Source organism: Allobosea sp. AK1 (assembly GCF_006714945.1).
Taxonomy (GTDB): Bacteria; Pseudomonadota; Alphaproteobacteria; order Rhizobiales; family Beijerinckiaceae; genus Allobosea; species Allobosea robiniae.
Genome location: NZ_VFMG01000001.1, coordinates 4,077,671 through 4,134,464, shown reverse-complemented (window position 1 = coordinate 4,134,464; position 56,794 = coordinate 4,077,671). Strand labels below are relative to the sequence as shown.

Sequence of the window (56,794 nt, the reverse complement as noted above, 5' to 3'; positions counted from 1 at the left end):
ATCTCGGCTACCAGGGCATCACCATCAACACCAACAACGGCGAGGCTGCCAACCAGCCGATGGGCAAGGACAAGCGCGTGCGTCAGGCACTCTCGCTGTCGATCGACCGCAAGGTACTGAGCCAGGTCGTGTTCGAGGGGCTCTATGCGCCATCGAACCAGCCCTTCAACCCCGGCAATTTCTACGTCAGCGCCGATCTGCCGATTCCGGCCCGCGACCTCGCCAAGGCGAAGGCGCTGCTCAAGGAGGCCGGGCAATCCAAGGTCTCCGTCGAGCTCTTCGTCACCAACAACCCGGTCGACGCCCAGCTCGGGCAGGTGATCCAGGCGATGGCGCAGGAAGCCGGCATCGACATCCAGATCCGCTCGACCGAATTCGCCAGCCAGCTGCGCGACCAGCAGCAGGGCAAGTTCCAGATGAGCCGCGTCGGCTGGTCCGGCCGCATCGACCCCGACGGCAACATCCACCCCTTCGCCCATTCCAAGGGCAACCAGAACGACGGCAAATACGCCAATCCGGAAGTCGACAAGCTGCTCGACGAGGCCCGCACGATCTATGAGCCGGCCGAGCGCAAGAAGCGCTACGACGCCGCGCAGAAGATCCTGCAGGACGAATTGCCGATCATCTATCTCTACAACCAGACGGTATTCTTCGCGATGCGCTCCAATATCCAGGGCTTCGCGATCAATCCGGACGGGATGATCCGGCTGGCCGGGCTGAAGCGCTCGTGAGGGCGCTCATGCCGTGACGGGTGGCCCATGGCCACGCTCATCCTCCGCCGCATCCTGATCGCGATACCGACGCTCTTCCTGGTATCGCTCTTCGTCTTCGCCCTGCAGCGCGCGCTGCCGGGCGACCCTTTCCTCGTCATCGCCGGGGAGGAGCGCGACCCCGAGGTGATCGCGCGGCTGCGCGAGATCTACCGCCTGGACGATCCCGTGATCGTCCAGTTCTTCGCCTGGCTGGGGCAGGTCGTGCAGGGCGATTTCGGCCGCTCGCTGCGCACCGGCGAGCCGGTGCTCGGGCTGATCCTGCAGAAGCTGCCGGTGACGATCCAGCTCGCCACGGCCTCGATCCTCGTCGCGATCGTCATCGGCATTCCGATCGGCATCCTCGCGGCGCGGCACAAGGGCACGGTCGTCGACTACTCCGCCAGCGCGGTTGCGCTGTCCGGGCTGTCGATCCCGAATTTCTGGTTCGGGATCATGCTGATCCTGCTTGTCTCGGTGCACCTGAAATGGCTGCCAGCCTCGGGCTATGAATCGATCTTCGTCCATCCCTGGGAGGCGATCCAGCGGCTGATCATGCCGGCCTTCGTGCTGGGCAACGGGCTCGCGGCCTTCCTGATGCGCCATACCCGCTCGGCGATGCTGGAGGTGCTGCGCTCGGACTATGTCCGCACCGCCCGCGCCAAGGGGCTCGACGAGGATACCGTCATCCACCGCCACGCCCTGCGCAACGCGCTGATGCCGATCATCACGCTGACCACCTTGCTCTTCGGCGAGTTGCTGGCGGGCGCGGTGCTGACCGAGCAGGTCTTCACCATTCCCGGCTTCGGCAAGCTGATCGTCGATGCCGTGTTCAACCGCGACTACGGCGTGGTGCAGGGCGTGGTGCTGTGCACGGCCATCGGCTTCATCCTGATGAACCTCATCGCCGATATCCTCTACGTCGTCGTCAACCCGCGCCTGAGGACCGGCTGATGGCATCGCTCGATTCCATCTCCTCGACCGGCGCCGCGAGCGGCGTCAGCGCCCGCCCCGGCGTGCTTTCCCGATTGATCCGCAACAAGTCGGCCCTGATCGGCGGCAGCATCGTGCTGGCCTTCCTGCTGATGGCGGTGCTCGCGCCGGTGCTCCCCCTGGCCGATCCGTTCAAGTCGAACTTCCTCGCCATCCGCAAGCCGCCCTCGGAACTCTACTGGTTCGGCACGGACGAACTCGGCCGCGACCAGGTCACGCGGCTGTTCTACGGCGCGCAGGCTTCGCTCCTCGCCGGCATCGTCTCGGTGCTGATCGCGGTCGCGATCGGCCTGCCCTTCGGGCTGCTGGCGGGCTGGTATGGCGGCTGGATCGACATCGTGATCTCGCGCGTCACCGAGGCCCTGCTCGCCTGCCCGTTCCTGATCCTCGCCATCGCCTTCGCGGCGGTGCTCGGCCCGTCCTTGACCAACGCGATGATCGCGATCGGGCTCTCGGCGGTGCCGATCTTCATCCGGCTGATCCGCGGCCAGGTGATGAGCGTCAAGGCGGAGGATTTCGTCGAGGGGGCACGGGCGGTCGGCGCCCGCGACCTCCGGCTGATGTTCCGCCATGTCCTGCCCAACACCCTGTCCCCCATCGTGGTGCAGTCGACATTGTTCATGGCGCAGGCGATCATCCTGGAAGCAGCCCTCTCCTTCCTCGGCCTCGGCCAGCAGCCGCCGTCACCCTCCTGGGGCCAGATGCTCAACGTCGCCAAGAACTTCATGGAGCAGGCGCCGTGGATGTCGGTGGCGCCGGGCATCTGCATCTTCCTTGCCGTGCTCGGCTTCAACCTGCTCGGCGACGGCCTGCGCGACGCGCTCGATCCAAAAGAAAACTAGGCTTCAGGGATACGCCCATGTTCACCACCCGCCCCGAAATCCTCGGCACGTTCGGCGTCGTCACCTCGACGCACTGGCTTGCCACCGCATCCGGCATGGCGATGCTGGAAAAGGGCGGCAACGCCTTCGATGCCTGCGCCGCCGCCGCCTTCGTGCTGCAAGTCGTAGAGCCGCATCTTGTCGGCCCGGCCGGCGACATGCCCGCCGTGTTCTATTCGGCCGAAACCGGGAAGGTCGAGACGCTCTGCGCGCAAGGACCGGCCCCGCAGGCCGCCACCATCGCGGCCTACAAGGCGCTCGGCCTCGACCTCATCCCCGGCTCCGGCCTGCTCGCCACCGTCATCCCGGGTGCCTTCGGCGGCTGGATGACGCTGCTGCGCGACCATGGCCGATTGAAGCTGCGCGACGTTCTCGAACCCGCGATCGGCTATTTCGAGAACGGCCACCCGATGCTGCCGCGCGTCTCGGATTCGATCCGGGAATTGACCGACCTCTTCACCAACGAATGGACGACCTCGGGAGAGGTATATCTGCCCGGCGGGCATGTGCCGGAAGCCCGGAAGCTCTTCGCCAACAAGGCGGCGGCCGAGACCTACAAGCGCATCCTCGCCGAGGCGGAGGCCAAGGGCAGCGACCGGCAGGAGCAGATCCAGGGCGCCTATGACGCCTGGTACAAGGGCTTCGTCGCCGAGGCGATGGACCGCTTCTGCCGCACGCAGGAGGTGATGGATTCCTCCGGCCGGCGCAACAAGGGCCTGCTGACCGCGCAGGACATGGCGAACTACAAGCCGACCTACGAGACGCCGACCTCGGTCAGCTATCACGACTGGGAGGTCTTCAAGATCGGCCCCTGGGGCCAGGGCCCGGCCTTCCTGCAGACGCTGAAGATTCTCGAAGGCGTCGACCTCGCCGGGATGGGACCGGCGAGCCCGGACTTCGTGCATCACGTCGTTGAGGCGATGAAGCTCGCCTTCGCCGATCGCGAGGCCTATTACGGCGACCCGGATTTCGTGAAGGTGCCGCTGGCGACGCTGCTCTCCGAGGACTACGCGGCCGGGCGACGCGGGCTGATCGGCGAGCGGGCCTCGCTGGAGCTGCGTCCGGGCATCGTCTCCGGCTACGAGGCGCAGGTCGCGCACGCGATGAAGGCGCTCAGTGCCATCGCCCAGCCGACCCAGGGCGGCGCCAGCGTCGGCGAGCCGACCATGGCCTCGATGGTCGCCGCCGGCCGCAAGGGCGATACCGTCCATATCGACGTCATCGACAAATGGGGCAACATGATCGCCGCGACGCCTTCGGGCGGCTGGCTGCAATCCTCGCCGGTGATCCCAGAGCTCGGCTTCCCGCTGAATTCGCGCGCCCAGATGTTCTGGCTGGAAGAGGGGCTGCCCGCCTCGCTCGCGCCGGGCAAGCGGCCGCGCACGACGCTGACGCCGACGATCGCCTTCGAGAACGGACGCCCGCGTCTCGCCTTCGGCACGCCGGGCGGCGACCAGCAGGAGCAGTGGCAGCTCGGCCTGTTCCTGCGCCGGGTCCATCACGGCCTCAACCTGCAGGAGGCGATCGACCTGCCGCTGTTCCATACGCAGCATTTCCCCTCCTCCTTCTATCCGCGCTCGTCGCGGCCCGGCCATCTGATGATCGAGGAGAGCATCGGCACTGCGGCACTCGCCGAGCTCGAGCGCCGTGGCCACGCGGTCGAGAAGGCGCCCGCCTGGACGGTCGGACGCCTGACGGCGGCAGAACGCGGCGATGACGGCCTCTTGCGCGCCGCCGCGACGCCGCGTCTGATGCAGGCCTACGCCGCCGGCCGCTGAGGGATAACCGCATGACCTGGTCCATCGTCGCCCGCGACGCCGCGACTGGCGCCTATGGCGTCGCCGTCTCGACCTGTGCCTTCGCCGTCGGCGCCCGCGTGCCCTATGGCGGCGGGCGCATCGGCGCGATCGCGACACAAGCCTTCGTCAATCCGCTCTACGGGGTGGACGGCCTCAGGCTGCTGCAGGAAGGCCGCTCGGCGGTCGAGATCATCGCGACGCTGACGGCGGCCGACGAGGGCCGCGCCCATCGCCAGCTCCATGTCATCGACCGCGACGGCAAGATCGCGTCGCATACGGGCGCTGCCTGCATTGACTGGTGCGGCGCCGTCGACGGGCCGCAGGTCTCGGTCGCCGGCAACATGCTCGCCGGGCCTGAGGTCGTGCAGGAGACCCTGAAGGTCTATATCGCCTCCTCGGCGCTCGATTTCGACGAGCGCCTTCTCGTGGCGCTGGAAGCCGGCGAGAAGGCCGGCGGCGACAAGCGCGGCAAGCAGTCCGCTGCGATCCGCATCTGGGCCGGTGAACCGGTGCCGAGCATCGATATCCGCGTCGACGACCACACGGACCCGCTGAAGGAGCTGCGGCGGCTCTGGCGCGTGGCGCATCAGCGCTCGGTGCCGTTCCAGCAGGCCTCGCCCTCGCGCGGGCGCCCCGCCGGTGTCACCGACCGGACCGAGCTCGATCGTCTCTGCACGGAATATGCGGCTGCCTGGAACGCCCGGCACCCGGAAAGCTGACCGGCCAAATGCATTCTCGCCGCGCTTGGCCCGTGATAGGGTGACGCTTCGTCATCCTGCCATGCCGACGAGCGGGGAATGCGATGGCCGATCCGAACACCGAAGTCCTCCAGAAGCGCATCGCCACTCTGGAGGCGCAGGTCTCAGCCCTGCTCCAGGCGATATCGGCGGATCGCGGCGGCAATGTCGTGATCAACGCGCCGGGCTCGCTGACCATCAATTGCGGGATGGGCATTGCGCTCACCGCGGGCAGCGTGATGACGCTGACCGCGGGCGCCAACCTCGCCGTGACCGCAGGCGCCAACGCCACCATGGTCGTCGGCAACCGCCTGCGCGTCAGCAGCGGTCATGAAGCCTCGTTCGAAACCCGGAGCTTCAACGTCGCTGCGGCAGTGGGCTGCGATATCGACAGCGGGCAGAACTGCACCATCACGGCCGGCAAGGAGATGGCCATGAGCGTCGGAGCGGGCATGGCCGTCCATGTCGGCAAGGCGCTCGCGATCGAAAGCGCCGATGCCGCCACGCTCAAGAGCGGCGATGCCAGGCTGGACATGAAGAAGGATGGCAGCATCGAATTGCAGGGGCGCGATATCGCCCTCAAGGCTTCCGGACGCATTGAGGCCAAGGCGTCCGGCAATGTCACGATCAAGGGATCGAAGATCCTGCAGAACTGACTCAGGTCAGCTTGCCCCGCGCCGCGACCGGCAGTTCCCCGATCAGCTTGTCGCCGCGCACGGTGATCAGGCGATCGACCATGTTGACGACGACGCAGACATGGTTCGGCACGACGCGGACAACCTCGCCGACGAGCGGGCGCTTGTTCGAGGCGGAGAGGTCGAGGAAACCGTGCTCCTCGGCGAACTGCGCGATCCGTGCCGCCGGGTATTCGAGGATATAGCCGTGGCCGTCGAGATTGCCCTTGTCGCTGGTCAGCGTCTTCGAGCCTGAATCGAGGATGCCGCGCTCCGGACCTGCCCGGCTCACCACCGTCGCGTAGACGGTGAGCGCGCAATCATCGAGCGTGGCGACGCCGGCCGCGATCTGCATGCGATCGTTGAAGATCGAGGTGCCCGAGCGATGCTCTGTCGAGCCCTTCAGCTTGCCCATGTTGGGGATGTTCGGCGAGCCGCCGGTCGAGACGATATCGGCCTTGAGGCCGGCATCGCGCAGGCCGGCATTGACCGTGTCGAGGAAGGCTTGCGTCCGCTCCCAGCCATCCTCCGGCGGGTACATCAGCAAGCCGGCGAAGCGCAGGCCGGGCGAGGCCGCGACCATCTTCGCCAGCTCGATCGCCTCGTTCGGCGTCTCGACGCCGGCGCGCTTGCGGCCGGTATCGCATTCGATGACCACTTCCAGATCGCGGCCCGCGATCTCGCCGGCCCGCGGCAGGCCGGAGATGGTGACGGGGTTGTCGGCGGCGACGATCATCCGGACGCGTCTTTGCAGGGCCCCCAGACGCCCCAGCTTTTCTTCGCCGATGATGTTGTAGCTGATCAGGATGTCGTCGATGCCGCCATCCGCCATCACCTCGGCCTCGCCGAGCTTCTGGCAGGTGATGCCCCGCGCGCCCGCCTCGATCTGGAGTCGCGCCAGCTCGGGCGATTTATGCGTCTTGATATGCGGGCGATTGGCGACGCCGGCAGCGTCGCAGGCCGCCTGGAGGCGGGCGATATTGGCATCGACCTTGTCGAGATCGATCACCACGGCGGGCGTGCCGTAGACGCGGGCGATCTCGGCCGCGAGCGGGGTGGCGGCCGGCTGGTCGACGGCCTTGGAGGTGGTCGCGGTCACGGTCATGGCAGCACCTTGATGATGACTTCGATCTCGACGGTCATGTTGTTGGGCAGCGAGCCCATGCCGACGGCCGAGCGGGCGTGGCGGCCGCGGTCGCCGAGCACGGCGACGAACAGGTCCGAGCAGCCATTGATGACCTTGGGTTGATCGGCGAAATCCGGGACCGCATTGACCATGCCGAGCAGCTTGACCACCTCGACCTTGTCGAGCGAGCCGACCGCCTTCTTCATCGCTGCGAGCAGGCCGAGGCCGGTCTGGCGCGCGTGCTGGTAGGCTTCCTCGATCGTGACGTCCTTGCCGACCTTGCCGGTCGGATAGGTGCCGTCAGCCCGCTTCGGACCCTGGCCCGAGAGATAGACCAGATCACCGACCTGCTTGAAGCTGACATAGGTCGCGACCGGCGTCGGCACGTCCGGCAGGGTCAGCCCCAGTTCCTTCAGCCTGTCTTCGGCGCTCATGGCGTTTCTCTCCTCACGTCGGTCTTTTCTCGCCGATGCCTGTCGCATCAGCCGTTGATATCGCGGCGCATATAGCGGGCCGCATCGTCATAGCTCGCAAGCTTGCGATCAAGCGCGGGCTCATGCACCTCGCGAAAACCCTGCCGGCGCCAGAAGCCGGTCGAATCGTTGACCGCGACCAGCGCCAGGCTCGTATAGCCGGCTCCGGCGGCATGACGGGCGATCGCGGCGACGATCGCTCCCGCCGCGCCGGCGCCGCGCCCTGCCGGCAGCAGCGCGAGGTCGTGAAGATACCAGTTGGCGACGCCAGGCGGGATGCCTCCCAGCAGGGAATTCAGGGCCGGGACGGCGCCGGCCGGCCAGGGATGGCTGACGAGATAGCCCTGTAACGCCCCGCCTTCACCGGACAGCACATGACACCCCTCGGGCGCCAGTTTCAGCCGCTCGGCGAAGACCGCCTCGTCCTCGGGATAGTCCGGATGCACGACGGCCGCGATCGCCATCACGGCCGGCAGGTCGGCCGGCGCCATGCGGCGCCAGCCCGTTTCGCGTGACATGGAAGCCTACGCCGCGACCTTCGGGAACTTGCCGGTCCGCTTCGGGTGCCACCACTTGCCCTTGAGCACGACACCCTCGGAGACGAACTTCCTGTCGCCGATCAGGTGCTCGCCGACGACGTCGACATAGTCGAACTTGCCTTCCTTCACGGTCAGGATCGTCGCGTCGCCGAGCGAGCCGACCTTGAGGGAGCCGTATTCCGGGCGCTTCAGCGCCATGGCGGCGTTCACCGTCGAGGCGGCGATGACGTTGCTCAGGCTCATGCCCATGCAGAGGAACTTCGACATCGTGGTGACCTGGTCGAAGGCCGGGCCGTCGATGCAGAGCTTGTGCACGTCGGACGAGATCACGTCCGGCTCGAAGCCGTTGGCCAGCATGGCGCGGGTGGTCTTGAAGGAGAACGACCCCTTGCCGTGGCCGATATCGAAGATGACGCCGCGCTTCCGGGCGGCGAGCACTTCGGGCTTCACCGTGCCCTGCGCGGTCGCAGGCGCGTTCGGGAACGGGCGGAAGGCGTGGGTCAGCACGTCGCCCGGCCGGAGCATGCCGATGACTTCCTCATAGGACGGCGGCGGATGGTCGATATGGCACATCAGGGGCATCCCGACCTCGTCGGCGACCTGCAGCGCGATGTTCAGCGGCTTGGTGCCCTGGTCGCCCGAGGCATGCAGGCCGACGCGGACCTTGATGCCGACGATGTAGTCGCGGTTCTCGTCGGCGACCTTGGCGCAGTCGATCGGGTTCATCATGCGCATATCGCCGCTCTCGCCGACCATGACGCGATGGTCGAAGCCGTAGATGCCGGCATGCGAGACATGGAGATAGGCGAGGATGCGGGCCTGGCTCGGCTCGATGACGTGCTTGCGGAAGCCGGCCCAGTTGCCGGGGCCGGCCGAGCCGGTATCGACCGAGGTGGTGACGCCGGAAACGCGGCAGAATTCGTCCGCATCGATGCCGAGCGAGGTGCCGCCCCAGTAGACATGGGTGTGCAGGTCGATCAGGCCGGGCGAGACGATATAGCCGGAGACGTCGCGGATTTCCTTGGCGCCCTTCAGGTCCTTGCCGAAGCCGGAGACCTTGCCGTCCGTGAAGGCGACATCGAGGATGCCGTCATGCTTCTGGGAGGGGTCGATGACGCGGCCGCCCTTCAGGATGAGATCGTGGGTCATGTCTAGTCCTCTGGATACGGATCAAACCGGGGAGACGGCGCCTTTGCGCTCGACGATCAGGCCGTAGGCCTGGGGCTCGCGATGCCTGGCGAAATTGAAGGTCGAGGTCTTGTAGCTCTTGCCGAGATCCATGTCGCAGCGGGCGACGATGAGCTCGTCATCCTCGGTCACGGCCTGGGCCACGACCTCTCCGGTCGGCGCGATGATGCAGGAGCCGCCGATCTGGTCGACGCCGGCCTCCAGCCCCGCCTTGGCGACGCCGACGACCCAGGTGGCATTCTGGTAGGCGCCGGCCTGCATCACGAGCTGATTGTGGAAATTGCCGAGCCGGTCATGGTCCGGGGCCGGCGGGTTGTGCTTGGGGGTGTTGTAGCCCAGCACGATCAACTCGACGTCCTGCAGGCCCATCGAGCGATAGCTCTCCGGCCAGCGGCGGTCGTTGCAGATCATCATGCCGATATTGGCGTCCATCGTCCGCCAGACCGGCCAGCCGAGCTCGCCTGTCTCGAAATAACGCTTCTCCAGGTTCTGGAAGGGTGCGGCGGGGCGGTGCTCGGGATGGCCGGGCAGATGGATCTTGCGGTACTTGCCGACGATCGCGCCCGATTTGTCGACGAGGATCGCGGTGTTGAAGCGGCGCTTGCGACCCTGCTCGAAGGCCAGTTCGCAATACCCGAGATGGAAACCGACGCCGAGGCGCTTGCTCTCCTCGAAGAGCGGCGCGGTCTCGTTCGAGGGCATCGCGCTTTCGAAATGGCTGTCGATCTCGGCTTCGCCGTCGATCCACCAATGCGGGAAGAAGGCGGTGAGCGCGGCCTCGGGATAAACCACCAGATCGGCACCGTGGCTCTTGGCCTGCCGCATGAGTTCGATCATGCGGGCAACCGCCGAAGCCCGGCTCTCATCGCGCTGGATGGGACCGAGCTGGGCGGCGGCGACGGTGAGGATGCGGGTCACGTCAGAGGCTCCGGATGAAGATCACCCTTTAGGGCAAGGCTTCGATGTGCTGAGCCGGCGCGTCAAGCGCCGGCAATGCGGGGCGTGGGTTGTCCCAGCTGCGGGGCAGGCTCTCAGAGCGTCTTGGCGAGCCTTGGATCGAGCGAGTCGCGCAGGCCGTCGCCAAGCATGTTCACCGCGAGCACGGTGATCGAGAGGAACACGGCCGGGAACAGGATGATATGCGGCCGGACCTGCCAGAGGGCGCGGCCCTCAGCCATGATGTTGCCCCAGGACGGCGTCGCCGGCGGCACGCCGGCGCCGATGAAGGACAGGATCGCCTCGACGATCATGGCGCTGGCGCAGATATAGGTCGCCTGCACGCTCATCGGCGCGAAGGTGTTGGGCAGGATGTGGCGGAAGATGATGCGCGGTACCCGCGCGCCATTGGCCACGGCCGCCTCGACATAGGGCTGCTCGCGCAGCGACAGCACGACGCCGCGCACGAGCCGCGCCACGCGCGGGATCTCGGCGACGGTGATGGCGATGATGACGTTCTGAACCGAGCCGCGGGTCAGCGCCATCAGGGCGATGGCGAGCAGGATCGGCGGGATCGACATCATGCCGTCGATGATGCGCATGATGATGCCGTCGGACCAGCGGACGAAGCCGGCGAAGAGGCCGATGGTGAGCCCGACGATCGAGGACAGGATCGCGACGCTGAAGCCGACGAGCAGCGAGACGCGGGCGCCATAGACGACGCGCGAATAGATGTCGCGGCCGAGCATGTCGGTGCCGAACCAGTAGAGCTCGGAGGGCACGCGGGTACGCCTCGACGGCGCGATCGCGGTCGGGTCGACGGTGCCGAGCAGCGGCGCGAAGATGCCGATCAGCGCCATCAGGATGAGGAGCCCGCCGCCGATGGCGACGGAAGGGTGCCGGCGCAGATAGCGACGGAAGCGGGCGGCGCGGCCGAGTTCGGCCTGCACCGCTTCAGCGGCAGGAGCCGCGGTGAGCGATGGAGCGGTCAATAGCGGATCCTCGGGTCGACGAGGGTGTAGGTCAGGTCGATCAGCAGGTTCACCAGCACGTAGACCAGGCTGAACATCAGCACGACGCCCTGGATGACGGGGTAGTCACGGCGCAGGATCGCGTCGACGGTGAGCCGGCCGAGGCCGGGGATGGCGAAGACGCTCTCGGTCACGACAGCGCCGCCGATCAGGAGCGCGATGCCGATGCCGATGATCGTGACGATCGGCACGGCCGCGTTCTTCAGCGAATGCAGGAAGAGAACGTCCTTCTGCGCCACGCCCTTGGCCTGGGCGGTGCGGACATAGTCCTGCTGGAGAACATCCAGCATCGTGGCGCGGGTGATGCGCGCGATCAGCGCGACATAGACCAGCCCCAGCGTCACCGTCGGCAGGATGAGATTCCGGAGCCAGGGCCAGAAGCCCTGCGAGATCGGCGTGTAGCCCTGCACCGGCAGCCAGTCGAGCTTGAGCGCGAAAAGATAGGCGAGGAGATAACCGACGACGAAGACCGGCACGGAGAAGCCCAGCACCGCAAAGCCCATCGCCGCCTTGTCGACCCAGCTGCCCGCCTTCCAGGCCGCGACCACGCCCATCGGGACGGCGATCACGACGGCGAAGATCAACGTCAGCACCATCAGGGAGAGCGTCGGCTCGATGCGCTGGGCGATGAGCTGCGTCACCGGCAGGTTGGTGAAGATCGAGGTGCCCAGATCGCCCTGGATCACGCGGAACGACCATTCGGCGAAGCGCACGAGATAGGGGCGGTCCAGGCCCAGGCTGGCGCGGATGCGCTCGACATCGGCAGGGGACGCCTGGTCACCCGCGATGATGGCGGCGGGATCGCCCGGCGCGATGTAGAGCAGCGAAAAGACGAACAGCGCCACGAAGGCCATCACCGGGATGGTCGTGACAATGCGTCTGACGACGAAAGCAAGCATAAGGCAGTCGGACCTCGTTCACAGCGGTACCAGGGATCGCGGCCCGGACTTCTTCCGGGTCGCGACGAAGCAAGGCAACAGAGCCGGACGGCTCCGGAAGCGCGGAGCGGCAAAGCCGATCCGCGCGGGGCTATCAGTCCTTCTTGACGTCCCAGAAGAACGGCAGCGGCCCGCTGACCACGCCGGTGACGTTCTTCCGCCAGGCCTGGTAGCCGAGATAGAAGCCCGTCGGCGCGAAGACGACGTTCTCGACGGCGGCCTTGTTGAGGCGGCCCATCGCCGCCTTTTCCTCGGCCAGGTCCTTGGCGTTGAACCAGTTGGTGACCTCGGTCTCGACGGCGGGCACGTCGGGCCAGCCGAACCAGGCCTTGTCGCCATTGGCGCGGATCGCGGTATAGGCGGCCGGATTGATGCAGTCGGCACCGGCATGCCAGGTGTGGAACATGCTCCAGCCGCCCTGCCCCGGAGGCGTCTTCTGGGCGCGGCGGGAGCCGACCGTGCCCCAGTCGGTGGCGACGAAATCGACATTCATGCCGATGCTCTTGAGCAATTCCGCCGTGACGTCGCCCATCGACTTGGTCGCGGCCATGTCCTGCGCGACGACGCAGACCACCGGCTCGCCCTTGTAGCCGGCCTCCGCGAGGAGCTTCTTGGCCTCGGCGACGTTGCGCTTCTTCAGGATCTCCCCTCCCTCCTCGGTGTAGAGCGGGGTGCCCGGGGTGAAGAAGCCGGGCAGCGGCTTCCAGAGCTTGTCGTCATCGCCGACGACGGCCCGCATGTAGTCTTCCTGGTTCATGGCCGTCAGCACGGCCTGACGCACCTTCACGTTGTTGAAGGGCGGGAACAGGTGGTTCATGCGGAAGGCGCCGACATTGCCGAGCGGATCGCCGATATCGACATTGATGTCCTTGTGGCCCTTCAGCACCGGCACGAGATCGGCGAGCGGGGTCTCCCACCAGTCGACCTCGCCATTCTGGAGGGCGGCCGCGGCCGTCGCCGGGTCGGGCATGATCACCCATTCCACGCGGTCGACGAGGATGTTCTTGCCACCGGCGAGCCAATCGGCCTTCTCCGAACGCGGCTTGTAGTCCGCGAATTTCTCGAACACCGCCTTGGCACCCGGCACCCATTCCTTCTGGAGGAACTTCATCGGACCGGAGCCGATATATTCGGTGATCTGGGTGAAGGGATCGGTCTTGGCGATGCGCTCGGGCATCACGAAGGAACAGGGCGCGTTGTTCTTGGCCAGCGCCAGCAGCATTTTCGGGAAGGGCTGCTTCAGCGACCATTTCCAGGTCAGTTCGTCGACCGGCGCGAGCTCCACCTGGATGGCACGGAGCATCAGGCCCATCGGATCGCGCGCCGACCAGCGAACGAGGCTCGCGACCACGTCCTTGGAGGTGACGGGCGTGCCGTCATGGAACTTGAGGCCCGAGCGCAGCTTGAAGGTCCAGTTCAGGCCGTCGGAGGAGACCTCCTCGGCCTCGACCATCTGGCGTTGCGGCTGGAACTTGGAATCGATGCCGTAAAGCGTATCCCAGACCAGCGCCGCTGCGTTGCGGACGACGTATTGCGTCCCCCAGATCGGGTCGAAATTGGCGAGATTGGCCTGCGGTACGAAGCGTAGGGTCTTGCTTGGACTTTGCGCGAGGGCCGGCATCGCCAGCCCGCCGGTCGCGGCAGCCATGCCGGCGCCCGTCGCGGATTTCAGAAACGTCCTGCGATCCATCTTGCTCTCCCCTGGAACGGCGCCTCTAGACGGGCTGCCTTGGCGCGAGTTTGGGCAGAAAAACTCCGCCTGACAACTCGCAGCAGCACCCGACCAGGGCCACCTCGCCGCCTGCACGGTTCGTGCCAGACGGAACTTTCGGGCGGGAGCCCGCTGTTTCGGTTCCGCACGGGCCATTTCGGGCCCGGTTCCGGAAAGAATGAAAAATCGCGATTAAATCGGTTTGACCGGTTCATCGACGCGCGCGAAGGGCCGTGCCAGCTCGAACGCCGCCGCAGCCCGCAGCACGAGCGCGTCCTTGCCGAAGGCGCCGACGATCTGGAGCGCGGCCGGCAGGCCGGCCTTCGTCAGACCGCAGGGCACCGAGATCGCCGGCTGCTCGGTGATGTTGAAGGGGTAGGTGAAGGGCGTCCAGCGCGTCCAGTCCTCGCCATAGGCGCCATGCTGGGGCGTATCGCGCCCCACAGTGAAGGCCGGCAGCGGCAGTGTCGGCGTCAGCAGCAGGTCGTATGTCTGATGGAATTGCGCCATCCGATAGGCCAGCGCACTGCGCCGGTTCAGCAGCGCGTCGACATAATCCGAGGCGGGGATACGCTCGCCCTGTTCCGCCACCGCGACGAGGCCGGGGTCCATCTGCTTGCGGCCGGCGGCGTCGATGCTCTTCAATGCCAGCGCCGCTCCCGAGGCCCAGAGGGTCATCAGGATCTCGATCGGATCGTCGAAGCCGGGATCGACCTCCTCCACCGTCGCGCCAAGCTCGGCGAAGACCTGCGCGGCGGCGGCCGTCAGCGCCGCGATCTCGGGATCGACGGTCACGTCCTGGCCAAGGCGCGGAGACCAGGCGACGCGCAGACCCCTCAGGCCGCCCTTGAGCCCGTCGACATAATCCGGCGGGCGATCGGTCAGCGCCGTCATGTCGCGCGCGTCGGGCTGGCCGATCACCTTCATCGCCAGCGCCGTATCGGTGACGGTGCGGGTCAGCGGGCCGAGATGAGCGAGGAAGCCCATAACCGAGATCGGCCAGGCCGGGACGCGCCCGTAGCTCGGCTTCAGGCCGACGACACCGGTGAAGGCTGCGGGAATGCGGATGGAGCCCGCCCCGTCGGTGCCCATGTGGAGGCAGCCGAGATTGAGCGCGGCACAGACGGCCGCACCCGACGAGGAGCCGCCCGGCCCGGTTCCGGTGTTCCAGGGATTGCGGGTGATGCCGGTGAGCGGCGAATCGCCGACGCCCTTCCAGCCGTATTCCGGCATGGTGGTCTTGCCGAGGAAGACCGTTCCGGCCTCGCGCAGCCGCGCAGTAATGGGGGAATCCTCGGCGAAGGGCGCACCGGAGGCGATGGCCGAGCCGCGCTGCATCGACCAGCCGGCGACGCCGAGATTGTCCTTGATGGTGACGGGCACGCCATCGAGCGGGCCGATCGCCTCGCCCTTCAGCCAGCGCCCCTGCGAGGCTTCGGCCATGGCCAGCGTGACCGCCTCGTCACGGACGGCGAAGGCATTGACCGCGGGCTCGAAGCGCTCGATGCGGGCGAGCGCATCCTTCGCGACCTCGACGGGAGAGAGCTGCTTGCTGGCATAGAGCGGGCCGAGCTCGGCGGCGGAAAGCGAGGCGATCGTCGTCATCTGGGGACCTCTCAGGCGTTGGCGACACGCCAGGCGGTGGTGAGCAGGATGTTCGCGCCGGCGATCATGTCGTCATCGGTGCTGAACTCGGCCGGGTTGTGCGAGAGCCCGCCGATCGAGGGGATGAACACCATCGCCGTCGGGCAGAGCCGCGCCATCATCTGCGCGTCGTGGCCGGCGCCGGAGATCATGCGCCGGACGGCCAAGCCGAATTCGCCGGCGCTGCGCTCGACCTCGGCGATGATCTCCTCGGCAAAGGGCGTCGCCGGGAAGCGGGCGAGATCGCGGAAGGAGACCTCGATGCCGTCGCGCTCGGCGAGCTCGGCACAGAAGCGGCGCACAGCTTCCTCAGCCTTTGCGAGCGGCGCATCGAGCGGGTTGCGCAGGTCGAGCGTCATCACCACGGTTTCGGGCACGACATTGACGTTGCCGGGCTGGACGCGGATGACGCCGCTATTGGCGAGCTGGTTGGGAATGGTCTTGGTGAGCTCGTTGGCGAAGATGTTGATGCGCGCGGCAGCGAGCCCCGGGTCCTTGCGATAGGCCATCGGCGTCGTGCCGGCGTGGCTGGGGCGGCCCTTCAGGGTGAGTTCCAGCCAGCAGATGCCCTGGATGCCGGTGACGGCACCGAGCCCGCCGCCCTCGTTCTCGAGGATCGGCCCCTGCTCGATATGCATCTCGATATAGGCATAGGCCGGCAGGAAGCCCGGCTTCTCCACGCCCTCGTAGCCGATGCGCTTCAATTCAGCGCCGAGGCCAATGCCGTCTGAATCGACTTCCCTGTGCGCCGCCTCGACGCTCATGCCGCCGGCCCAGACATAGGAGCCGAGCATGTCGGGGTGGAAGCGCGCGCCTTCCTCGTTGGTGAAGGCGATCACCGCCATGTCACGCTTCGGCGTCAGTCCGGCATCGCGCAAGGCGGCGAGAACCTCGACGCCGGCGACGACGCCAAGCGCGCCGTCGAAGCGCCCGCCGGTGCCGACGGTGTCGATATGCGAGCCCATGATGACGGCAGGACCGTCCTGCTGGCCCTTCAGGACGCCGACGATATTGCCGATGGCATCGACGCGGGTATCGAGGCCGAGTGCCCTCATCTGGGCGACGAGCCAGTCGCGCCCCTGCTTGTCCTCATCGGTCAGGGCGAGGCGCCGGCAGCCGCCTTCCGGCGTCGCGCCGATCTTCGAGAGTTCCGCGAGGCGCGAGGTCAACCTCGCGCCGTCGATCCTCAGATTGGTGCTCATCGGTTCAGGCCCTCCAGCAATTTCCGAGGCAAGATGCAGACCGCGGCGACGGTTGTCGACCCGCGTCCAGCGCATCGGCTCCGAACGGTGAAGCGCGTAGCGGCGGCTGTTTCGATGCTCCGATCGGGGGTAGAAGCAGCGCCCCATGTCTGAGATCGTCGAATCCCGCCCGCATCATTCCTGGCTCGGGGAAGCCCGCGCCATGCTGGCCCTGAGCTGGCCGATGGTGCTGACCAATGTCGCGCAGACGGCGATGACCGCCACCGACGTCATCATGATGGGCCAGTTCGGCCCGGATGCGCTGGCAGCCGGCGCGCTCGGCACCAATCTCTACAATGCAACCCTGATCTTCGGCATCGGTGCGATGGGCGCGGTCTCGCCGATGATCGCGATCGAGCTCGGCCGCAACCGGCATGCGGTGCGCGATCTGCGCCGCACGGTCCGCCAGGGCTTCTGGGCCGCGGCGACCATGGTCGGGCCGATGTGGCTCTTCCTCTGGCAGGCCGAATTCATCCTGAGAGCGATGGGTCAGGACCCCGCCCTGTCGAAGGCCGCCGCGTCCTATCTCCACACGCTGCAATGGGGGCTGCTGCCCTTCTTCCTCTATCTGTGCCTGCGCGGCTTCGTCGCCGCGCTGCAGCGGCCGCGCTGGGCTTTCATCGTCGTGCTCTTCGCGGTGGCGTTCAACGCCTTTGCCAACTGGTGCCTGATGTTCGGGCGGCTCGGCTTTCCGGCGCTCGGCCTGCCCGGCTCCGGAATGGCCACGGCCTTGTCCTCAACCCTGATGTTCCTCGGCCTCGCGCTGGTGGTCATGTGGGACAGGCGTTTCCGGCGCTATCGGCTGTTCGGCCGCTTCTGGGTGCCGGACTGGCCGCGCTACCGCGCCTTCTGGCGCATGGGCCTGCCGATCTCGCTGACGCTCTCCTTCGAATCGCTGATCTTCTACGGCGCCGCCTTCATGATGGGCCTGATCGGCTCGACCGCGCTCGCGGCCCACGCCATCGCGATCCAGATCGCCTCACTCGCCTTCATGGTGCCGCTCGGCATCGGCCAGGCCGGGACGGTGCGGGTCGGGCGCGCCTTCGGCTCCGGCGACAAGGAGGGCATCCGGCGCGCCGGCATGATGGCGCTCATCCTGGCGCTGAGCTTCATGTGCTTCACGGCGCTGCTGATGGCGACCGTGCCGCATTGGCTGATCGCCCCCTTCCTCGACCGCTCGAAGCCCGGTGCGGAAGCGGTGGCCCAGATCGCGGTGGCCTTCCTGTTCTACGCCGCCCTCTTCCAGATCGCGGACGGGGCGCAGGTCATCGGGTCGTCGATCCTGCGCGGCCTCGGCGACACGCGCCTGCCGATGATTCTCGCCGGCATAGGCTACTGGGGCATCGGACTGCCGCTCTCCGCGGCGCTGGGTTTCCTGACTCCGCTCGCCGGCAGCGGCATCTGGATCGGGCTGGTGATCGGGCTTTCGCTCGTCGCCGTGATGATGCTCTGGCGCTGGTGGGCTCGCGAGAAGCTCGGCCTGCTCAAATGGGGATTGCGGGAAGCCACCTGACCTGGCGAGGCGGCCATCCGCCCTGTTGCCGAACGGCAACAGCGTTGCACGGACACAATTTGGCCATCTCCTGTTCACCCCACGGCCATCTCGGCAACCTTGAACGAGGGTGAGCAACGGCGCATGGAACTCAAGGCGCCGCCCCGCCGTTCATTTCGCCCGTAACACCGAGTTGTCTGTCGATGTCCCCCGACCGCCCATCCGCCTCCCCCCTCGCCCGGCCGACCCGCCGCGTCTTCGCTGCGCTGAGCCCGCTCTTCCTTGCCGCCTGCGTCGCGAACCGACGCCCGGAGCCGTTCGAGGTCGCGCATCAGGGGCCGCATATCAGCGCCGAATATCTGGCGATGTATGGCGAGCGGCCGGATGAGCAGCACCCGCTGCCCGCGACGGACCTTTCCGAGGTCGAGCCGCAGTTCCTGCGCCGGATCGTCTCCTACCCGACCCGCGAGCAGCCCGGCACGATCGTCGTCGATACCGACAACCGCTATCTCTATCTCGTGATGGAAGGCGGCCGCGCCGTGCGTTACGGCATCGGCGTCGGCAAGCAGGGCATGTCCTGGCGCGGCCGCGCCACGGTCGCCCGCAAGGCGCAGTGGCCGCGCTGGACCCCGACCCCGGCGATGATCGCCCGCGAGCCGGAGCGGAACCGCCCCTGGGCCGGCGGCATGGCCGGCGGCCTCGAGAACCCGCTCGGCGCCCGCGCGCTCTATCTCTACCAGGGCGGCCGCGACACGCTCTATCGCATCCATGGCACCTCCGAGCCGTGGTCGATCGGCAAGTCCGTTTCCTCGGGCTGCATCCGCCTGTTCAACCAGGACATCATCGACCTCTATGGCCGCGTCCCGACCGGCACGACCGTCGTGGTGCTCAACCGCGGCACGCTGCAGGCACCGTCCGAGATCGACGAGGCGCCGCCGCCGGACGACGATTTCGGCAGCATCTGAGGCCGAACAGCCTGCCTGATGCCGCACCGGATTCTCCCGAAAAGTGAAATTCGCTTCTCGGTCCGATGCGGTCACGGCGCCGCCTTGATACCGTCACAGGCCGATCCCACCTCTTGAGCGCGGCGCAACCGCACCGCGCAACGAGAGGAGATGACGATGACGCCGCAGGAACGCGACGTGATCGCCGGGATTTTCGACCGCCTGAAGCAGGCGGCCAATCAGCCCCGCGACCCCGAGGCTGAGAATTTCATCGCAGAACGCCTGCGCGAGCAGCCCTATGCGCCCTATGCCATGGCCCAGGCGGTCTATGTGCAGGAGCAGGCGCTGGCCAACCTGAACCAGCAGGTCGAGAGCCTGCAGGCGCAATTGCGCGAGGCGCAGACGCGCGCCAGCGAGGCGGCCCAGCCGCAGGCCGGCGGCTTCCTGTCCGGCATATTCGGCGGTGGGTCGGTGCCGCGCACCGGCTCGGTCCCACCCGTGCCGCAGCGCGCCGACGCAGCCGCACCCTCCGCCGCCTGGAACACGCAGCCTCAGGCGCAAGGAGCTCCCGGCCAGGCCATGCCGATGCAGCAGGCAGCGCAGCCCGGCCCGTGGAGCAACCAGCCGCAGCAGCAAGCTGGCGGCGGCGGCTTCATGGCGAGCGCGCTGACCACCGCGGCCGGCGTCGCCGGCGGCATGATGCTCGGCAATGTGCTGACCAATGCCTTCGGTGGCGGCAGCAAGCCCGCGGCCCAGACCGCGAGCGACACCGCCAGCTCCGGCAGCAACGCGGCGGCGACGCCGCAACCGGCTGCCGACCAGGCAGCCGCAGCCCAGCCTGCCGCCGACCAGACCGCGCAGGATGGCGGCTACGGCCAGGGCTATGACGGCGAGGCCAGTTACCAGAACGCCGGCCATGACGACGCCGATCCCGGCTTCGACGATGGCGGCGGGGACGACGACAGCTGGGTTTGAGATCGCCTTCCCCGTCTTGTCACCAGGATAGAATGCAAACGGCGGCCCGCGATGCGAGGCCGCCGTTTTTGTCGATCGGTGTCAGATGAGGCTGTGCCTCAGATCACCAGCACCTTGGCGCCGACGCGGACACGCTCGTAGAGATCGGTGACGTCGTCATTGGTCATGCGGATGCAGCCTGACGAGACCGCCTGCCCGATCGTGTTCGGTTCGTTGGTGCCGTGGATGCGGTAGAGCGTCGAGCCGAGATACATGGCGCGCGCGCCCATCGGATTTTCGGGGCCGCCGGCCATGAAGCGCGGCAGGTCTGGCCGGCGCTTCAGCATCTCGGACGGAGGCGTCCAGCTCGGCCATTCCGCCTTGCGGGTGATCGTCTTCATACCGGCCCAGGAGAAGCCCGGCCGGCCAACGCCGATGCCGTAGCGCATGGCCCGGCCGCCCGGCTGCACCAGGAAGAGGAAGCGCTGCGGCGTATCGATGATGATCGTGCCCGGCTTGTGCGGCCCGTCATAGGCGACTTCCTGCTTGCGGAAGCGCGGGTCGACGATCTGCTGGATGCCCTGCTGCGGCTCGACCGGCTCGCCGAGAGCGGCCATGCGGCGTGTGGCACGCGGCTGGCGCGCCGCCTCGAACGGGTCCGGCTCGTAGCCGCCCTGCGGCTGCATGCGCTGGCCATAGGCATAGCCGCCGGGGCGGTTATAGACCGCGCCACCGCGGCCATAAGGCGTCGGATCGCGCCCGGTCATCAGCATCTCGATGAAGCCGCCGCCATAATTGCCGTGTCCGCGGCTCGCGGCCATCGGGTCGCCCGGTGCGGCATAGCCGTAGTTCTGGCGAGTGCCCTGCGCGGCAACCGGAGCGGCAACGGCCATGGCCCCGACAACGGCGAGGAGCGGGAGAAGAATCTTTCGACGCATGACGCAAGCACTCTCGACATCAACTGCCGGAAGCCTGCGGCTTGCCTTCAAAGGAATGGTGAATCGTTGACTCTTAGGCGCAGAAACCGGCTCGAAGCCGCTGAATTCGCGGAATTAACCTTAGCAGGCGGTCAAGCGACAGGGTGAAGGAAACCTTGCCAGCGCAGCCTCACCGGCGCGCGGAGCGCCGGGCGAGCCAGCGCAGCTTCAGGCCCGTGCGCCAGCGGCCGACATCGCAGGCCAGGAGCACCGCCGCATAGACCAGCCCGCCGAGCGCGACCTGGAGCGGGAGTTCAAGCGCCGCCGGCAGCGTGCCGCGCAGCGGCCAGATCGCGAGCCCCATCGCGGCGCCGGCGGCGAGGACGCATGCGATCTCGCGCCAAGGCGGCGATGCCGGAAGCGCGCGCAGCGCCACCACCGCGGTGACCAGCAGCGCCGTCAGATAGGCGGCGCTCTGCGCGATCGAGACCGTCGTCGGCGCGAGCGTGCCCGGCAGGGCGAAGATGATGGCGAGGTCGACGGCCAGCCCCGTCAGGGCAGCCAGCGCGGCAATAAGCGTACGCTTCGCCAGCAGGAAGACGGGCGCGAGCGCCGCCTGGAACAGTGCGATCGCAGCGAAGCCGGGCAGAAGCAGCGCCATATGATCGGCGAAATGGCCGCGGAAGCCCTGGGGAACGAAGAGCCGCTCGAAGGCCGGCAGGATCAGCCAGAAGCCAAGCGCGACCGGCAGCACGCAGGCGATCACCACGACCATGTTGCGGGCGATGCGCTTCTGCGCGGCGATGCGTCCACGCGTCTCGTCGAGGCTGATGATCTCGCGCAGCAGCACGATCTCGAGCATCGAGGCCAGCACGGGGAAAAGCCGCAGGCCGATATCGGAGGCCAGCGAGAAATAGCCGGCCTCGGCGAAGCCATGGCGATCGGCCAGGATGGCGCGGTTGATAAGCGGGATCGCGGCGTAGACCGCATTGCCTGCGACCAGCGGCAGGGCATAGCGCGCGAAATTGCGCATCAAATCCGTCCGCGGTGCGCCCGGTGCCGGCTTCGCATCGGCCAGACGGCCGCGATTGGCGAGAACGGCAGCGCCCGCGCTGAGCACGCCGCCGAGCAGGACGACGGTCGGATCGCGGGTCCACCAGGCGCCGCCGACCATCAGCAGCAGGGCCGCCACGCTCCTGACCAGGACGAGCCGGGCATAGGCTGCATCGAGGAAGCGGGCGCGGGCGATGGCGGCGTGATAATCGAACCAGCCGGCAGCGATACCGCCGGCGACCGCAGCCATCAGCAGTGCGGACGGCAATCCGGTATCGACCCCGGCGAGCATCGCCGCCGCCAGAAGGGCCGAGAGGGACAGAGCGACACCGGCGAAGAGCAGATCGAGCGTCGCGCGGATGCCGGGGTCGCTCTCGCGGCTCTGCAGGGAGTAGAAGCGGACGACCGAGAGCTTCAGCCAGTCGAGCAGCGCCGTGTTGACGAGCACGACGGTGGCGGCGCCGATGGCGTAGAGCCCGAAGGCCTCCGGGCCGAGGAACAGGGCGACGAGCAGCCCGAGGACGAAATTCAGCCCGGCATTGACGATGAAGGGCAGAAGAACGGTCATCGTGCCTTCGCCGCCTCGTCCCGATCTCTGCGTTGCCACGGTTGAAGCACGCGACTCAAACCAGCCGCACCGCCCTTCGGATCGGGGGTAGCCGGACGGGGCGATATTTCCAAGGGGAAGCTGCGAAGGCGCTCCCGCCCGCCCTGCTGCCACGGCATTGCGCAACGCCGTTCCCACACCTGTACGACGGGAGGATTTGACCCTAAGGCAGGCGTCATGACCCCGCCCATCCGGCTTGCCCATGACGACGATTCCGGTCCGCTCTCCGCCCTGATCGCGGCGAGCTTCGCGGAATATCCGGGCTGCGTTTTCGTCGAGGCGGAGCTTCCGGAGCTGCGCCGGCCCGCGACCGCTTTCGCAGCCAAAGGCGGCATGCTCTGGATCGTGGATGGACCGGACGGACGCATTGCCGGCTCCCTCGGCATCGTGCCGGTTCCCGAGCAGAACGCCGCCGAGCTTGCCAAGGTCTATGTCGACCCCACGTTCCGGGGCGCCGGGCTGGCACAGGCCCTCTTCGCCAGGGCGATGGACTTCGCCGAACAGGGCGGCTTCGCCGAGATGACGCTCTGGTCGGACACGCGCTTCACCCGCGGTCATCGCTTCTACGAGAAGCTCGGCTTCATGCGCTGGCCGGGCGAGCGCTATCTCGGCGATGCCTCGGAAAGCTGGGAGTATCATTTCCGCAAGCGGCTGCGCCCCGGCCCATGACCTTGTCCATCGCCTTCCGGGCCGCGCTCGGCATCGCCCTGCTGACTGCCATGGATGCGGTCATCAAGGGCCAGATGCAGCAGCATTCCTTCATCGTGGCGCTGTTCATGCGCTTCCTGATGGGCGGGCTCTGTGCCCTTGCGGTGCTGGCGATCGCGCGCCCGGCACGCCCGACCCGCGCCAGCCTCATCGGCAATATCGTGCGCGTACCGATCGTCGTGCTGACGGCAGGCAGCTTCTTCTACTCGGTCTCGGTGCTGCCCTTGGCGGAAGCGTTGACGCTGTCTTTCCTCGCGCCGGTCTTCGTCGCGCTGCTCGGGGGATTGATCCTCAAGGAGAAGATCGACAGGCGCATCCTGCAGGCGCTCGGCTTCGGGCTCGCCGGCATGCTGGTCATGGTCTGGCCGCGCCTACAGGGCCATGTCAGCGGGGCCAGCCTCGGCGTCGCTGCCGCGCTGTTCTCGGCCGTCAGCTACGCCTTCAATCTGATCCTGCTCAGGCGCATCGCCGTGCGCGAGCACCCGACCGTCATCGTCGCCTTTCAGAATTGCGGGCCGGCGCTGTGCCTCGCCATTCCGGCCTGGTACGCCTTCGTGCCGATGAGCTTCGGTGACCTCGCCGCCTATCTCTTCGCGGGAGCGCTCGGCGTCGCCGGCCATCTCACGCTGACCTCGGCCTATGCCCACGCGGCCGCCTCGCGCCTGGCGCCGATCGAATACACGGCGCTGGTCTGGGCGAGCCTGCTCGGCTTCTTCGTGTTCGGCGAGGTGCCGCTCTACACGACCTATGCCGGCGCGCTGCTGATCGTCGCCGGGGCCGTCGCCGTCAGCCGGCGCTAGGGCTTAGTCTGCAAGATCAGGCAGGTCTCGGTGCCGTGCGCGAGCAGCTTTCCCCGCGCGTCGACGAGCCTGCCCTCCGTCGTCACCACCGTATTGCCGCGGTGTATCAGCCTGCCTTCGCAGCGCACCTTGCCGCTGTCCGGCATGACCGGGCGGACATAGTTCAACTTCATCTCCAGCGTGGTGTAGCCCTCGCCCGGCTTCAGCGTCGCGTGGGCGGCGCAGGCCATGGCGGAATCGAGGATCGTCGCGGTCCAGCCTCCATGGATCGTGCCCAGCGGATTGAAAAAGCGCGCCGAAGGCTGGCCGGAGAAAACCACCCTGCCCTCATCGGCCTCGACCAGCTCGAAATCCATGGCGTCGGCGAAGGGCGGCGCCGGATTGGTGCCGGCGATGATCCCGCGCAGGAAACTCAAGCCATCGCCCGCGACCAGTTCCTCGCGAGACACCACCCCAACCACGCGCTTCATGCCAATCTCCATTCGTGTATCTGCACGATAGAGATATCAGCGAGCGATGGTCAACCGGTGAGCGCCGCCTCAGCGCTCGCCGCGCGCGGCCCGGCGCAAGGCCTTGAGGCCGTCGCGGGTTTCGCGCCAGCGCTCCTCGCCGAAGCCGCCCTCGATCTTGTCTTGCGCCTCCCGCCAGTACGGGATCGCGGCCTCGATCGCGGCCTTGCCCTTCTCCGTCACCGCATAGACCGAGGCCCGCCCCCGGCACTCGACCGGCTCGACCATGCCCTCAGTCGCCAGAAGCTGGAGGTTACGCGTCAGCGAGGTCCGCTCCAGCGCGAAGCGTTCCGCCAGCTCCGTAACCGATTTCCATTGCCCCGTGCTGAGCGCCGAGAGCAGCACAAACTGGGTGATCTTGAGCCCGCTCGGGCGCATCGCCTCGTCATAGGCCCGCGTCACGGCGCGTGCCGTCATGCGCACATGCAGCGCGACGCAGGAGCGGGCGATGGCGTCGAGGCGCGGGTCGGGCGAGGGCGTCGTCATTCCGCCATGTTAGCGTGTTCAAGCGCTGCTGCCAGCAGGCCTGCTGCGACCTGCGACATCGCATCCGCCGGCGTTCACTTTATCGCGGGGCGCTTCCTTGACTCTCCGGACGCCCGCGCCTATCTCCCCGCCATCTGTTAGCACTCCCATCGGGTGACTGCTAACAGCCTCCCCCGGGAGCCCTTCAGCGGCACCCGAAACGAATAAGACCGAGAGGAAGACAGAACCATGAAGTTCCGTCCTTTGCATGACCGCGTCGTGGTCCGTCGCCTGGATGGCGAAGAGAAGACCAAGGGTGGCATCATCATCCCCGAGACCGCCAAGGAAAAGCCCCAGGAGGGCGAGGTCATCGCCGTCGGTTCCGGCGCGCGTGACGAGGCCGGCAAGCTCGTTGCCCTCGACGTCAAGAAGGGCGACCGCGTCCTGTTCGGCAAGTGGTCGGGCACCGAGGTCAAGATCGATGGTCAGGACCTCCTGATCATGAAGGAATCCGACATCATGGGCGTCGTCGGCTGATAGCCGCCTGACCGCTCTCTTCCGTTTCCAGTTCAAGGAGTAGCTCTCATGGCTGCTAAAGACGTCAAGTTCGGCACCGATGCCCGCGACAAGATGCTGCGCGGCGTGGATATCCTCGCCAACGCCGTGAAGGTCACGCTGGGTCCGAAGGGCCGCAACGTCGTGATCGAGAAGTCGTTCGGCGCCCCGCGCATCACCAAGGACGGCGTCACCGTCGCCAAGGAAATCGAGCTTTCCGACAAGTTCGAGAACATGGGCGCCCAGATGGTCCGCGAAGTCGCTTCGCGCCAGAACGACCATGCCGGCGACGGCACCACCACCGCCACCGTTCTCGCCCAGGCGATCGTCCGTGAAGGCGCCAAGTCGGTTGCGGCCGGCATGAACCCGATGGACCTGAAGCGCGGCATCGACCTGGCCGTCGACGCCATCGTCGCCGACCTCAAGAAGAACTCGAAGAAGGTCACGTCGAACGCGGAAGTCGCGCAGGTCGGCACGATCTCGGCCAACGGCGACGAGTCGGTCGGCAAGATGATCTCGACCGCCATGCAGAAGGTCGGCAACGAGGGTGTCATCACCGTCGAGGAGGCCAAGACCGCCGAGACCGAACTCGACGTCGTCGAGGGCATGCAGTTCGACCGCGGCTACCTCTCGCCGTACTTCATCACCAACTCGGAGAAGATGGTCGCCGAGCTGGAAGACCCCTACATCCTGATCTTCGAGAAGAAGCTGTCCTCGCTCCAGGCGATGCTGCCGATCCTCGAGGCCGTCGTGCAGACCGGCAAGCCGCTGCTCATCATCGCCGAGGACGTCGAGGGCGAGGCCCTGGCCACGCTCGTCGTCAACAAGCTCCGTGGCGGCCTGAAGGTCGCGGCCGTCAAGGCTCCGGGCTTCGGTGATCGCCGCAAGGCCATGCTCGAGGACATCTCGATCCTGACCGCCGGTCAGATGATCTCGGAAGACCTCGGCATCAAGCTCGAGACTGTGACGCTCAACATGCTCGGCCGCGCCAAGAAGGTGCGCATCGAGAAGGAGAACACCACGATCATCGACGGCGCTGGCAAGAAGAAGGACATCGAGGCTCGCGTCGGCCAGATCAAGGCCCAGATCGAGGAGACCTCCTCGGACTACGACCGTGAGAAGCTCCAGGAGCGTCTGGCCAAGCTCGCCGGCGGCGTCGCGGTCATCCGCGTCGGCGGCGCGACCGAGGTCGAGGTCAAGGAGAAGAAGGACCGCGTCGACGACGCCCTGAACGCGACCCGCGCTGCGGTCGAAGAAGGCATCCTTCCCGGCGGCGGCGTTGCCCTGCTGCGTTCGCTCCAGGCCGTGAAGTCGATCAAGACCCAGAACGACGACCAGAAGACCGGCGTCGAGATCGTCCGCAAGGCGATCGCCGCTCCGGCTCGCCAGATCGTCGACAACGCCGGCGATGACGGCGCGGTCGTGATCGGCAAGCTGCTCGAGTCGAAGGACTACGCCTGGGGCTACAACGCCCAGACCGGCGAGTACGGCGATCTGGTCAAGGCCGGCATCATCGACCCGACCAAGGTCGTGCGTACGGCGATCCAGGACGCGGCTTCGATCGCTGGCCTGCTGATCACCACCGAGGCGATGGTTGCCGAGCAGCCGAAGAAGGACGCCCCGATGCCCCCGATGGGCGGCGGCGGCATGGGCGGCATGGACTTCTGATCCATCCACCTACCGAGACTACGGAAGGCCCGGCGCAAGCCGGGCCTTTTTCATTTCACGACACTGTCATCCGCCGGCCATCCGGCTGTCGTCGCGGGCGCGCATCGAGGCGCTTTCAACTTCACCGCGACAGAGATGATCATGCCCACACGCCGCCTCGTCCTCGCCGGCCTCGCCGCCAGCAGCGTCGCCCCCGCCTTCGCGCAGGCGCCGGACTGGCGGCAGAGCATCAAGGAGGTGCGCTTCGGCGTCTCCTCCGCCGAGAACGAGGCCGGCGCCATCGCCCGCACCCAGCCGATGGTGGATTACCTGTCGCAGCGCCTCGGCGTGCCCGTGCGCTTCTTCCGGGTCGCCGACTATGCCGGCCTGGTCGAGGCGATGCGCGCCGACCAGGTCGATTTCGCCCGCTTCGGCCCTGCGGTCTACGCGCTCGGCCGCCGCGTGCTCGGCGACAAGCTCCAGCCGCTGCTGCGCGATGTCGATAACCACGGGCAGGAAGGCTATTACTCCGTGCTGCTGGTGCGGTCGGAGAGCCCCTACCAGAACCTCGCCGATCTCAAGGGCAAGGTGATGGCCTTCGCCGATCCGAACTCGACCTCCGGCTACGCCTTCCCCTCCTATTTCCTGCGCAAGCAGGGCATCGATCCGAAGACCCATTTCAGCGGCACGGTCTTCTCCGGCGGCCATGACAATTCGGTTCTGGCGCTGGTGCGCGGCCAGTTCGATATCGTCGCGACCCACCAGACCAATGCAGAGCACGGCGTCGCGCAAAGGCTCGCCGATCGCGGGATGATCCCGGCCGGCTCGACCCGGGTGATCTGGACCTCGCCGCTGATCCCGGCGAGCCCGTTCTCGACCCGTGCCAACCTGCCGCAGGGGCTGAAGGACGATTTCGTCGCCGCCATGAACGGGATGAAGGAGGCGGCCCCCGAGGCCTGGAAGAGCTTCACCGACGGCCATGTCTCGCACTATGCGCCGGCCCGGCACGAGGATTATCTCGACGTGATCGCCGTTACAGAGGAGCTGGAAGCCCAGCGCAAGGCGCGCAGCGGCTGAGCGCGGCGGGGCCTTTTCCAGCCTCTCGACACCGCCTGCCGCACCGCCATGCATTTCCCGACAGGACTGATGAAAGCTTGGGCAGTGCCTTCCGCCGGCTTCCTGGCTTATACAGGCGGCAAGCGATCCCTGTCGGGCTCGCGCGCCAAAGTTGCATGTCGTAGGGAGATGCAGATGAAAAAGTCACAACTTCTGTCCGGCGCCGCGCTCGCTGCCGCGCTGTTCCTCTCCGCCCAGGCCGCGCAGGCTGACATCACCATCGGCCTCGTCGCGCCGCTGACCGGCCCGGTCGCCGCCTATGGCGACCAGGTCAAGAATGGCGCCCAGACCGCTGTCGACGTCATCAACAAGAATGGCGGCGTGCTCGGCGAGAAGCTCGTGCTGAAGCTCGCCGACGATGCCGGCGATCCGAAGCAGGGCGTCTCCTCCGCCAACCTGCTCGTCGGCGACAAGGTCAAGTTCGTGGTCGGCCCGGTGACCTCTGGCGTCGCCATGGCGGTCTCGGACGTGTTCTCGGAGAGCGGCGTGCTGATGGTGACGCCGACCGCGACCTCGCCGGCGCTGACGACGCGCGGCCTGACCAATGTCTTCCGCACCTGCGGCCGTGACGACCAGCAGGCCGACATCGCCGCGACCTATGTCCTGAAGAACCTCAAGGACGCGAAGATCGCGATCGTCCATGACAAGGGCACCTACGGCAAAGGCCTCGCCGACGCCTTCCAGAAGGGCATCAATGCCGGCGGGCTCAAGGAAGTGATCGCCCTGACGGTCAATCCCGGCGACAAGGACCTCTCGGCCGTCGTGACGCGCCTGAAGGCTGCGAATGTCGACGCCATCTATTTCGGCGGCTACCACCCCGAGGGCGGCCTGCTCGCGCGCCAGCTCGCCGACGCCGGCGTGAAGGCGACGATCATCGGTGGCGAAGGCCTCTCCAACACGGAGTTCGCGGCGATTGGCGGCGACCGTGCCACCGGCACGCTCTTCACCAACGCGACGGACGCGCTGAAGAACCCCGACTCGGCCCAGGCCGTCGCGGCGCTGAAGGAGAAGGGCATCCCGCCGGAGGCCTTCACGCTCAACGCCTACGCCGCGGTCGAGGTGCTAAAGGCCGCGATCGAGAAGGCCGGCAAGCCGGGCGATGCCAATGGCGCCGCCAAGGCGCTCCAGTCGGGCATGCCGGTCAAGACCGCGATCGGCACGCTGACCTATGGCAAGACCGGCGACCTGAGTTCGCCGAGCTTCTCGATGTACAAGTGGGACGCCGGCAAGATCGTCGCCGCGCAGTAATCGGCCGGCGGTCCAACCGCCAACCCTTTCAAGCTTTGCGCCCCGGACGAGCCCCGCTCGTCCGGGGCGTTTCGCTTCTGGGTCCGCTGATCGTGGGCGGCTCGCCGCGACCTCTCCGACAGATGACAATTTGCTCATCCGGGCGCGTCGCCATTGAAAGGCCACTCCCGCTGCGACATGGTCCGAATCGTGGCTTTCACCGTCTCCCGCCAGGATCCCCGTCTATGCGCTTGTTGAGCATCCTCGTCGCCGTGCTGGCGGCGGCTACGCTGATCGTCGGCCAGCAAGCCGGCTCGGCTGCCCTTATCGGAATGGGTGTCGTCGGCCTGCTGCTGGCGGTCGTGACCTTCCGCTCGCCGGCCCTGCCGTTCTTCCTGCGGATATTCTCGGGCGTCTTCGCCATCGAGTACCTGGTGTTCGGTGCGGCCGCGATCGCAGCCCATCTCGGCTGGTGGCCTGCGACGCTTGGCGTTCCACCGATACCGACCAGCCTGCCGACGACGGTCGGCGTCTTCGCGATCCTGATCTACGCGATCTCCTTCGTGCCGGTGATCGCGCGCATCGCACGCATCGCCTCGCCCTATTTCGAATCCGACCAGATCACCACCGCCAATCTCTGGCCGATCGGCCCGTTCAAGATCAGGCTCGGCACGCTGGCGGTCTCGCTCTTCGTCTTCCTGATCGTCCTCAACCAGATTCAGGTCGGCATCACGCTGCGCCTCTCCTTCTTCAACCGCGACATGTACGACGCGCTGCAGAACAAGGATGCGACGGCGTTCTGGTACCAGCTCTTCTACGTCTTCTGCGTCTGGGCGGTGCTCTGGGTCGCCTCGAACCTGATCGAGCTGTTCGCCAACTACACGATCCTGATCCGCTGGCGGCAGTTCATGGCGAACGAGTACACGCGGCGCTGGCTCGACCACGCGACGCATTACCGGATCGCGCTTGCCGGCAGCGTCGACAACCCCGACCAGCGTATCGCCGAGGACACGCGGTCCTTCGTCAACTCGACCTACGGCTTCGCGCTGCCCCTGCTCTCGCAGGTCTCCACGCTGGTCTCGTTCTCGATCATCCTCTGGAACATCCAGGTCAGCTTCACCCTGCCCGGCACCTCGCTTGCGATCCCCGGCTATATCTTCTGGGTGGCGTTCTTCTATGCGGTAGCGGCGACCTGGCTCACCCATGTGATCGGCCGCCCGCTGATCCGGCTCGAATTCGAGCAGGAGAAGCGCGAGGCTAATTTCCGCTTCTCGCTGGCGCGCCTGCGCGAATATTCCGAGCAGATCGCGCTGATGGTCGGCGAACCGACCGAGCGCAGCCATCTCGCCCAGCGCTTCCGCGATATCGTCGAGAACTTCTACCGACTGGTCTGGCGCCGGCTGAAGCTCACCAGCTTCACCCTGTCCTACAACCAGCTCAGCGTCGTCCTGCCCTACATCATCCTTGCTCCGTACTATTTCGCGGGCACGATCACGCTCGGCATCATGATGCAGGTCGCCGGCGCCTTCGACCGGGTGCAGACGGCCCTCTCCTTCATCATCAACAGCTACTCCTCGATCGCCTCCTATCTCGCCTCGATCAACCGCCTGACCTCCTTCGAGACCGCCGTCGAAGAAGCGCAGCACGGCGCGATCAGCGAGGAGGCGCTCGGCCGCGAGACCTCTGATGACGAGAGCCTGCATCTCCGCGACGCCACGCTCCTACTGCCCAACGGCAAGCCGATCGTGAAGCTCGGCGCGCTCGATCTCGGCAAGACACGCTCGACGCTGCTGATCGGCCCCTCCGGCTCGGGCAAGTCGACGCTGTTCCGCGCCATTGCCGGCATCTGGCCGTTCGGCGACGGCAAGGTCGGGATTCCCGCGGAGGCGCAGATCATGCTGCTGCCGCAGCGCCCTTATCTGCCGCAGGGCTCGCTGAGGGCAGCCCTCGCCTATCCGGCCGAGGAAGGCGCCTATGACGACGCCGCGACCCGAGCGGCCATGGAGAAGGTCAAGCTCGGCCACCTCGCTGACAAGCTCGACGAGGTCGACCTCTGGGGCCAGCGCCTCTCGGGCGGCGAGCAGCAGCGCCTGGCCGTGGCGCGCGCCCTTCTGAGCAAGCCGGACTGGCTCTTCCTCGACGAGGCCACCGCCTCGCTCGACGAGAAGCTGGAAGGCGAGATCTATGAAACGATCGACCGCGAGCTGCCGCAGACCCGGATCGTCTCGATCGGCCATCGCGCGACGCTGCGCAGCATGCACGACGCGATCGTCACCATGGAGCCCAATGCGGACGGCACCTTCACGCCGACGCCCACCGCAAAGACGCCGGCGGCCTGACGCCGGCGCGCCTTCCGCTTGCCGAAACGAAAAGGGTCGCTCGCGCGACCCTTTTCCGATTCATCTGCTAGGCAGGAGCCTTCTCCCCTCAAAGGGAAGAAAGCGCCTCGGTCAAAGCGACCGGCTCAGCGTCAACTCGCCCGCTCCGCCCTTCAGCACGAGGCGGCCGTTGACGAGATCCCATTTGTTCGTCGCGCGCAGCGCCGTCAGGAACGCCTTCTCGAAATCGAGCGTGCCCTTGTCGCAACTGCGCTTGGTGATGGCGATCGGGCCGACCGCGAAGCCCTGCTGGCGCAGCGGATAGGCGGAGGCCGAGAAGGTGTTGCAGCCGCCGAAGCCGGTGCCCCGCAGATTCTGGTCGACGATCAGGGTCGCGCGCCGGTCCTGGACCGGCTTGCCGTTCATCGCCACGACGCTCCAGCTCGCGCCGAGCGGAAAGGTCTTCTCCTGCTGCGGCAACGGAATCGCCGTCGTCCCGCCGCCGAGTTCCTCTCGAGACGGCATCTGCTGGCGGCGCTGCGCCATCGCTTCGCCCGGCATCAGCATCGGCACGGCCAGGGTCGCAAGAACGGCCGCAAGGCCAAGGCGTCGGATCATGATCGTCTTACCCGCATTCATCACTCGCACGGCAACGCGACGTGCCTCCAAACCGGTTAACACGCCTAGAGGCCAATTGGTTCGGGATCAAGGCTGAACCGCTGGCGATCGCGTCATTCCGATGCGACCGCGCAGCATCAGATGCGGGCGTTCAACCGCTCCAGCAAACGGTTCGCGCGGCGGAAGACATAGGCCGGAGCACTGACGGTGATGTCGTCGGCGCCGAGCCCGTCGAGATGTTCGACCAGCGCGAAGACCGCCTTCTCCGGACAATGCAGCGTCAGCGGCGCACCCGTTACCGGCGCCCCGAACGGCAGGCGGGCGCCGAAGCGCTCTTCCAGTACGGCCAGCGCATCGGCGGCAAGGTCGAGCCGGGCGCGGACCTCGCGGAGCGTGCGCCCTTCCTCCTCGGCCGCGATCCGCGACAGGATGGTCTTCGCCGCCGCCTTTGCCCGCGCGCCCCAGGGCGCCTGCATCGAGGCGACGAGATTGGCTTCGGAGGCCAGCATCACACCGTCGTCGAGCACTTTCAACGCATTGGCAGAGAGCGTCGCGCCGGTCGTGGTGATATCGACCACGATCTCGGCGGTGCCGGCAGCCGGCGCGCCTTCGGTCGCGCCGAGGCTTTCAACGATGCGGTAATCGGCGAGGCCGTGCTCGGCGAAGAAGCGGCGCGTCAGGTTCACATATTTGGTCGCGACGCGCAGCTTCTTGCCATGGCGCGCCCGCATCACTGACGCGACGTCGTCGAGATCGGCCATGTTGCGCACGTCGATCCAGGCTTGCGGCACGGCGACCACGACATTGGCATGGCCGAAGCCGAGCGGCGTCAACATCTCGACCGCCGCATCGGCATCCGGGAGCTGCTCGCGGACGAGGTCCTCGCCGGTGATGCCGATATGGGCGGCGCCGGAGGAGAGCTGCGCCACGATCTCGGAGGCCGAGAGGAATGCGACCTCAGCACCATCCACGCCGGCGATGGCGCCGCGATAGTCGCGCTCGCCGCGCGACTTGACGAATTTCAGCCCGGCGCGGCCGAAGAAGGCGGTGGCGTTCTCCTGCAGGCGGCCCTTCGAGGGCACGGCGAGGACGAGCGGGGCGTCGTTGTCCGGCAGCTGGCTCATGCGGCGTCTCCCGTCAGGCGGTCGAGCCAGAGCGAGGCGCCGACAGCCGGAAGCGGCCGGCTCGCGCCCAGACGCCCGAGGACGTTGTCATAGCGGCCACCGCCGGCGACAGGCTTGCCGTCGCCGCGGGCCGTGTCGTGAAGCTCGAAGATGAAGCCGGTATAATAATCGAGGTTGCGGGCGAAGCCGGCCGAGAAGCGGATCGCGCCGATATCGACGCCGCGCGCGGCGAGGAAGCCGGTGCGCTCGTCGAAGGCGTCGAGCTGGCGGCCGATATCGAGCGAGGCCTGATCCGCAAGCGCGCGCAGCGAGGCCGAGGCCGCATCGGGATCGCCGGAAACGGCGAGCACCTGCGCCAGCAGCGCCTTCACGTCGCCATTGACCGGGTTCTCGCGCTCGGCGGCACGCGCCAGGAAGCGCTCGGCGATATCGGCGGCGGAGCGCCCGCCGACAGTCGAAATGCCGGCGATCGAGAGCACGTCCTCGACGAAGGCGCGAGCGGCCTTGGGGTCCTGCCCCTCGAGCGCCTTGAGCAGGCCGGCATGAGCGGCCTCGCCGTCAGCGGCCGGGGGATCGAGCGCGTCGACCGCGTCCGCGCCCTTGCCCTGCACCACGGCACGGACCAGCCGGCGGCGGGCGCCCTGCGGCACGTTCAGTCCGTCGAGCAATCCGCCGAGCACGGCGACATCGCCCATGACGATGCGCGGCTCGGCGAGGCCGAGCATGGCTGTCGCGTCGATGGTCAGCGCCATGATCTCGGCATCGGCGGCCGTGAAATCATCCCGGCCGAAGGATTCGAGGCCGGCCTGCAGGAACTCGCCCGGCTCACTGGCCCGCATGCGGAAGACGGGGCCGGCATAGGCATAGGCCGCCGGCTCGGTCTTGCCCGAAGCGATGTGATCGAGCGCGACGGGGATGGTGTATTCGGGACGCAGGCACCAGTCGCGGCCATCGGCATCCTGCGTCATGAAGATGCGGCGGCGGATATCCTCGCCGGAGAGATCGAGGAAGACGTCGGCCGGCTGGAGGATCGCCGGCTCGGCATGCGCATAGCCCTCGCCGGCGAAGAGCGCGATCACGGTCTCGATGCTGGCGCGGCTTGCGGGCACGGCTCGTCCTGTCCTGTTGCGAGCGCCGTCCTAGCAGCGATGCGGCGCATTTTCGAGGGATTTGAGGGAAATGGGTGAACGGGAATCGAGAGGCTGCCCGGAAGCCTCTCTCAGAGAGAGAGGTTTCTCACTGCCTCACGAATGTCGCGCTAGCACCCGCTTCACGCCCTCGACCAGCTCTGCGACCGGCACGGCGAACTGAGCTTCGGCCTGCTTGGCCTTGTGCTCGGCGGAATCCTTGACGTCGCGACTGGCGGCGGCGAGCTCGGCGCCGAGGATCAGGTCCTTGATGACGACCGTTCCGGCCTCACGCTCGGACGAGCCTTGAATGATCGCGCAGGTCGCGCCGCGGCGGTCGGCATATTTCATCTGGGCGTTGAAGCCGGAGCTACCCAGATAGAGATCGGCGCGCAGCAGCGGCTTGCCGTTGGCGTCCTTGGCCTGACGCAGGGCCGAGACCATCGCCTGATAGCCGGGCATGAATTCCGGCGACTTGTTGTCCATGGCAGTGACGACGACGAGGGGCAGCTCATTCTTCGTATCGACGATCGGCGACTTCACCGCCTTCAGAGCCGAGAAGAGCCGTGAGACGCCGATAGAGAAGCCGGTCGCCGGCACCGGCTCGGGCCGGAAGCGGCCCACAAGGCCGTCATAGCGCCCGCCGCCCGCGACCGAGCCGAAGCGCACGACCTGCCCGTCATCATTGGTAACCGGGAAGGTCAGCTCCACCTCGTAGACCGGGCCAGTGTAGTATTCGAGGCCGCGGACGACCGAGGGGTCGATGATGATACGGCCGAGATAGCCGGCCGCCGTGATCAGTTCGCGGATCTGCTCAAGCTCCGCAATGCCAGCCTGACCATTCTCGGCGCCCTCGACGAGGCCACTGAGATCGGTGAGCGCAGCAGCCGAAAGTTTGGCCGAGCCTTCGCTGTCCTGAGCGTTCGTCTTGCCCAGCTCGGCGAGCTTCTGGCCGAGTTCGAGATAGCGCAGGATGCGGTCGGACTGCGCGTCGGAGAGGCCTGCGCCCTTGGTGAAGTCACCGCTCTCGTCCTTGCGGCCTTCGCCGAGGAGCTTGCGGACCTCTTCCAGCGGGAACTTGTCGGCCTTGTCGATCGCACGGAGCACGGTGAGGCGCGCGGCAGGGTCGATCCCGGCCGCATCCATCACGCCATCGAGCACCTTGCGGTTGTTGACCTTCACGACATAGTCGCCGCGCTTGATGCCGAGCTTCTCCATCGTATCGGCGGCGAGCATGCAGATCTCGGCATCGCCCGCGACGGTGCCCGAGCCCACGATATCGGCATCGAACTGCATGAATTGGCGGAAGCGGCCCGGCCCCGGCTTCTCGTTGCGGAAGACATAGCCGACGCGATAGCTGCGATAGGGCTTCGGCAGCGCATCGAAATTCTCGGCGACATAGCGGGCGAGCGGCGCCGTCAGGTCGTAGCGCAGCGAGAGCCACTGCTCGTCATCGTCCTGGAAGGAGAAGACGCCCTCGTTCGGCCGGTCCTGATCCGGCAGGAACTTGCCGAGCGCGTCGGTGTACTCGACGAAGGGGGTCTCGACCGGATCGAAGCCATAGACCGAGAAGCTCTCACGGATGACGGAGAGCATGCGCTCGGTGGCGGCGACATCGGCCGGGCCACGATCGACGAAGCCGCGCGGCTGGCGGGCCTTCAGCTTGGCAGGGGCGGTCTTGTCGGCGGACATGGAGCGAGCTCGAACATTCAACAAATAGTTGACTGCGGGTTAGACGGTACCGGCGCGAGGGGCAAGCGTGAGAGCTTCGATCACTCACTTCGTCATGGTCGGGGCTTGTCCCGAGCATCCACGCCTTCCACGGTCGCGTTCGGTGTTCAAGACGTGGATGCTCGCCACAGGGGCGAGCATGATGGCACCTATTCGGCCGCCGCCAACGCCTGCTCCCGCAACGGCCGATCCTCGATCCCCGCCCGCGCCAGCTTCTCGGGCAGAGGTCCACCGGTTGCCCAGTCCAGCAACTCGGCGGTATGCACCACCGGCGTCGTCGCGCCCTTGTCGGCAAAGCCCTTCGCGAGCTGGGTCATGCAGCCGATATTGCCGGTCGCGACCAGCATCGGCCTGGTGCGCTCGATATTACCGACCTTGCGCTCGCGCAGCTTCCCCGCGATCTCGGGCTGGAGGATGTTGTAGACGCCGGCCGAGCCGCAGCAGATGTGGCCCTCCGGCACCTCCTTGACCTTGAAGCCGGCGCCCGACAACAGGCGCTTCGGCCCGTCCCTGAGCTGCTGGCCGTGCTGCATCGAGCAGGCCGAGTGATAGGCGATCGGCATCGCAACGTCGCGGACGGTCGCAAGCTCCAGCGTCTCCAGAAACTCGGTGACGTCCTTCGCCAGCGCGGAGACCTTCGCCGCCTTGTCAGCGTAAGCCGGCTCGTTGCGGAACATGAAGCCGTAATCCTTGATCGTCGTGCCGCAGCCGGAGGCCGTGATCAGGATGGCGTCGAGCCCCTCGCCATCGACCTCCGCCATCCAGGCGTCGATGTTCTTGCGGGCGAAGGCGAGCGCATCGTGTTCCTGGCCCATGTGGTGGACGAGCGCGCCGCAGCAGCCCTCGCCCTTCGGCAGCACAACCTCGACGCCGTGGCGGTTGAGCAGACGGATCGTCGCCTCGTTGATGGCGGGGTCGAGGACCGGCTGGGCGCAGCCGGAGAGCAAGGCGACGCGGCGCTTGCGCTCGACCGGCGGCGGGAAGTTCTGCGGGCCTTCCATGGCGGAGCGCGTCGGCAATCGCGTAGGCGCCAACGCCAGCATCGCCTTCAGGCGCGAGCCGACGACCGGGAGAACGCCCAGCACCGGCGCGAAGGGCTTTCCGATGAGCGCCATCAACATCGCCGCGCGGAAGCGCCCGGGATAGGGCAGGATCGCCGCCAGCACCTTGCGCAGCAAACGATCATGCAGGGAGCGCGTATAGGTTTCCTCGATATGGGCGCGGGCGTGGTCGACGAGGTGCATGTAGTGCACGCCCGAGGGGCAGGTCGTCATGCAGGAGAGGCAGGAGAGGCAGCGGTCGACATGCTTGACCACCTCGGGGGTGGCGGGCTTGCCGTTCTCCAGCATGTCCTTGATCAGGTAGATGCGTCCGCGCGGCGAATCGAGTTCGTCGCCGAGCAGCAGATAGGTCGGGCAGGTCGCGGTGCAGAAGCCGCAATGCACGCAGGTGCGCAGGATCTTCTCCGAGGCCGGCATGCGCGGATCGGAGGCGAGGCGCTCGGGAGTGAAATTGGTCTGCATCGTTCAGGCCCCGCCCTGCCAGGCTTTGATCCAGTCCATCGGCCAGAGCAGCATGATGACGTTGAGGGTGAGGTTGTCGCGGATCAGCCAGCCGACGATCAGCTCCATCGCCAGCGCGCTCGCCACCGTCAGCCAGACCGGCGCGAAGCGGGCAAAGAAGAAGCCCAGCACCATCGAGAGGATGTCGCTGACCGAGTTCAGGACGCTGTCGCCGTAATAGTCGAGCGAGATCGTCGCCGAGCGATAGTGCTCGATGACGCCATTGGTGTTCTCGGCGATCTCCCAGGCGCCTTCGAGCAGGATCGAGAGCAGGAGCGCGAGGCCGAAGGAGATCGGCAGGCCGGTGATGCGGCGGATCAGCCAGAACAGGCCGTAGAACAGGAAGCCGTGGATGATGTGCGAGAAGCTGTACCAGTCGGCGACGTGCTGGGAGTTCTCGGAGGAGACCACCGTGCCCTGCCAGAACTTGATCGTGCCGCATTTGCAGATCGGCTCGCGACCCATCCAGAGCAGGATCGCAGCGACGCCCGCGATCAGCAGTGCGGCGACAAGCACGAGCGTCATGGGGCCGAGCCGGTTGGGTGCCCAGCTGGTGCGACGATCGCGGGTTTCGGCGGAAAGCGTGTCAGCGAGCGTCATCAGATCCCCGCATAGATCCGGCCGGGCTCGAAAATGCCGGCGGGATCGAAGCTTTTCTTGATGCCGGCGGTGACCCGCATCAGCGGTTCGGCCAGCGGTTGAAAGACATCGACGGCGGCGCGCACCGCGTCAGGGGCCCGCACCAGCGTGGCATGGCCGCCGAGCGGCTTCAGCGCGGCGCGGATGGCAGCAGCGCCGGCATCGCTGTCGGCCGGAACCGCGAGCCAGACCAGCCCGCCGCCCCAGTCGTAGAAGCAGCGGGCGCCTGGGACCATGCGGGCGATCGCGGCGGCGGCCTTCGGACCGCTGGTCGGCGCGAGCGAGAGGCGCCAGACCGCCTCATCGCTCCCGGCAAAGAAAGCGGCATCGCGGATATCGCGCCAGAGCTCGGTGGGTGTCGTTCCTTCGAGACGTTCCGGCACGCCATATTCGCCCAGCAGTAAGGCGAGTTCGCTGGCACGGTACTCAATCGAGTCCGAGAAATTCTCCAGGCGAAGCAGGGTCCGCGCCGTGTCACCCGCGAGCCCGGCGGGAAGGTGCGCAGTTGCCATCGGCTCGAAGGGCGAGCCCAGCGCCTTCGACAAGAGTGCGACGCCGTCGCTGTCGGACAGGCCGTTCCATTGCAGCGTGACGATGCGCTCCGGCCGGGGCAGCACGCGGAAGGTGACTTCGGTGAGGAAGCCGAGCGTGCCATGGCTGCCGCTGAGCAGCTTCACCAGATCGAGGCCGGTGACGTTCTTCATCACCCGTCCGCCAGACTTGATCATCTCGCCGCGGCCATTGACGAGGCGGACGCCGATCAGGGAATCGCGGGCGGCACCGGCATTGATCCGGCGGGGGCCGGAGATGTTGCAGGCGGCCACGGCCCCGATCGTCGGCTCGCCCTCGCTGCCATAGAGGGCGCGGTGGTCCATCGGCTCGAAGGGCAGCATCTGGCCGCGCTCGGCAAGGGTTTCCTGAACGAGCGCGAGCGGCGTGCCGGCGCGGGCGGCGATGACCATCTCGGCGGGTTCGTAGAGGGTGATGCCGGTGAGACCGGCGCTGGAGAGCGTGCTCGCGGCCTGGGCCGGGCGGCCGAGGCCGGCGCGCGTGCCGCCGCCGCGCAAGGTGAGCGGCGTGGCGCTGTCGACGACCGACTTCACGACGGCGCAGGCCTGCGCCTCGGTGGTGGGGGTATGGACGATCACGCTGCCACCCTGCCTTCCAGCGGGAAGACCTTCGCCGGGTTGAGCAGCCAGCGCTCGTCGAAAACCGCCCTCACCCGCATCTGCTGGGCGAGGTCCTCGGGATTGAACTGGAAGGTCATCAGGTCGCGCTTCTCGATGCCGACGCCGTGCTCGCCTGTGAGGCAACCGCCGACCTCGACGCAGAGCTTGAGGATGTCCATGCCGGCATCCTCGGCCTTTTGCGCCTCGATGGGGTCGTTGCAATTGTAGAGGATCAGCGGATGGAGATTGCCGTCGCCGGCATGGAAGACATTGGCGACGCGAAGCCCATAGCCCTTCACGATCTCGTCCATGCGCTTGAGCACATAGGGCAACTGCCCGGTCGGGATCGTGCCGTCCATGCAGATATAATCGGCGATGCGGCCGGTGGCGCCGAAGGCGGATTTACGGCCCTTCCAGATCGCTGCCGCCTCCATCGCCGATTTCGATTCCTTGACCGTCGAGACACCATGCTCCCTGGCGATCGCGACGATGCGGGCAAGCTGGGCGTCCATCTCGTCGTCCGAGCCTTCGACTTCGATGATCAATAGCGCCTCGACATCCATGGGGTAGCCGGCCTTGGCGAAGGCCTCGCAGATCTCGATCGCCGGCTTGTCCATGAACTCCATCGCCACCGGGATGATGCCGGCACCGATGATCGCGGCGACCGCCGCGCCCGCCTGCTCGCTGGTCGGGAAGCCGAAGAGCACGGGCCGCGCGCCTTCTGCCGTCCGCAGGATGCGCACCGTCGCCTCAGTGATGATGCCGAGCTGGCCTTCCGAGCCGTTGATCAGGCCGAGCAGGTCGTAGCCCGGCGAATCGAGATGGGCACCGCCGATCTCGACGATCGAGCCGTCGAGCATGACCATGGTCACGCCGAGTACATTGTTGGTGGTGACGCCGTATTTCAGGCAATGCGCCCCGCCCGAGTTCATGCCGATATTGCCGCCGATCGAGCAGGCGAGCTGCGAGGATGGATCGGGCGCGTAGAAGAAGCCCTCAGTCGAGACCGCGCCGGTGACCGCGAGATTGGTCACGCCGGCCTCGACCCGCGCGACGCGGTTGGCATAGTCGATCTCAAGGATACGGTTCATCTTGGAGACGCCGATCACGACCGCGTCCTCCTGCGGGATCGCGCCGCCGGCGAGCGAGGTGCCGGAGCCGCGCGGCACCACCGGCACGCCTTCCTCCCGGCAATAGCGCAGCACGGCGGCGACCTCCTGCGTGGTCGAGGGCAGCACGACGGCGAGCGGCATGCGGCGATAGGCGGTCAGCGCATCGGTCTCATAAGGACGGCGCTCGTCGTCGCTGGTGATCAGCGCCTGCGGCGGGACGAGGCGCGCAAGGCCGGCGATGATCGATTCGCGACGGGCGAGAATGCCGGCATCCGGCACCGGAAAGGCTATCGCGCTCATCTCTCCCTCCACTCTCGACGACTCATCCACACCACTGACAGGGCATTTGTCTGCGCGGCAGATTAGATCAATTCAATGGCACTTGCAGCGCGGCCAAAGCCAGCCATTATTTCCAGATTGGAAAAGGTGGCGTGCCAATGGACCGGTTCGGCGATCTCGACGTGTTCGCACATGTGGTGACGACCAAGAGCATGTCGGCGGCCGGCCGGCAGCTCAACCTGTCGCCGGCCGTGATCTCGAAACGCATCCGCCGGCTGGAGGAGCGGCTCGGCGTGCGCCTGCTCCAGCGCACGACGCGGCAGCTCGCCCTCACCGAGGCCGGGCAGGGCTTCTACGAGCGCGTCGTCTCGATCCTGTCCTCGATCGAGGAGGCCGAATCCTGGGTGTCCAGCGGGGCCGGACAGGTGCGCGGCACGCTCCGGGTCTCGGCGCCGACCTCCTTCGGCCGGATGCATGTCGCGCCGCATCTCAAGCGCTTCCTCGATGCCAATCCGCTGGTCACGGTCGAGCTCGTGCTGAGCGACGCCTTCGTCGACGTGGTCGGCGAGGGCTTCGACCTGGCGATCCGGATCGCCGACCTGCAGGATTCGAGCCTCGTCGCCAAGCGGCTCGCCCCCAACCACCGGGTGCTCTGCGCGACGCCGGGCTATCTGGCGGAGCATGGCATGCCCGCCGATATCGCCGAATTGTCACGCCACACCCTGATCGCCCATAACGCCGACCACTGGCGGCTTGACGGGCCGGAGGGACCGGTCTCGGTCCGGGTCAACGGTCCGCTCCGGACCAATTCGAGCGAAGTCGTGCGCGAGGCGCTGCTCGGCGGCGTCGGCATCGCCCTGCGCTCGACCTGGGATGTCGGGCCGGAGCTCAAGTCAGGCGCTCTGCAACGGGTCCTGCCGGCCTATGCCGTCGGCTCGCGCGTCGCGATCTATGCGGTCTATCCGAGCCGCCGGCACATGGAGCAGAAGGTCCGCGCCTTCGTCGACTATCTCGGCGAGCTCTATGGCGCCACGCCTTATTGGGATGCGGGGCTTGCATTGTAAGGCATTGCCCTGCCCCGTGCGGGCGAGGATGCTCCAGACGAAGCTTCAGGGAGATTTGGCATGTTCGGCGTGCTCGAAGGCACGGGGGTTACGGTCCTCGACCCGCGGTTTCATCGCGTCATTCCCGGCTCGGCCCGTGTCGAGCGACTGTGGACCGGCGCGCGCTGGTCGGAGGGTCCTGCCTGGTTCCCGGCCCATAACACGCTGGTCTGGTCGGATATCCCGAACGACCGCATGCTGCGCTACGACGCGCTGAGCGGTCAGGTCGGCACGTTCCGCCAGCCGGCGCGCAATTCCAACGGCAACACGGTCGACGCGCAAGGCCGGCTCGTTACCTGCGAGCATGGCGGACGACAGGTGACGCGGACCGAGCATGACGGGTCAGTCACCGTGCTGGCGAGCCATTTCGGCGGCAAGCGCCTGAATTCACCGAACGACGCCGTGGTGAAGTCGGATGGCTCGATCTGGTTCACCGATCCCGATTACGGCATTCTCAGCGACTACGAAGGCGACAAGTCCGCCGGGGAGATCGGCGCCTGCAACGTCTACCGGATCGATGGGCGGACCGGCGAGATCGCCATCGTCGCCGATGATTTCGTCAAGCCCAACGGTCTCGCCTTCTCGCCGGACGAGAGCATTCTCTACATCGCCGATACCGGCGCGAGCCACGATCCCGAGAACGGCCCGCGGCATATCCGCAGCTTCCGGATGGGGCGGGACGGCATCGCGCTCGGCGAGTCGAAGGTGTTCGCGACCTGCACGGCCGGGCTGTTCGATGGCTTCCGCCTCGATATCGAAGGCCGGATCTGGACCAGCGCCGCCGACGGCGTCCACATCTACCACCCGGACGGGACGCTGGTCGGCAAGCTCGCGATCCCGGAAATCGTCGCGAACGTCTGCTGGGGCGGCCCCAAGCTCAACCGCCTGTTCATCTGCGGCACGACCTCGCTGTATTCGGTGATGACGCATACGAACGGGGCGGTGCGGCCGTCCTAGGGCGTCTCTTCAGACGTCCTGCCCGACATAGCTGGCGACGTCGCTCATGCGCTTCAGCGTGCGCCAGTAGATGTCCTCCATCAGGAGATGGGCGAACTCGCCGTTGCGGCCGATGCTGTAGAGACCTGCGACGCCGGTCCTCTCGGCGAAATCCTGACGGCGCTTCTCGTAGCGCGCGAGATAGACCGGATAGGCCAAGGGCGTCTTCAGCATGCCGCCGGCGCCGATATAGCGCTCACGCAGATGCGGGTAGATCCGGCACAGGCCGTCGAGGCAGGCCTGCGCCAGCTTTTCGTCCGACATGGTCCACCAGGCGTCGCCGACCTCGCAGCCGATATCGAAGGTCAGTTGCGTGCGCCCCTCCGGCGCGAGCCAGGGCATGGAGAACGGCGCTTCGGTGACACGGAAGAAGGGCTGCGAGCGATCCGGCACCCAGAGCATCGTATCCGGCAGGAGGTTGCGCCCCTCGAAGCGCAGGTTGACGAAGATCATCGGGCGGTAGCGGAAGCCGCCAAGTTCCTCGAGCGCATCTGTGCCCTCGACGAGCCTGGGCAGGACATGGACCGGCGCCGTGCTGATCACGGCGGAGACCCCGATCTCGCGGCCGTTGACCTTGACGGCTGCGACCTTGCCGTTCTCGACGAAGATGCGCTCGACCTTCGATTCCAGCGCGATGCTGTCGCCGAGGCGAGCCACCGTGGGCTCGAGCAGCTTGGCGACGCCGCCTTCCGGATAGACATGGTAGACGCGCGGGCTCTCCGGCATCTCGTGCGAGTAGCCGTTGCAGACCGCGCGGCCCGACAGGCGCGACGCCGCCTTCAGGAGAAAGGCCTTCATCACCCCGGCCGCGAGCTTGTTGCCGACGGCAGGCGAAAGCTCGCTCGCCGGCGCGCCCGACCAAGCCTCGGCGAGCGGGATCGCGACATCCTCTGCGAGCGCCTCGCCATAGGCGTTGCGGAACCAGTCGGCGGCGTTCGCGACCGGCTGCGGTTTCAGGCGCGCGGACACTGCGCTCGCCGCATAACGCGGCGAGAGCGCGAGGCCGAAGGGATAGCTGTAGCTTTTCTGCCCCAGCGCAACCGCCTCGCCGTAATGGCGGACGGTGCGCGAGATCGCGCTCGCTCCCATCGCATCGGCCAGGCGATTGCTGACGAAATGCGCCCCGAAATCGTAGGTGTAACCCTCGGCATCCTTGAAGGAGGAGGCCATGCCGCCGACGGCGCGGCCGCTTTCGAAGACCGTGGCGCGCAAGCCCCGGCGCTCGATGTCGAGGGCGGCGGTGAGGCCGGCAATGCCTGCGCCGACGATCGCGACGGGCTTGGCGAAGCGGCGCCAGACGTTCGGAGCCTGCACGGCGGTGGTCATGGCGGTCGCTCCGCGTCCATCGACCTATGTCGACGGCTCAATATATATCAGGAGCGAATGAATTCGGATTTGCGGAAAAGCCGCAATCGTCGAGCCCGAACATAAGGGATCGTTAAGCCCAGCCCGGCCGCAAATCAGCGCGGCGGCACATTCTTCATGCGGCCCAGGACCAGCGGCATCGCCAGACCGATGATGACGAAGCGCACGAGATGATGCGCGCCGACATAGAGCGTGTCCAAGCCCATCGCGAAGGCGAGCATCGCCATCGCCTCCAGGCCGCCGGGCGCAAAGGCCGCCATGCCGCTGGCATAGGAGACGCCGGCAAGCCAGGCTGCCGGCCAGGCGAACAGGAAGGCCACGATGATCGAGACGGCAAAGCCGCCGATAGCGAGCGGAAACAGTCCCTTCAGCTCGTTACGTGGGATATGCGCAATGCGCCCGCCCATGGTCGTGCCGAGCAGGACCTGCACGGCGATCTGGATCGGCATGGGCAACGCGCCCTCGACGAGGCCGCTGCCATGCAGGGCGGCGCTGGCGAAAGTGGCACCGAACATCAGCGGGGCAGAGAGGCCGAGCCGTTCGAAGACCAGCCCGAGCGTCAGTCCTGCCATCGTCACGCCGAACATCGTGCCCGCATCGACTTCCTGGACGGCGGGTGTCGGCATGCCGGTGGCGGCGCCGCTCAATTGCATCACGCTGGGCAGGAGCGCGACCAGCACGAGCAGGCGAAACAGCTGGACGACCGAGATTCGGCCGATATTGGCGCCCTTCGCCTGTGCCACGGCGAGCACGGTCGACAAGGCGCCGGGCGCCGCGGCCAGCAGGGCATCGATCCAGGGCCAGCGCGCGACATGGCGCAGATAGGCGCCGGTCGCGAGCATGATCACCGCGACGCCGACGAGGAGAATGACGAGGGAGGCGGGATAGCGCGCCGCCGCCGCCAGTGCCTCGGGCGTCGCCGCCGAGCCGAGGATCGCGCCGGACAGGACCATGGTCGAATCGAACCAGGGCCGGCGCAGGTTCGGCAACGGGCGGATCAGCGCCACCACCGCGCTCAGCAGCATCGAACCGGAGAGCCAGGCGGCGGGCATGCCGAGCAGGGCGAAGGCCCCGCCCCCGGCCGCCGCCAGCGCGATGACCAGAACTTCCCGCCAGAGCAGCGTCAGCCGGTTCGAAGGATAGCCGAACGCTTTCATCGCCTTCCCGCCGCGCCGAGGACAGGAGGCGCCGGGCGTTCATGGCGATGGTCCGGCGGCGGGTCAACCGACCGGCTGCCCGCCGGGCGCAGGGCGGCGTTGCACTACCCGCTGCGGGATCAGAGGGTGGCGAGGGCCTTCTGCAGGCGCGCCACGGCCTCGACCAGATCGGCCGAGTTGCGGGCGAAGCAGAGGCGCAGCCCGGTCTCGCCGCCGGGGCCGAAGGCGGTACCGGGAGCGAGGCCGACATTGGCGCTGTCGACCAGATCGAGCGCGAGCTTGCGCGAATCCTCGCGGCCATCGACCGAGAAGAACTGGTAGAACGCGCCGACCGGGGCCGAGAGCGTGACGCGGTTCGTCGCCTTCAGCCCCTCGAACACGATCCGGCGGCCTTCGGCAGCGCGCGCGATCTGCTCGGCGACGAAGCCTTCGCCCTCGTCGAGAGCCGCGATGGCGCCGCGCTGGACGAAGACCGGCGAGCCGGAAGTCGAGTACTGGATGAGGTTCTCGACGATCTGCCCGAAGGCGACGGGCACCTCGATCCAGCCGATGCGCCAGCCGGTCATCGCCCAGTTCTTCGAGAAGGTCTGGACGAAGATGACGCGGTCCTCGGCCTCCATGATGTCGTGGAAGGAGGAAGCGCGCTCCGCGCCGTCATAGACGAAGCGGCCGTAGATCTCGTCGGCGACGAGCCAGATGCCGTGCTTGCGCGAGAGCGCGAGCAGTGCCTCCTGCTCGGCCTTCGTCGCCGTCCAGCCGGTCGGGTTGGACGGCGAGTTCACCAGGATGCCGCGGGTGCGCGGCGTGATCGCCTTCGCGAGCCGATCGAGATCGAGGGTGAACCGGCCCTGCGCGTAGTCCATCGGGACGCAGACGGTCGCCGCACCGCTGACGCCGACGGCGGCGCCGAAATTCGGCCAGGCCGGCGTCGGGATGAGGATCTCGTCGCCGGGGCCGGCGATCATCCGCACGGCGATCTGGACGGACTGCATGCCTGAGCCGGTGACGTAGAAGCTCTCTGGCGAGAAGGCACGGCCGTAGAGGCGCTGGTGGTAGCGGGCGAGCGCCTCGCGCAGTTCCGGGATGCCGCGCTGCCAGGTGTAGAAGGTCTCGCCGGCCGCGAGCGAACGCGCCGCAGCGTCCGCGATGAACGAGGGGGTCGAGAGATCGCCCTCCCCGACCCAGAGCGGGATCAGGCCCGGCTTGAGCCGGCCGTGGTTGACCACCTCGACGATGCCGCTTTCCGGCGCATTCCGGGCTTCGGGGCGAAGCTCGGCAAGCAGGGTGCTGCCCGGCAGGATGGCGGTGTTCATCGGGATCGACCTCGCGAAAATCAGTGCTCCACCTTTAGCCGATTGCGGCGCGGCGAGACATGAAATCGCGAGATCGGGTCGATCGGCGGCCGTGATGAATCACGGCCGCACGGATAGCGGGATCAGGCCTGCTTCTGCTTGAGGAGATCGCGGATCTCGCCGAGGAGGACAACATCTTCCGCCTTGGGCGCGGGGGCTTCGTCCACCGGCGCCGGCTTCTTCTGCAGCTTGTTGATGCCCTTGACCACGAGGAAGAGAACGAAGGCGATGATCAGGAAGTTGATCGCGACCGTAACGAAGTTGCCATAGGCCAGCACGGCGCCCTGTTTCCGGGCTTCCGAGAGGATCGGCGAGGTGACGCCGCTGTTGAGGCCGAAGAAATAGTTCGAAAAATCGACGCCGCCGAGCGCGCCGATGAACGGCATGATGATATCGGTGACGAGAGAGTCGACGATCCTGCCGAACGCCGCACCGATGATGACACCGATGGCGAGATCGACGACATTGCCCTTCAGGGCGAATTTCTTGAATTCTTCCAACATGCTGCACCCCTTGAGAATCGGCAAGGCTACCCCAACAGCCTGGGCCGGACGCTAAACCAGCCGTACAGAGCAGGGAAAGCCCGAAAACGCGCTAAAGCCAGCCCAACGGCGCTTGAAATGCAAAGAGTTGGGGATGAATCCGCCATCAAGGCTTGCGCCAATGGCCTATGGCGAGCGGACGGGCGGTCCGATACTCTACGGAAAATCCGGAAACCGAGTTCCATGGCGCCTGCACTCCGGCCCACTTCGCACACGGCCTCCATGAGGGCGGCATGATCCCCGCCTGGTCCGTGGTGCTGGTCGCGCTCGCCTATCTGTGCGGGCTCTTCGCCGTCGCCCATGTTGCCGATACCTCCGGGCGCAGGCTGATGACCGGGCGGGCGCGGACGACGATCTATGCGCTGGCGCTCGGCGTCTACTGCACCTCCTGGACCTTCTACGGCTCGGTCGGCTTCGCCAATCGCGCCGGCTTCGACTTCCTCGGCATCTATGTCGGGCCGATCCTCGTCATCGGGCTGGGCCACCGCTTCGTCGGCCGCATCGTCGGCATCGCCAAGTCGCAGAACATCACCTCGATCGCCGATTTCGTCGGCGCCCGCTATGGCAAGAGCGAGCGCGTGGCAGCGCTGGTCTGCATCGTCGCGGTGATCGGGGCGCTGCCCTATATTTCGCTGCAGCTCAAGGCGGTCGCCAATTCGCTCTCGGTCTTCCTGGCGGCGACCGGCGGCCATGCGCCGACGCCGGACGTGCCGGTGCTGAGCGACCTGCCCTTCCTGGTCGCGATCGTGCTCGCCGGCTTCGCCTGCGCCTTCGGTACCCGCCATATCGACGCGACCGAGCACCAGGACGGGCTCGTGCTGGCGATCGCGGTCGAATCCCTGATCAAGCTGGTCGCCTTCCTCGTGCTCGGCTTCTTCATCGTCTACGGGCTGTTCGGCGGCCCCGGCGACCTGCTCGCCCAGGCGGCGAAACCCGCCGACGGCGCCCTGCCGATCTGGGAGCGCACGTCGAGCTGGCCGAATTTCCTGACGCTGACGCTGCTGTCGAGCTGCGCGTCACTGCTGCTGGCGCGGCAGTTCCACATGACGATCGTCGAGAACCGCGATGTCCGTGACGTGCGCCGCGCGGCCTGGATGTTCCCACTCTATCTCGTGCTGATCAACCTGTTCGTGCTGCCCCTGGCGGCGGCCGGCGAGATCCTGATCCCCGGCAGCGGCGTCGACCGCGACATGACCGTGCTGCTGCTGCCCCTGCAGCGCGAGGCCGGGGTGATCGCCCTCTTCGTCTTCGTCGGCGGACTCTCGGCCGCGACGGCGATGGTGATCGTCGCCTCGGTCGCGCTGGCGATCATGATCTCGAACCATCTCGTGATGCCGCTGCTGCTGCGTGGCCGGCGCGGCCTCAGCGATCCCGGTCGCGCGGTCAGGCTGTTCGGCGGGCGCAGCGCGGGCGACAGCAATCTCGGCGGCGATCTCGGCTCCCAGGTGGTGATCATCCGGCGGCTGAGCATCTTCCTCGTGATCCTGCTCGGCTATGTCTATTATCGCGCCTCCGGCGAAGCCGCGCTGGTCTCGATCGGCCTATTGTCCTTCGCGGCAACGGCGCAGATCGCGCCCGCCTTCTTCGGGGGCCTGTTCTGGCGGCGCGGCACCGCGCTCGGCGCCGCCGCCGGGCTGACGATCGGCACGCTGGTCTGGGCCTATACGCTGCTGATGCCGAGCCTGGCGCTGCCCGGCGGCTGGTGGAGCAGCGTCGTCGCATCAGGCCCGTTCGGAGCCGGCACCTTGAGGCCCGAAGCCCTGTTCGGAGTGGAATGGCCGTCGCTGCCGCATGGCGTGTTCTGGAGCCTCGGGCTCAACATCCTTGCCTATATCGGTTTCTCGCTGCTGCGTCCGGCCAATGCGATGGAGCGCTTGCAGGCGAATGCCTTCGTCGAGTCCCAGCCGGCGACGATGGCGCAGTCCTTCTCGCTGTGGCGCACCACGATCACCGAGGGCGAGCTGCAATCGACGATCGCGCGCTATCTCGGAGCGGAGCGCACGCAGCGCGCCTTCGAGAGCTTCAACAGCGGCCGCGGCGAGGCTTCCGAAAGCGGCCGCCAGGCCGATATCCACCTGTTGCGCTTCGGCGAACACCTGCTCTCCTCGGCGATCGGCGCGGCCTCCTCGCGCCTCGTGCTGTCGCTCCTGCTGAAGCGGCGGAACCTCTCGACCGAAGCCGCCTTCAAGCTGCTCGACGACGCCTCGGCCGCGCTCCAGTACAACCGCGACATCCTCCAGCACGGGCTCGACCATGCCGGCCAGGGGATCACCGTGCTCGACCGGGATCTCCGGCTGCTCGCCTGGAACCAGGCCTTCATCCAGCTCTACGACCTGCCGGCCTCGCTGGTGCGTTTCGGCACCGGCCTCGACGAGATCGTGCGCTACAACGCGGCGCGCGGCGCCTATGGCACCGGCGCACGCGACGAGCTGATGGCGGCGCGGCTGGAAAGTTTCATCAACGACCGCGAGCCGGTGCGCCTGAAGCTCTACCCGTCGAAGAAGGTCATCGAGGTCCGCACCAACGCCCTGCCGGACGGCGGTTTCGTCACGACCTATACCGACATCACCGACACGGTCGCGGGCGAGGAGGAGCTCGAACGCGCCAACGAGGGCCTCGAACGCCGCGTCGCCGAACGCACCGAGGAACTGCTGCACGTCAATGCCGAGCTCCAGCGCGCCAAGGCCGAGGCAGAATCCGCCAACGCCTCGAAGACGCGCTTCCTCGCCGCCGCCAGCCACGACATCCTGCAGCCGCTCAATGCCGCGCGCCTCTACGCGACCTCGCTGGTCGAGCGCGACCGAGGCAGTGGCCAGCCCGAACTCGCCGAGAACATCGACGCTTCGCTCGACGCCGTCGAAGAGATCCTGACGGCGCTTCTGGAGATATCGCGGCTCGATGGCGGCGCGCTCAAGCCGGAGCTGTCCTCCTTCCGGCTCGACGAGTTGATGCGTCAGCTCCAGCGCGAATTCGAGCCGAGCGCCCAGGAAAAGGGCCTGAAGCTGGTGTTCATGCCGACCAGCCTGACGCTGCGCTCGGACCGGCGGCTGCTGCGGCGTCTGCTGCAGAACCTGATCTCCAACGCGATCAAGTACACGCCGGGCGGCAAGGTGCTGATCGGCTGCCGGCGCCGGGGCAACCAGGTCGCGGTCGAGGTGATCGATACTGGGCTCGGCATTCCCCAGAGCAAGCAGAAGACCGTGTTTCGCGAGTTCCAGCGGCTCGACCAGGGCGCCAAGGTGGCGCGCGGCCTCGGCCTGGGCCTCTCGATCGTGCAGCGCATCGCGCGGGCGCTCGACCACGGACTGACGCTCGATTCGGCGCCGGGCCGCGGCACCCGCTTCTCGGTCTCGGTCCCGCGCGCCGCGCCGCTGCCGGCGATGACGACGGCGACAGCGGCGCGCAGCGCGCCTGCCGGGCAGCTCGCCGGCATGCGACTTCTCGTCATCGACAACGAGCCCGCCATCCTCGACGGCATGAAGCGCCTGCTCGAAGGCTGGGGCTGCCGGGTCACGATCGCCGCCAGCCTCGAAGAGGCGCTGCCGCATGTCGGCAGCAAGGGCGAGGCCGATGTCCTGATCGCCGACTACCATCTCGACCATGGCAACGGCCTGACCGCGATCAGCGCGCTCCGGGCCCGAGCGCGCACGCCGATGCCGGCGATCCTGCTCACCGCCGACCGGACGCAGCATGTGCGCGAGGCGGCAAACGCGCTCGACGTGCACCTGCTCAACAAGCCGCTGAAGCCCGCTGCCCTTCGCGCGCTGCTGGCACAATGGCGGGCGACGCGGCTGGCGGCGGAGTAACCGCTTAGCCTGCGGCCGAAGCGGCGCTGCGCATGGCGTCCTCGGAGGCGAGGAAAGCCGCGACTTCCGGGCTCGGCTCCGGGCTCTCGGCGGTGACGCCGATCTCGCCGAGCAAACGCGCCACCGGGACATAGGCCCGCGCCTTCTTGTCGTAGAGCGCCGCCCGGACGAGCGCGACCGCTGCGACGATCTCGGTGCCATCGCGGCCCGCCATCAGCATGCGGTGCTGCATCACCAGCCAGGTCTCGCTCCAGCACAGGATTTTCGTCTCGACCCGGAACGGCCGGAACAGGCGCATCTCGCGGCGGAAGCGGATGGTGCCGGCATTGACCACCGGCAGCCAGCGATGGCGCAGCACCGCCCGCCACAGGCCGCTGCGCAGCATCAGGTCGAGCCGGCCGAGATCCATCAGCGACCAGTAGCGGCCATTGTTCATATGGAGGCTGGTGTCGAGGTCGTGGAACCAGACCCGGAAGGGCAGGACCGAGGCCTCGCCCGGCAGGTCGAGCCGCTTGCGCAAGCGCGTCGTCAGCAGGAGCCAGATCAGGCGGAGCCAGAGATTCATGGGGAGCTTTTCGGCGCTGGATCGATCGGGGCAGCGCCTCCATGTCATGGAGACGCCGGCACTGTCGATCATGCTATCGTCTGCCCACCGTCACGGAGCCGGCCCTTGCCCACCCTTCACGTTTCCCCGCTGTCACGGCTGGATGAGACCGTTGCCGCCGTCCGCGCCCAACATCTCGTGACGCTGATCAATGTCGGCACGACAGTTCCCCGTCCGGCCGGGATCGCGCCCGAGCGGCATCTCTTCCTGGGGATGTCCGACATCAGCCAGACGCTCGACGGTCATGTCCTCGCCGGTCAAGAGCATATGGCGCGGCTCCTCGCGTTCTTTCGCGATTGGGACCGCGCCGCGCCGATGGTCGTCCATTGCTGGGCCGGGATCAGCCGCTCGACGGCGGCGGCCTATATCGCAGCCTGCGCGCTTGGACCCGAGCGTGACGAAGACGAGGTAGCGGACGTGCTGCGCAGCGTCGCGCCCTCCGCCACGCCGAATGCCCGGCTCGTCGCCCTGGCCGATACGACGCTGGGGCGGCGCGGCCGGATGATCCGCGCGATCGAGCGAATCGGACGCGGCGCCGACGCCTTCGAAGGCACGCCTTTCGCCATGCCGCTCGCCTGAAATCCCATTTCAGGCCGCGCAGCTTCCTGCAGGCTTTCGCCGCCTGCGCTGTGAAAACGACGGCGCTCGCGCCAGATCGCTGCAGAACATTGCTTGCATCGGACGAATTTTGCGACGATGCATCGCGCGGGAGGCCTTCACCGTGACAATGACGATCGAGCTCGATTCGCGCGACCGCTCCATCCTGCGGATTCTCCAGCAGGACGGGCGCATCACCAATTCGGACCTTGCCGAGAGGGTGCATCTGTCGCCCTCAGCCTGCCTCAGGCGCGTGCGCCAGCTTGAGGACAGCGGCCTGATCCGCGGCTATGCAATGATGCTCGACGACAAGATCGCCGGCTTCCCCGGCACGGCCTTCGTCTTCGTCACGCTCGACCAGCAGGGCCGCGCCTCGCTGGAGAGCTTCGAGCAGGCGGTGCAGAGCCTGCCCGAAATCCTCGAATGTCACCTGCTCGCCGGCGCGCATGATTATCTGATGCGGGTGATCTACCGCGACAGCGCCGATTTCGAGCGCATCCACACCGATATTCTCACCCAGTTGCCAGGCGTGACCCGCGTGCAGTCGACGCTGACGCTGCGCACGATCAAGAAGACCTCCGCCCTGCCGGTCTGAGTCAGCAGCGCCGCGAAGCGGGTTGCGGCCGGGCTCGCTCCAGCCGATAAGCTCAGCGCAAAGAGGAATCAGGCCTGTGAGCGAAGAGAAGACCAACACGGATGTCGCCACCCTGCCCTTCGAGGCAGCGATGAAGGAGCTCGAAGGCATCGTTGCGCGGCTGGAGCGCGGCGACGTCCCGCTCGAGGAATCGATCGCGATCTACACACGCGGCGAGGCCTTGAAGGCGCGTTGCGATGCACTGCTGAAGCAGGCGGAAGCCCGCATCGAGCGCATCACGCTCGGCGCCGACGGCAAGCCGACGGGCGCTGCCCCGCTCGACGTCGAGAACTGAACCGACCCCGGCGGCGCCTTTAGCGCCTCGCAAGATCAATACGCAATGCCGCGGCGCCCCTGGTGTCGCGGCATTGCATTTCTGCCAGCGACCGGTTGCGAGCCGGCGCTTGCCTACGCGCTTCCAGGGGGCCAGATTCGGCCTCAACCAAGGAGGCCATCATGTCGCAACTCCCCGCCGACGATCCAGTCCTGGGCGATGCCCGCTCCTGCGAGGCGATCGAGAAGGTGATCGTGCCCCGCTCCCACGACCTCGGCGGCTTCCAGGTCCGCCGGGCGCTGCCGGCAATCGGCCAGCGAATGGTCGGCCCCTTCATCTTCTTCGACCAGATGGGCCCGGCCGAATTCCATCTCGGCGAGGGGCTGGACGTGCGCCCGCATCCGCATATCGGGCTCTCGACCGTGACCTATCTCTTCGACGGCGAGATCATGCATCGCGACTCGCTCGGCACAGCGCTCGCGATCAAGCCGGGCGCGGTCAACCTGATGACGGCCGGCCGCGGCATCGTCCATTCCGAGCGCACCGGCATGGAAGCCCGCGCCAGCGGCCCGAAGCTCTACGGCATCCAAGCCTGGCTCGCCCTGCCGAAGACGCATGAGGAGGTCGCGCCCGAGTTCAAGCATCACGGCGCCGGCGATCTGCCGCGCATCGTCGAGGGCGGCAAGCGCATCAGCCTGATCATGGGTTCGGCCTATGGCCAGACCTCGCCGGTCAAATTCCCCTGGGACGCGCTCTATGCCGAGGCGGTGCTTTCGCCCGGCGCGATCCTGCCGCTCGACCCCGACTATGACGAGCGCGCGATCTACATCGTCTCCGGCAAGGTCGATATCGCCGGCGACGAGTTCGGCGCCGGCCAGCTCCTCGTCTTCAAGCCGGGCGACCGCATCTCGATCCTCGCCATCGACCAGAGCCGTGTGATGATCGTCGGCGGCGAGCCGATGGACGGCCCGCGCAACATCTGGTGGAACTTCGTCTCGTCTTCGAAGGAGCGGATCGAGCAGGCCAAGCAGGAATGGAAGACCGGTCGCTTCGACACCGTGCCCGGCGACGAGAGCGAGTTCATCCCCCTGCCCGAGGGCTGAGGCCGCCTCAGACGGCCTCGGAGATGTCCCGCAGTTTCGGGACCCGCGAGAAGCCGATCACCAGCAACTGGACCAGGAAGCCTGTGGCCGCGAGGCCCAGGCAGGCGGCGATGCCGAGATGTGCCGCGACGGAGGCGCCGATCGCGGCCCCGATCGGCCGTGCGCCGAAGGTCGCGGTCATGATCAGGGCGGAGACGCGGCCGAGCATGGCGTTCGGCGTCACCGCCTGGCGCAATGTCATGGTCGAGATCGTCCAGATGATCGGCCCAACGCCGAACAGGAAGAAGCTCGCAGCGACCAGATAGACCGACGGCATCCAGAGCGTCGCGAACATCACGCCGGCGGCGCAGAGCCCGGCGAAAGGGCCGAGCAGAATCAGCGTCCCAAACGTGACCTGCTTCGCGATGGCCGGCGCGAGGACAGCGCCGACGATCATCCCGGCGCCGTAGATGCCCAAGGTGAAGCCGACCTGCGTCGCGCTCAGTCCGAGATTCTGGACGGCATAGGCAACATAGATCGCCTGGAAAATGAACCAGGAGACGTTGAAGAACACCGCCGTCATCAGGATCGGCCGGAGCAGATCATGGCCGGCGACGAAGCGGGCGCCCTCCTTGAGATCGTGCAGCAGGTCGCGGCGCGGACCGGACGGCGCCTCGTCCTTCGGCAGGCCGGAAAGCATGAGCACGGCTAGGATCGAGAGCCCGGCCGCCAGCCCGTAAGCGGTGGAGACGCCGATCCAGCCGACGAGCGCCCCGCCGAGCGCAGGCCCGCCGGCATAGGCGGCGCTACGCGCCAGTTCCAGCCAGCGATTGGCGTCGGCAAGCCGCTCGCGCGGCACCACGGAGGGAACGAAAGCCGGCGCCGCGACGCTGTAGCAGACCGTGCCGATGGCGCCGAGCGCGCCGAGCAGGGCGAGCCAGGTCAGGTTGAGGCTACCGGCGGCGAGCAGCAGCGGGATCGCCAGCAAGGAGACCGCGCGTAGCGCCTCCGTGCCGACCATGAGGCGGCGGCGCGAGGCGCGGTCGACCATCAGGCCGGCGGGAATCGACAGCAGGAGGAAGGGCAAGGTCTGCGCCGTCTGCAGCCAGCCTGTCTCTGCCGGCCCGGCCGCGAGCAGGAGAACCGCGGCCAGAGGCGCTGCGGCGAGCGCAATCTGCTCCGAGAACTGGGCAAAGAGATTGGACCAGCCGATGCGGCGAAATGCCATCGGCAGGGGCGTCATATCGGTCGATTGCATGACCTGGCGTCCTCGGAAACAGTCGTCAGCGTACTGAAACGCCTTGCCGGCACGGGAACCACCCGTTTCGTGGCAAGACGGGGCGACCGCCGTCGGTCGACGCGGAAACGCAAGCACGGTTTGCCAGCGCGCCGCGCAGGCTCTATTTCGGGAGCGCCCCAGTGAAGGATCAGACAGCCTCGTGCCCCGTCCCGCCACGCCGCTCCTCGACACGATCCACGAGCCCGCCGATCTGCGCGCCCTCGACGACGCCAAGCTGCACGCGCTCGCCGACGAGCTCAGGCTCGAGACGATCGATGCCGTCTCGGTCACCGGCGGCCATCTCGGCGCCGGGCTCGGCGTGGTCGAGCTGACCGTCGCGCTGCATCATGTTTTCGATACGCCGCGCGACCGGCTGATCTGGGATGTCGGCCATCAGGCCTATCCGCACAAGATCCTGACCGGACGGCGCGAGCGCATCCGCACGCTGCGCCAGCCGGGCGGGCTCTCCGGCTTCACCAAGCGCACGGAGAGTGCCTACGATCCCTTCGGCGCCGCCCATTCCTCGACCTCGATCTCGGCCGGGCTCGGCATGGCCGTCGGGCGCGATCTTGCGGGTGGCAAGAACAATGTCATCGCCGTGATCGGCGACGGAGCGATGTCGGCCGGCATGGCCTATGAAGCCATGAACAATGCCGGTGCGCTCGGCTCG

The 56,794-nt window shown here is 67.3% G+C and carries 52 protein-coding genes (2 of these 52 cut by a window edge); 24 read left to right on the top strand and 28 right to left on the bottom strand.

Annotation, left to right across the window (positions count from 1 at the left end; genetic code table 11):
* From FHT98_RS19905 to FHT98_RS19880, 6 genes are all read left to right on the top strand, one after another.
* A protein-coding gene (locus FHT98_RS19905; protein ID WP_142115031.1) for an ABC transporter substrate-binding protein crosses the window boundary here: on the top strand, positions 1-731 show its 3' portion. Its footprint begins 775 nt before the window's first position; only the last 731 of its 1,506 coding nucleotides appear in the window; the start codon falls outside the window, past its left edge; its stop codon occupies positions 729-731.
* A gap of 27 nt (positions 732-758) precedes the next feature.
* Positions 759-1,703: an ABC transporter permease gene (locus tag FHT98_RS19900; RefSeq protein ID WP_142115030.1), complete on the top strand. Its 945-nt coding sequence runs from the start codon at positions 759-761 to the stop codon at positions 1,701-1,703.
* Complete coding sequence (locus FHT98_RS19895; RefSeq protein WP_091855779.1) at positions 1,703-2,584, top strand: ABC transporter permease; 882 nt, start codon at positions 1,703-1,705, stop codon at positions 2,582-2,584. Before FHT98_RS19900 ends, FHT98_RS19895 begins: the two co-directional genes overlap by 1 nt.
* Before the next feature lie 17 nt (positions 2,585-2,601).
* Complete coding sequence (locus tag FHT98_RS19890) at positions 2,602-4,401, top strand: gamma-glutamyltransferase family protein (protein ID WP_142115029.1); 1,800 nt, start codon at positions 2,602-2,604, stop codon at positions 4,399-4,401.
* An 11-nt stretch (positions 4,402-4,412) separates the two neighbouring features.
* A complete protein-coding gene (locus tag FHT98_RS19885; RefSeq protein WP_113585939.1) occupies positions 4,413-5,141 on the top strand; it encodes a DUF1028 domain-containing protein in 729 nt (242 codons plus the stop codon).
* 83 nt (positions 5,142-5,224) lie between these two features.
* Positions 5,225-5,815 (top strand): DUF2345 domain-containing protein, encoded by a 591-nt coding sequence (locus tag FHT98_RS19880; protein ID WP_142115028.1) that lies wholly within the window; start codon positions 5,225-5,227, stop codon positions 5,813-5,815.
* A 1-nt stretch (position 5,816) separates the two neighbouring features.
* On the opposite strand, the gene FHT98_RS19875 is transcribed toward FHT98_RS19880, so the two are convergent.
* The 10 genes from FHT98_RS19875 to FHT98_RS19830 form a co-directional block, all read right to left on the bottom strand.
* A complete protein-coding gene (locus FHT98_RS19875) occupies positions 5,817-6,938 on the bottom strand; it encodes an alanine racemase (RefSeq protein ID WP_142115027.1) in 1,122 nt (373 codons plus the stop codon).
* A complete protein-coding gene (locus FHT98_RS19870) occupies positions 6,935-7,393 on the bottom strand; it encodes a RidA family protein (RefSeq protein ID WP_061964568.1) in 459 nt (152 codons plus the stop codon). Before FHT98_RS19870 ends, FHT98_RS19875 begins: the two co-directional genes overlap by 4 nt.
* Before the next feature lie 47 nt (positions 7,394-7,440).
* Positions 7,441-7,950 carry a GNAT family N-acetyltransferase gene (locus FHT98_RS19865; RefSeq protein ID WP_142115026.1) on the bottom strand — a complete coding sequence of 170 codons (510 nt, stop codon included), beginning with the start codon at positions 7,948-7,950 and terminating at the stop codon, positions 7,441-7,443.
* A gap of 6 nt (positions 7,951-7,956) precedes the next feature.
* Positions 7,957-9,120 carry an amidohydrolase/deacetylase family metallohydrolase gene (locus tag FHT98_RS19860; RefSeq protein ID WP_113585936.1) on the bottom strand — a complete coding sequence of 388 codons (1,164 nt, stop codon included), beginning with the start codon at positions 9,118-9,120 and terminating at the stop codon, positions 7,957-7,959.
* 21 nt (positions 9,121-9,141) lie between these two features.
* A complete protein-coding gene (locus FHT98_RS19855) occupies positions 9,142-10,077 on the bottom strand; it encodes an N-carbamoyl-D-amino-acid hydrolase (protein ID WP_142115025.1) in 936 nt (311 codons plus the stop codon).
* Between the two features lie 113 nt (positions 10,078-10,190).
* Entirely contained in the window at positions 10,191-11,045 is an 855-nt protein-coding gene (locus tag FHT98_RS19850; RefSeq protein ID WP_244492723.1) for an ABC transporter permease, read from the bottom strand.
* A gap of 38 nt (positions 11,046-11,083) precedes the next feature.
* Positions 11,084-12,025: an ABC transporter permease gene (locus FHT98_RS19845; protein WP_061964578.1), complete on the bottom strand. Its 942-nt coding sequence runs from the start codon at positions 12,023-12,025 to the stop codon at positions 11,084-11,086.
* 133 nt (positions 12,026-12,158) lie between these two features.
* Positions 12,159-13,754, bottom strand: a complete 1,596-nt coding sequence (locus FHT98_RS19840; protein WP_061964580.1) for an ABC transporter substrate-binding protein — start codon at positions 13,752-13,754, stop codon at positions 12,159-12,161.
* A gap of 213 nt (positions 13,755-13,967) precedes the next feature.
* Complete coding sequence (locus FHT98_RS19835; protein ID WP_142115024.1) at positions 13,968-15,380, bottom strand: amidase; 1,413 nt, start codon at positions 15,378-15,380, stop codon at positions 13,968-13,970.
* Positions 15,381-15,391: 11 nt separating this feature from the next.
* Complete coding sequence (locus tag FHT98_RS19830; protein ID WP_142115023.1) at positions 15,392-16,621, bottom strand: M20 family metallo-hydrolase; 1,230 nt, start codon at positions 16,619-16,621, stop codon at positions 15,392-15,394.
* Between the two features lie 145 nt (positions 16,622-16,766).
* Here FHT98_RS19830 and FHT98_RS19825 point away from each other — a divergent pair, with 145 nt between their 5' ends.
* The 3 genes from FHT98_RS19825 to FHT98_RS19815 all read left to right on the top strand — a co-directional run bounded on the left by FHT98_RS19825 (position 16,767) and on the right by FHT98_RS19815 (position 20,071).
* Positions 16,767-18,173 carry an MATE family efflux transporter gene (locus FHT98_RS19825; protein WP_248309261.1) on the top strand — a complete coding sequence of 469 codons (1,407 nt, stop codon included), beginning with the start codon at positions 16,767-16,769 and terminating at the stop codon, positions 18,171-18,173.
* Between the two features lie 182 nt (positions 18,174-18,355).
* Positions 18,356-19,117, top strand: a complete 762-nt coding sequence (locus FHT98_RS19820) for a L,D-transpeptidase (RefSeq protein WP_061964587.1) — start codon at positions 18,356-18,358, stop codon at positions 19,115-19,117.
* Positions 19,118-19,273: 156 nt separating this feature from the next.
* Positions 19,274-20,071 (top strand): DUF2076 domain-containing protein, encoded by a 798-nt coding sequence (locus FHT98_RS19815; protein WP_142115022.1) that lies wholly within the window; start codon positions 19,274-19,276, stop codon positions 20,069-20,071.
* A 98-nt stretch (positions 20,072-20,169) separates the two neighbouring features.
* On the opposite strand, the gene FHT98_RS19810 is transcribed toward FHT98_RS19815, so the two are convergent.
* Positions 20,170-20,988 (bottom strand): L,D-transpeptidase, encoded by an 819-nt coding sequence (locus tag FHT98_RS19810; protein ID WP_142115021.1) that lies wholly within the window; start codon positions 20,986-20,988, stop codon positions 20,170-20,172.
* Between the two features lie 169 nt (positions 20,989-21,157).
* Entirely contained in the window at positions 21,158-22,588 is a 1,431-nt protein-coding gene (locus FHT98_RS19805) for a lipopolysaccharide biosynthesis protein (protein WP_142115020.1), read from the bottom strand.
* Positions 22,589-22,804: 216 nt separating this feature from the next.
* Between FHT98_RS19805 and FHT98_RS19800 the strand changes: the two genes are divergently transcribed.
* Positions 22,805-23,296, top strand: a complete 492-nt coding sequence (locus tag FHT98_RS19800) for a GNAT family N-acetyltransferase (protein WP_142115019.1) — start codon at positions 22,805-22,807, stop codon at positions 23,294-23,296.
* Complete coding sequence (locus FHT98_RS19795; protein WP_244511884.1) at positions 23,293-24,135, top strand: DMT family transporter; 843 nt, start codon at positions 23,293-23,295, stop codon at positions 24,133-24,135. The genes FHT98_RS19800 and FHT98_RS19795 overlap by 4 nt, the downstream gene beginning before the upstream one ends.
* Here the strand turns inward: FHT98_RS19795 and FHT98_RS19790 are convergent.
* Together FHT98_RS19790 and FHT98_RS19785 are read right to left on the bottom strand one after the other, a co-directional pair.
* Positions 24,132-24,605, bottom strand: a complete 474-nt coding sequence (locus FHT98_RS19790; RefSeq protein WP_210244393.1) for a PaaI family thioesterase — start codon at positions 24,603-24,605, stop codon at positions 24,132-24,134. The two genes, FHT98_RS19795 and FHT98_RS19790, sit on opposite strands and share 4 nt — an antisense overlap.
* Positions 24,606-24,674: 69 nt before the next feature.
* Complete coding sequence (locus tag FHT98_RS19785; RefSeq protein WP_142115017.1) at positions 24,675-25,130, bottom strand: MarR family winged helix-turn-helix transcriptional regulator; 456 nt, start codon at positions 25,128-25,130, stop codon at positions 24,675-24,677.
* 228 nt (positions 25,131-25,358) lie between these two features.
* Between FHT98_RS19785 and groES the strand changes: the two genes are divergently transcribed.
* The 5 genes from groES (at position 25,359) to FHT98_RS19760 (ending at position 31,993) form a co-directional block, all read left to right on the top strand.
* Positions 25,359-25,646 (top strand): co-chaperone GroES, encoded by a 288-nt coding sequence (gene groES, locus FHT98_RS19780; protein WP_061964603.1) that lies wholly within the window; start codon positions 25,359-25,361, stop codon positions 25,644-25,646.
* A gap of 48 nt (positions 25,647-25,694) precedes the next feature.
* Positions 25,695-27,332 carry a chaperonin GroEL gene (gene groL / locus FHT98_RS19775; RefSeq protein WP_091855793.1) on the top strand — a complete coding sequence of 546 codons (1,638 nt, stop codon included), beginning with the start codon at positions 25,695-25,697 and terminating at the stop codon, positions 27,330-27,332.
* A 141-nt stretch (positions 27,333-27,473) separates the two neighbouring features.
* Positions 27,474-28,388 carry a phosphate/phosphite/phosphonate ABC transporter substrate-binding protein gene (phnD, locus tag FHT98_RS19770; RefSeq protein ID WP_185745224.1) on the top strand — a complete coding sequence of 305 codons (915 nt, stop codon included), beginning with the start codon at positions 27,474-27,476 and terminating at the stop codon, positions 28,386-28,388.
* 174 nt (positions 28,389-28,562) lie between these two features.
* Positions 28,563-29,675, top strand: a complete 1,113-nt coding sequence (locus tag FHT98_RS19765) for a branched-chain amino acid ABC transporter substrate-binding protein (protein WP_465246918.1) — start codon at positions 28,563-28,565, stop codon at positions 29,673-29,675.
* Between the two features lie 224 nt (positions 29,676-29,899).
* Positions 29,900-31,993, top strand: a complete 2,094-nt coding sequence (locus FHT98_RS19760) for an ABC transporter ATP-binding protein/permease (RefSeq protein WP_061964609.1) — start codon at positions 29,900-29,902, stop codon at positions 31,991-31,993.
* 111 nt (positions 31,994-32,104) lie between these two features.
* Here the strand turns inward: FHT98_RS19760 and FHT98_RS19755 are convergent, their stop codons facing one another.
* The 8 genes from FHT98_RS19755 to FHT98_RS19720 form a co-directional block, all read right to left on the bottom strand.
* Positions 32,105-32,590 (bottom strand): META domain-containing protein, encoded by a 486-nt coding sequence (locus tag FHT98_RS19755; protein ID WP_185745223.1) that lies wholly within the window; start codon positions 32,588-32,590, stop codon positions 32,105-32,107.
* Between the two features lie 137 nt (positions 32,591-32,727).
* Positions 32,728-33,714, bottom strand: coding sequence for an ATP phosphoribosyltransferase (gene hisG, locus FHT98_RS19750; protein WP_142115012.1), 987 nt, complete (start codon positions 33,712-33,714; stop codon positions 32,728-32,730).
* Positions 33,711-34,823: an ATP phosphoribosyltransferase regulatory subunit gene (locus tag FHT98_RS19745; RefSeq protein ID WP_142115011.1), complete on the bottom strand. Its 1,113-nt coding sequence runs from the start codon at positions 34,821-34,823 to the stop codon at positions 33,711-33,713. Before FHT98_RS19745 ends, hisG begins: the two co-directional genes overlap by 4 nt.
* Positions 34,824-34,958: 135 nt before the next feature.
* Positions 34,959-36,533 (bottom strand): histidine--tRNA ligase, encoded by a 1,575-nt coding sequence (gene hisS, locus FHT98_RS19740; protein ID WP_142115010.1) that lies wholly within the window; start codon positions 36,531-36,533, stop codon positions 34,959-34,961.
* Between the two features lie 188 nt (positions 36,534-36,721).
* A complete protein-coding gene (gene glcF / locus FHT98_RS19735) occupies positions 36,722-38,095 on the bottom strand; it encodes a glycolate oxidase subunit GlcF (protein WP_142115009.1) in 1,374 nt (457 codons plus the stop codon).
* Between the two features lie 3 nt (positions 38,096-38,098).
* Positions 38,099-38,734, bottom strand: coding sequence for a DUF2585 domain-containing protein (locus tag FHT98_RS19730; protein ID WP_465246917.1), 636 nt, complete (start codon positions 38,732-38,734; stop codon positions 38,099-38,101).
* Positions 38,734-39,921: a glycolate oxidase subunit GlcE gene (gene glcE, locus FHT98_RS19725; RefSeq protein ID WP_142115008.1), complete on the bottom strand. Its 1,188-nt coding sequence runs from the start codon at positions 39,919-39,921 to the stop codon at positions 38,734-38,736. The genes FHT98_RS19730 and glcE overlap by 1 nt, the downstream gene beginning before the upstream one ends.
* The gene (locus FHT98_RS19720) at positions 39,918-41,354 is read right to left on the bottom strand and encodes an FAD-binding oxidoreductase (protein WP_113585877.1); all 1,437 of its coding nucleotides are present in this window, start codon (positions 41,352-41,354) and stop codon (positions 39,918-39,920) included. The genes glcE and FHT98_RS19720 overlap by 4 nt, the downstream gene beginning before the upstream one ends.
* Before the next feature lie 137 nt (positions 41,355-41,491).
* Between FHT98_RS19720 and FHT98_RS19715 the strand changes: the two genes are divergently transcribed.
* A complete protein-coding gene (locus tag FHT98_RS19715; protein ID WP_061964624.1) occupies positions 41,492-42,397 on the top strand; it encodes a LysR family transcriptional regulator in 906 nt (301 codons plus the stop codon).
* A gap of 60 nt (positions 42,398-42,457) precedes the next feature.
* Positions 42,458-43,393: an SMP-30/gluconolactonase/LRE family protein gene (locus tag FHT98_RS19710; protein WP_142115007.1), complete on the top strand. Its 936-nt coding sequence runs from the start codon at positions 42,458-42,460 to the stop codon at positions 43,391-43,393.
* Between the two features lie 9 nt (positions 43,394-43,402).
* Here FHT98_RS19710 and FHT98_RS19705 read toward each other — a convergent pair whose 3' ends face one another.
* The 4 genes from FHT98_RS19705 to mscL all read right to left on the bottom strand — a co-directional run bounded on the left by FHT98_RS19705 (position 43,403) and on the right by mscL (position 47,809).
* Complete coding sequence (locus FHT98_RS19705; protein WP_142115006.1) at positions 43,403-44,758, bottom strand: protoporphyrinogen/coproporphyrinogen oxidase; 1,356 nt, start codon at positions 44,756-44,758, stop codon at positions 43,403-43,405.
* A 134-nt stretch (positions 44,759-44,892) separates the two neighbouring features.
* A complete protein-coding gene (locus tag FHT98_RS19700; protein WP_142115005.1) occupies positions 44,893-45,954 on the bottom strand; it encodes an AbrB family transcriptional regulator in 1,062 nt (353 codons plus the stop codon).
* A 119-nt stretch (positions 45,955-46,073) separates the two neighbouring features.
* Positions 46,074-47,267: a pyridoxal phosphate-dependent aminotransferase gene (locus tag FHT98_RS19695; RefSeq protein ID WP_142115004.1), complete on the bottom strand. Its 1,194-nt coding sequence runs from the start codon at positions 47,265-47,267 to the stop codon at positions 46,074-46,076.
* 122 nt (positions 47,268-47,389) lie between these two features.
* Entirely contained in the window at positions 47,390-47,809 is a 420-nt protein-coding gene (gene mscL, locus FHT98_RS19690; RefSeq protein ID WP_061964634.1) for a large conductance mechanosensitive channel protein MscL, read from the bottom strand.
* Between the two features lie 272 nt (positions 47,810-48,081).
* Between mscL and FHT98_RS19685 the strand changes: the two genes are divergently transcribed.
* Entirely contained in the window at positions 48,082-51,654 is a 3,573-nt protein-coding gene (locus FHT98_RS19685) for a PAS domain-containing hybrid sensor histidine kinase/response regulator (protein WP_142115003.1), read from the top strand.
* Positions 51,655-51,658: 4 nt separating this feature from the next.
* Here FHT98_RS19685 and FHT98_RS19680 read toward each other — a convergent pair whose 3' ends face one another.
* On the bottom strand, positions 51,659-52,219 hold the full coding sequence (locus FHT98_RS19680; RefSeq protein ID WP_142115002.1) for a thioesterase family protein: 561 nt from the start codon (positions 52,217-52,219) through the stop codon (positions 51,659-51,661).
* Positions 52,220-52,324: 105 nt separating this feature from the next.
* Between FHT98_RS19680 and FHT98_RS19675 the strand changes: the two genes are divergently transcribed.
* From FHT98_RS19675 to FHT98_RS19660, 4 genes are all read left to right on the top strand, one after another.
* Positions 52,325-52,837, top strand: coding sequence for a tyrosine phosphatase family protein (locus FHT98_RS19675; RefSeq protein ID WP_142115001.1), 513 nt, complete (start codon positions 52,325-52,327; stop codon positions 52,835-52,837).
* 148 nt (positions 52,838-52,985) lie between these two features.
* The gene (locus FHT98_RS19670) at positions 52,986-53,450 is read left to right on the top strand and encodes an Lrp/AsnC family transcriptional regulator (protein ID WP_185745280.1); all 465 of its coding nucleotides are present in this window, start codon (positions 52,986-52,988) and stop codon (positions 53,448-53,450) included.
* 76 nt (positions 53,451-53,526) lie between these two features.
* The gene (locus tag FHT98_RS19665) at positions 53,527-53,784 is read left to right on the top strand and encodes an exodeoxyribonuclease VII small subunit (RefSeq protein WP_082617056.1); all 258 of its coding nucleotides are present in this window, start codon (positions 53,527-53,529) and stop codon (positions 53,782-53,784) included.
* A gap of 161 nt (positions 53,785-53,945) precedes the next feature.
* Positions 53,946-54,866 (top strand): pirin family protein, encoded by a 921-nt coding sequence (locus FHT98_RS19660; RefSeq protein WP_142115000.1) that lies wholly within the window; start codon positions 53,946-53,948, stop codon positions 54,864-54,866.
* A 7-nt stretch (positions 54,867-54,873) separates the two neighbouring features.
* Here FHT98_RS19660 and FHT98_RS19655 read toward each other — a convergent pair whose 3' ends face one another.
* Positions 54,874-56,103, bottom strand: a complete 1,230-nt coding sequence (locus FHT98_RS19655) for an MFS transporter (protein WP_210244392.1) — start codon at positions 56,101-56,103, stop codon at positions 54,874-54,876.
* Positions 56,104-56,284: 181 nt separating this feature from the next.
* Between FHT98_RS19655 and dxs the strand changes: the two genes are divergently transcribed.
* Positions 56,285-56,794, top strand: partial view of a 1-deoxy-D-xylulose-5-phosphate synthase gene (gene dxs / locus FHT98_RS19650; RefSeq protein WP_142114999.1) — the start only. Its footprint extends 1,401 nt past the window's final position; only the first 510 of its 1,911 coding nucleotides appear in the window; its start codon is at positions 56,285-56,287; its stop codon lies off the right edge, out of view.

Coding starts and splice junctions, on each gene's coding strand:
- FHT98_RS19900 (WP_142115030.1), top strand. CDS start 759: ATGGCCACGCTCATCCTCCGCCGCATCCTGATCGCGATACCGACGCTC.
- FHT98_RS19895 (WP_091855779.1), top strand. CDS start 1,703: ATGGCATCGCTCGATTCCATCTCCTCGACCGGCGCCGCGAGCGGCGTC.
- FHT98_RS19890 (WP_142115029.1), top strand. CDS start 2,602: ATGTTCACCACCCGCCCCGAAATCCTCGGCACGTTCGGCGTCGTCACC.
- FHT98_RS19885 (WP_113585939.1), top strand. CDS start 4,413: ATGACCTGGTCCATCGTCGCCCGCGACGCCGCGACTGGCGCCTATGGC.
- FHT98_RS19880 (WP_142115028.1), top strand. CDS start 5,225: ATGGCCGATCCGAACACCGAAGTCCTCCAGAAGCGCATCGCCACTCTG.
- FHT98_RS19875 (WP_142115027.1), bottom strand. CDS start 6,938: ATGACCGTGACCGCGACCACCTCCAAGGCCGTCGACCAGCCGGCCGCC.
- FHT98_RS19870 (WP_061964568.1), bottom strand. CDS start 7,393: ATGAGCGCCGAAGACAGGCTGAAGGAACTGGGGCTGACCCTGCCGGAC.
- FHT98_RS19865 (WP_142115026.1), bottom strand. CDS start 7,950: ATGTCACGCGAAACGGGCTGGCGCCGCATGGCGCCGGCCGACCTGCCG.
- FHT98_RS19860 (WP_113585936.1), bottom strand. CDS start 9,120: ATGACCCACGATCTCATCCTGAAGGGCGGCCGCGTCATCGACCCCTCC.
- FHT98_RS19845 (WP_061964578.1), bottom strand. CDS start 12,025: ATGCTTGCTTTCGTCGTCAGACGCATTGTCACGACCATCCCGGTGATG.
- FHT98_RS19840 (WP_061964580.1), bottom strand. CDS start 13,754: ATGGATCGCAGGACGTTTCTGAAATCCGCGACGGGCGCCGGCATGGCT.
- FHT98_RS19835 (WP_142115024.1), bottom strand. CDS start 15,380: ATGACGACGATCGCCTCGCTTTCCGCCGCCGAGCTCGGCCCGCTCTAT.
- FHT98_RS19830 (WP_142115023.1), bottom strand. CDS start 16,621: ATGAGCACCAATCTGAGGATCGACGGCGCGAGGTTGACCTCGCGCCTC.
- FHT98_RS19825 (WP_248309261.1), top strand. CDS start 16,767: ATGTCTGAGATCGTCGAATCCCGCCCGCATCATTCCTGGCTCGGGGAA.
- FHT98_RS19820 (WP_061964587.1), top strand. CDS start 18,356: ATGTCCCCCGACCGCCCATCCGCCTCCCCCCTCGCCCGGCCGACCCGC.
- FHT98_RS19815 (WP_142115022.1), top strand. CDS start 19,274: ATGACGCCGCAGGAACGCGACGTGATCGCCGGGATTTTCGACCGCCTG.
- FHT98_RS19810 (WP_142115021.1), bottom strand. CDS start 20,988: ATGCGTCGAAAGATTCTTCTCCCGCTCCTCGCCGTTGTCGGGGCCATG.
- FHT98_RS19805 (WP_142115020.1), bottom strand. CDS start 22,588: ATGACCGTTCTTCTGCCCTTCATCGTCAATGCCGGGCTGAATTTCGTC.
- FHT98_RS19800 (WP_142115019.1), top strand. CDS start 22,805: ATGACCCCGCCCATCCGGCTTGCCCATGACGACGATTCCGGTCCGCTC.
- FHT98_RS19795 (WP_244511884.1), top strand. CDS start 23,293: ATGACCTTGTCCATCGCCTTCCGGGCCGCGCTCGGCATCGCCCTGCTG.
- FHT98_RS19790 (WP_210244393.1), bottom strand. CDS start 24,605: ATGAAGCGCGTGGTTGGGGTGGTGTCTCGCGAGGAACTGGTCGCGGGC.
- FHT98_RS19785 (WP_142115017.1), bottom strand. CDS start 25,130: ATGACGACGCCCTCGCCCGACCCGCGCCTCGACGCCATCGCCCGCTCC.
- groES (WP_061964603.1), top strand. CDS start 25,359: ATGAAGTTCCGTCCTTTGCATGACCGCGTCGTGGTCCGTCGCCTGGAT.
- groL (WP_091855793.1), top strand. CDS start 25,695: ATGGCTGCTAAAGACGTCAAGTTCGGCACCGATGCCCGCGACAAGATG.
- phnD (WP_185745224.1), top strand. CDS start 27,474: ATGCCCACACGCCGCCTCGTCCTCGCCGGCCTCGCCGCCAGCAGCGTC.
- FHT98_RS19765 (WP_465246918.1), top strand. CDS start 28,563: ATGAAAAAGTCACAACTTCTGTCCGGCGCCGCGCTCGCTGCCGCGCTG.
- FHT98_RS19760 (WP_061964609.1), top strand. CDS start 29,900: ATGCGCTTGTTGAGCATCCTCGTCGCCGTGCTGGCGGCGGCTACGCTG.
- FHT98_RS19755 (WP_185745223.1), bottom strand. CDS start 32,590: ATGATCCGACGCCTTGGCCTTGCGGCCGTTCTTGCGACCCTGGCCGTG.
- hisG (WP_142115012.1), bottom strand. CDS start 33,714: ATGAGCCAGCTGCCGGACAACGACGCCCCGCTCGTCCTCGCCGTGCCC.
- hisS (WP_142115010.1), bottom strand. CDS start 36,533: ATGTCCGCCGACAAGACCGCCCCTGCCAAGCTGAAGGCCCGCCAGCCG.
- glcF (WP_142115009.1), bottom strand. CDS start 38,095: ATGCAGACCAATTTCACTCCCGAGCGCCTCGCCTCCGATCCGCGCATG.
- FHT98_RS19730 (WP_465246917.1), bottom strand. CDS start 38,734: ATGACGCTCGCTGACACGCTTTCCGCCGAAACCCGCGATCGTCGCACC.
- FHT98_RS19720 (WP_113585877.1), bottom strand. CDS start 41,354: ATGAGCGCGATAGCCTTTCCGGTGCCGGATGCCGGCATTCTCGCCCGT.
- FHT98_RS19715 (WP_061964624.1), top strand. CDS start 41,492: ATGGACCGGTTCGGCGATCTCGACGTGTTCGCACATGTGGTGACGACC.
- FHT98_RS19710 (WP_142115007.1), top strand. CDS start 42,458: ATGTTCGGCGTGCTCGAAGGCACGGGGGTTACGGTCCTCGACCCGCGG.
- FHT98_RS19705 (WP_142115006.1), bottom strand. CDS start 44,758: ATGACCACCGCCGTGCAGGCTCCGAACGTCTGGCGCCGCTTCGCCAAG.
- FHT98_RS19700 (WP_142115005.1), bottom strand. CDS start 45,954: ATGAAAGCGTTCGGCTATCCTTCGAACCGGCTGACGCTGCTCTGGCGG.
- FHT98_RS19695 (WP_142115004.1), bottom strand. CDS start 47,267: ATGAACACCGCCATCCTGCCGGGCAGCACCCTGCTTGCCGAGCTTCGC.
- mscL (WP_061964634.1), bottom strand. CDS start 47,809: ATGTTGGAAGAATTCAAGAAATTCGCCCTGAAGGGCAATGTCGTCGAT.
- FHT98_RS19685 (WP_142115003.1), top strand. CDS start 48,082: ATGATCCCCGCCTGGTCCGTGGTGCTGGTCGCGCTCGCCTATCTGTGC.
- FHT98_RS19680 (WP_142115002.1), bottom strand. CDS start 52,219: ATGAATCTCTGGCTCCGCCTGATCTGGCTCCTGCTGACGACGCGCTTG.
- FHT98_RS19670 (WP_185745280.1), top strand. CDS start 52,986: ATGACGATCGAGCTCGATTCGCGCGACCGCTCCATCCTGCGGATTCTC.
- FHT98_RS19660 (WP_142115000.1), top strand. CDS start 53,946: ATGTCGCAACTCCCCGCCGACGATCCAGTCCTGGGCGATGCCCGCTCC.
- FHT98_RS19655 (WP_210244392.1), bottom strand. CDS start 56,103: ATGCAATCGACCGATATGACGCCCCTGCCGATGGCATTTCGCCGCATC.